We start from the raw sequence: 57671 nt of genomic DNA, 5'->3' as shown, positions 1-57671 counted from the left end.
CACTGACCGCCAACGCCCCGTCCCGGTCCGTCCGCAGCACCACCGCGCCCCCGGCCCGCAGCGCCGCGACCGTGCTCGGAGCAGGGTGCCCGTAGCCGTTGTCCGCCCCGCACGAGATCAACGCCAGCCTCGGCGCCACGACCCGTATCAGCTCCGGGTCCTGGTAGGCCGAGCCGTGGTGCGCCACCTTCAGCACGTCCACCCCGCCCAGCAGCCCGGCCGCCGGCGAGCGCAACAGCGCCTGCTGGGACAGGGGTTCGAGGTCACCGAGGAGCAGCAACCGCAGGCCTGCCGAGCGGACCAGGAGGGTGACGCTGGCGTCGTTGGGGTCGGCCGGGGGCGGCTCGGGGCCCGGGATCGGGATCGGGCTCTGGCTCTGTCGCTGACTCTGGTCCGTGCCCGTGCCCGTGCCCGTGCCCGGGGGCGGGGGCGGGGGCGAAGACGGAGGCGGGGGTGGTGGCCAGAGCACCTGCCAGTCCAGCGCCCCGACCCGTCGCCGCTCGCCGGCCGCGGCCGTCACCAGCGGTACCCCCCGGCTCCCCGCCTCCTTCCGGACGAACTCCACCTGGTCCTCGGGCTCCGCCAGCGCAGTCGTCTCGATCGCCCCCACCGACCGCCCCCGCAACACCCCGGGCAGCCCGGCCACGTGGTCGGCGTGGAAGTGCGTCAGCACCAGCAGCGGGACCCTGGTGATGCCGAGCGCCGTCAGGCACCGGTCCACCAGTTCCGGATCCGGGCCCGCGTCCACGACCACCCCGGTACCGGGCCCGGCCGCCAGCACCGTGGCGTCGCCCTGCCCCACGTCGCACATCGCGAACCGCCACCCCGGCGGGGGCCAGCCCGTGATCACCCTCGTCAACGGCGGCGGCTGCACCACCACCAGCAGGAGCAGCAGCCCGCACGCCGCGCACAGCCACGGGTGCCCGAGCAGTCTGCGCCCGGCCACCAGCACTGCCACCGTGACGAGCGCCAGCAGCAGCGCCCCGGTCCAGCTGCCCGGCCAGTCCACCCCGCTGCCGGGCAGCGCAGCCCCGGTCCGGGCCACCTTGGCGATCCACGCGGCCGGCCAGCCGGCGCACCACGCCAGCGCCTCGGCCACCGGCATCGCCACCGGCGCCGTCGCCAGGGCCGCGAACCCGAGCACCGTGGCCGGCGCGACCGCGAACTCGACCAGCAGGTTGCACGGCACCGCGACCAGGCTCACCCGCGCCGACAGCACCGCGACGACCGGCGCGCACAGCACCTGCGCCGCACCGGCGGCCGCCAGCGCCTCCGCGAGCCGCCCCGGCACCCCGCGCCGGCGCAACGCCTCGCTCCAGCGGGGCGCGAGCGTGAGCAGCGCGCCGGTGGCCAGCACCGACAGCAGGAAGCCGTAACTCCGGGCCAGCCACGGGTCGTACAGCACCAGCAACAGCACCGCCGTGGCCAGCGCCGGGATCAACGACCTGCGCCGACCGGTCGCGAGGGCCAGCAGCACGACCGCCCCGCAGGCGGCCGCCCGCACCACGCTCGGGTCGGGTCGGCACACCACGACGAAGGCGAGCGTGAGGACCCCGCCCAGCACGGCCGTCGACCGCAGCGAGATCCCGAGCCGGGGCGCCAGACCCCGCCGCTCGACCTGTTGGGCCAGTCCCGGCGGTCCGATCAGCAGGGCGAGGATGATCGTGAGGTTGCTGCCGGACACCGCGAGCGTGTGGGCAAGGTCCGTCTCCTTGAACGCCTCGTCCAGCTCGGGCGTGATCCGTCCGGTGTCCCCGACGACCAGGCCCGGCAGCAGCGCCCGCGCGTCCGCGGGGAGCCCGTCGGTGGCCTCGCGCAGCCCCGCCCGCAACCGCCCCGCCAGCCGCTGCGCCGCCGACGCCTCCCGCACCACCGACGGCGCCGCCCGGTCCCTCACCCGCAGCACCGCCGCGAACCGGTCCCCGCTGGTGGTGGCGGGCGCCAGCCGACCGTGCACCCGCACCCGCGTCGACGGCAGCAGCCCCAGCCACGGCGACACCTCAGGTTTCCGCGAGCCCACCCCCTCGGCCCCGGAGCGCCCCCGCCGCCCGGCGTCGACCACGAGGAGTACCGGTGTCCGCGTGGCGACCTCGCCCCCGCCCGGCACCTCCACCCGGCGCACCCGCGCGTCGACCAGCACCGAGTCCGGCATCATGTGGTCCCCGCTGATCCTCGGCCGGCTCAACCGCGGATCACCGGTCAGCTCCACCTCGGCGCTCACCCCGGCGAACTCCCGGGCCAGCCCAGGAACCGGCCCCCGCCGGAGGTCCGCCCCGTGCAACGCGGCCGACACCGCAGCGGCGGCCACGCACAGCAGCATCCCGCCCACGGTCACGCGGGACCAGGAACGCCTGCGGCGGTGACCTGGGCGACCGTTCGGACCTCCCGCCGACGAGTCGGCCCCGCGTCCTCGCGCCAGCAGCACCCCCGCGACCAGGAGGCAGCCCACCACCAGGCCGGCGACCATCCCGGCAGCCGCGTCCAGCGTGAGCGCGGCGGTCGCCCAGGCGGCCAGGGCGAGCGGCACCATGCGCAGGTCCACCGGGCCGTGATCGACGTGCGGTGGGCTCATGGCCGTACCAGGTTCCGCAGGTCGGCGAAGCGGCGTTCACCGATGCCGTTGACCTCGCGCAGTTCGTCGACCGAGCGAAAACCGCCGTGCCGGGTGCGGTAGTCGACGATGTGCTGGGCGAGCACGGGGCCCACGCCGGGCAGGGTGTCGAGCTGCTCGGCCGTCGCCGTGCTGAGCGAGATCGGCGCCCCTGGGGCGGCTCCCGCACCGGCCCCGCCGGCTGCGCCCGCGCCCGAGCCCACCGCGCCGCTGGTACCCGCGCCCGCCGGCGGCCCCGGTGCCGCTCCCATGATCCCCACCGCCACCTGCTCCCCGTCCACGAGGAACCGGGCACGGTTGAGACCGTCGGTGTTCGTCCCCGGCCGCACCCCACCGGCCGCCCGCAGGGCGTCCGCCACCCGCGAACCGGCCGGGAGGCGATGGATCCCCGGCTTCCTCACCTTGCCGCTGACGTCGACCACGATCTCGGGCGAGGCGCTGGCCCCCGGGGTCGACGATGGCCCGGCCGCCACTCCGGTCGCCGAGGCGGTGGGTCCGGCGGACGCCTTGTCGAAGGGCGCCACCGCCCGCACCACTTCAGGCGCCGACACGGTCTGGGTGCGCCCGCTCCAGAAGTGCTGGACGGCGAAGACGGCCGCGACGACGAGCACGACGGCGAGCGCCAGCACACTGCGCCGCTCCAGCCCGTACCGCGTCTGCATCCACAACGGCATCCGCTCCCGCACCGCGAACCCCGCCCGCTCCCGCCAACTGTCCATGCCACGGAAGGCGACGGAGCCGGTGTCGATCAGGGCATCGCCGGCCCCCACGGTGTCGACGCCCCCATGGTCCATGGGCGGACCGATGCCCGTGCCTGTGTCCGCGCCGGAGCCCGACCCCGGACCAGGAGCCGCCCCCGTCCCCGTCGGCCCGTCCGGCGGTTGCCGTCCGTCACCGTCCCGTTCGGCGAAGAGCACCCGCGCCCGTCGGCGGAGTTCGTCCGCCGAGGCCTGCCGGGGTCGCGTCGTGGCGGTGCGGGCCCGGACCGGTGTGCGGCGGTGGCGGGTGCGGCCGTCGGAGCCGGGCTGCCGGCCGGGGCCACTGGTCGCGGTGGTGCTGACGGTGCGTGATCGAAGAGCCATGCGACGAGCATGGAACACATCGCCGATTCACGATGATCTTGCTCAATTTCCGTGGACGGCACCCAAGTTGTGGACAACTCCACCACTCTCACGAGTGAAAGCGCGCTCGCCGCGAGCCCCGCCCCGCCGGACCACAGCGGCCCCGCCGCACCACCCCCGCCACGACCGACGTGGGCCTCATCGCGGTGAGACCACGACCCCCAGCAGCCCCGGCCCGGTGTGCGCGCCGATCACCGCGCCGATCTCGCTCACATGCAGATCGGCCAGCCCTTGCACCCGGGTCCGTAGCCGCTCGGCGAGGGCCGAGGCACGGTCGGGGGCGGCCAGGTGGTGGACGGCGATGTCCACGGGTGCGCTGCCCGCCCGGTCGGCGACCAGTTCCTCCAGCCGCGCGATGGCCCGGGACGCCGTGCGCACCTTCTCCAGCAGGTCGATGCGGCCGTTCTCCAGCTGGAGCAGCGGTTTCACCGCGAGCGCGGAACCCAGCAGGGCCTGGGCCGTGCCGATGCGTCCACCGCGGCGGAGGTATTCGAGGGTGTCGACGTAGAAGTAGGCGGAGGTGCCGGCGGCCCGCTTCTCCGCGGTCGTGACCGCCTCGTCCACCGTGCCGCCCGCCTCCGCCGTCTCGGCCGCGGCCAGTGCGCAGAACCCCAGGGCCATGGCGACCATGCCGGTGTCGACCACCCGCACCGGCACGGGTGCCTCGCGGGCCGCGACCACTGCCGCGTCGTAGGTGCCCGACAGCTCCGCGGACAGGTGCAGGGAGACGATGCCCGTGGCGCCGGAGGCGGCGACCTCGCGGTAGGTCTCGGCGAACTGCTGGGGGCTGGGCCGCGAGGTGGTGACGGAGCGTCGCTTCTGGAGTGCCTGCGCGAGGGAGCGGGTCGAGATCTCGGTGCCCTCTTCGAATGCCTGGTCGCCGAGGACCACCGTCAGCGGGACCGCGGTGATGCCGTGGCGCTCCATCGTCCGCTGCGGCAGGTAGGCCGTTGAATCCGTGACGATCGCGACATGGCGGGACATGAGCTGGAGGTTACCTGCCGTAGCGTGCGGGGGGCAGCCCGGCCCCTCAGGGCTTGACAGCCCTTGACCGGATCAAGTGGTGCTCTCGGGGCGCGGCTTCTTCTGCCAAGGGTAAGCGGGACGCGGCGCCGGCGGGGTGATCGCGGGCCGGTCCGCCTCCCGGTCCGCACGCGCGCCCTGCTGGTCGGGCCAGGTCTGGCTGTGGGTCGAGGAGCCGGCGGCGGGAGCGTCGGGCCACGGCGGAGGCGCCTGCGCGGACGGTCCCGTGGCGCCCGGTGACCCCGCGGACGGGGCGGAGGCCGCGGCGGCGGGGCCGGGTTCGGTGGTGGTCCAGTGCCGCAGCGCGCCCGTCTCCACGTCGATCTGCGCACTGAGGGTGTTCAGGTCGTCGTCGGCGAACCGGCGGGCGCGGTCGCGGGCCGCCCAGCGCAGGGCGTCCGCGGACGCGGTGATCCGCTCGGCGCGCTCGCGCAGGCCGGGCAGTCGCTCGGTGAGCGTCGCCCGGTCCGGTTCGGCCTCGAGGCGCTTGAGCTCCTCGTCCAGCTCGTGGCCGTGCGCGCTCAGGCGCCGGAAGAGGCCGAGGGACTCCTTGAGGGACTCGTCGTCGACGGCACCCGCGTGCAGGGTGTCCTGGGTGGCGCGCATCGAGGTGCGCAGCTTCAGCCGGAGCTGGGCGATCTCGGCGGCCGGCCCGAACTGGGCGAAGGACTTGGCCCGCAGGGTGTGGTCCTCCACGGTGCGGCGGGCCTGGGTGAGGGTGCGGTCCACCCCGCGCTTGGCCGCGCCGACCGCCTTGATCGTGGCGTAGGTGCCGAGGGCCACGAACAGCAGGAAGAGCACGGCGAAGACGGCGATCACTGCTTCCACGTGCTCCTCCTCGGTCCCGGCGCGGCGCGACGGTCGTGCCGCACACCGCTGTCCTCTCCCACGGTAAACGGCAGGGGCAGGTCCGGAGTTCCATGAGAACCCCGAACCTGCCCGCAGAAGACCCCGGCCCGTCCCGTAGGGGACACCCCGGACGCCCGGTTCACGCCGGGCGCTCAGCGCCCCAGGCCCCGGCGCACGCAGCCGTCACGCCGGAACGATGTTCACCAGCTTCGGCGCCCGCACGATCACCTTGCGGATGTCCGCGCCGCCCAGCGCCTTGACGACGGCCTCGTCGGCCAGCGCCACCTTCTCCAGCTCCTCCTCGGAGATGGACGGGGGCACCTCCAGCCGCGCCTTGACCTTGCCCTTGATCTGCACGACGCAGGTCACGGACTCGTCCAGCACGTACGCCGGGTCGGCCACCGGGAAGTCCTGGTGGACGACGGAGCCGGTGTGGCCCAGCTTGCGCCACAGCTCCTCGGCGATGTGCGGGGCCAGCGGGGCGACCAGCAGCACCAGGTCCTCGGCGACGGACCGCGGGACGGCACCGCCGGCCTTGGTCAGGTGGTTGTTCAGCTCGGTGATCTTGGCGATGGCGGTGTTGAACCGCATGCCCTCCAGGTCGCCGCGCACGCCGTCGATGGCCTTGTGCAGGGCGCGCAGCGTGTCCTCGTCGGGCTCGGCGTCGACGACCGTCAGCTCGCCGGTGGCCTCGTCGACGACGTTGCGCCACAGCCGCTGCAGCAGCCGGAACTGGCCGACGACCGCGCGCGTGTCCCAGGGGCGGGAGACGTCCAGCGGGCCCATCGCCATCTCGTACAGGCGCAGCGTGTCGGCGCCGTATTCGGCGCAGATCTCGTCCGGGGTCACCGCGTTCTTCAGGGACTTGCCCATCTTGCCCAGCAGGCGGCTGACCTTCTCGCCCCCGTGGTAGTAGGCGCCGTCGCGTTCCTCGACCTCGGCGGCCGGCACGGCGATGCCGCGGCTGTCGCGGTAGACGTAGGCCTGGATCATGCCCTGGTTGTACAGCTTGTGGAACGGCTCCGCGGAGGAGACGTGCCCCAGGTCGTACAGGACCTTGGACCAGAAGCGCGCGTACAGCAGGTGCAGCACGGCGTGCTCGGCGCCGCCGACGTACAGGTCGACACCGCCGTGCGGCAGGCCCTCGCGCGGGCCCATCCAGTACTGCTCGATTTCGGGGTCGACCAGTTGCTCGGTGTTGTGCGGGTCCAGGTAGCGGAACTCGTACCAGCAGGAACCGGCCCAGTTGGGCATGGTGTTGGTCTCGCGGCGGTACCGCTTGGGGCCGTCGCCCAGGTCCAGGGTGACGTCGACCCAGTCCTCGTTGCGCGACAGCGGCGTCTCGGGCTGGGTGTCGGCGTCGTCCGGGTCGAAGGTGCGCGGGCTGTAGTCCTCGACCTCGGGCAGCTCCAGCGGCAGCATCGACTCGGGCAGCGCGTGGGCGACTCCGTCCTCGTCGTAGACGATCGGGAAGGGCTCGCCCCAGTAGCGCTGGCGGCTGAACAGCCAGTCGCGCAGGCGGAAGTTGACGGTGCCCTCGCCGATGCCCCGGCGCTCCAGCCACTCGGTGACGCGCGCCTTGGCCTCGACGACGCCCAGGCCGTCCAGGGAGACGTCCTCCTGGGCGGAGTTGACGATCGTCGCGTCGTAGGAGACGAAGGCGTCGTCCCACGTGGAGGTGTCCGTGCCGCGGCCGTCGGTCGGCTCGACGACACAGCGGATCGGCAGTTCGAAGGCGCGCGCGAACGCGAAGTCACGGGTGTCGTGGGCCGGGACGGCCATGATCGCGCCGGTGCCGTAGCCCATCAGGACGTAGTCGGCGATGAAGACCGGGACCCGCTCGCCGTTGACCGGGTTGGTGGCGTACGCGCCGACGAAGACGCCGGTCTTGTCCTTGGCCTCGGCCTGGCGCTCGACGTCGGACTTCGAGGCGGCCTGCGCGCGGTACGCGGCGACGGCCTCGGCGGGCGTGGCGTGGCCGCCGGTCCACGCCTCGTGCGTGCCCTCGGGCCAGGCGTCCGGGGTGAACTTCTCGACCAGCGGGTGCTCGGGGGCCAGCACCATGTAGGTCGCGCCGAACAGGGTGTCCGGGCGCGTGGTGAAGACGGTGATGCGCTCGCCGTCGATCGGGAAGTCGACGCGGGCGCCCTCGCTGCGGCCGATCCAGTTGCGCTGCTGCAGCTTGATGGCCTCGGGCCAGTCCAGCTCCTCCAGGTCCTCCAGCAGCCGGTCGGCGTAGGCGGTGATGCGCATGTTCCACTGGCGCAGCTTGGCCTTGAAGACCGGGTAGTTGCCGCGCTCGGAGCGGCCGTCGGCGGTGACCTCCTCGTTGGCCAGCACGGTGCCCAGGCCGGGGCACCAGTTGACCGGCGCGTCGGAGGCGTAGGCCAGCCGGTACTCGCCCAGGACGTCGGCCTTCTCGACGGCGCTCAGCTCGCTCCACGCGCGCGGGGAGCCGTCGGCGCTCGGGACGGCGCGCTCACCGGACGCGAACTGGGCGACCAGCTCGGCGATCGGGCGGGCCCGGCCGGCCTCCTGGTCGTACCAGGAGTTGAAGATCTGCAGGAAGATCCACTGGGTCCACTTGTAGTAGTCCGGGTCGATCGTGGCGAACGACCGGCGCTTGTCGTGGCCCAGGCCCAGCCGGCGCAGCTGGGCCTTCATGTTCTCGATGTTGGCCTCGGTGGACACGCGCGGGTGCGTGCCGGTCTGCACGGCGTACTGCTCGGCGGGCAGGCCGAAGGCGTCGAAGCCCAGGGTGTGCAGGACGTTGTGGCCGGTCATGCGCTGGAAGCGCGCGTAGACGTCGGTGGCGATGTAGCCCAGCGGGTGACCGACGTGCAGGCCCGCACCCGAGGGGTACGGGAACATGTCCATGATGAACTTCTTGGGCCTGGCGACCAGCTCCGGATCGCCCGCCAGGTCACCCTTGGGGTTGGGCGCGGCGTACGTTCCCTCGGCGTCCCAGAAGTCCTGCCAGCGTGCCTCGATGTCGGCGGCCAGGGCCGCCGTGTAGCGGTGCGGCGCGGCCACCTCTGCGGGGGCAGCGGAGTTCGTCTCGCTCATGATCCTCAAAGCTCCATCGATCGTCTCTGCCGGCGGCTGTGCGTTCTAGAAACGAAAAATCCCCTCGCACAGGAGGGGACGCCGCGCCGATGCCGACCACGATCCGTGCGGTGGTCGGGACTGATCAGCGCGGCCCGCTAAGCAGAAGGCGTACGGCACGCATGGCGCTAGGGTACCGCAGCCCTTGAGCAAGCTGCGACGCGCTTGCGTATGCCTGGGAGACACGTCGCTCTCGGGGAGGACTGCTGGACCCAGGTCACGGATTACTTCGCGTAACAGCCGCTAAAGGACATCAGAAACGGCGCGCCGCCTGTGGATGACAATCCAATGACTCAAACCTCCTACTGATCGGTATGGCGCCACTTACAGTTCGGCAGCGGGACCGCTTTCCCGAACCGCTTCGGAGTTGCCCCCATGAACCCTCGTCGTAACACCACCTCGCTCCCCAGGCCGGGCCGATCGGCCTACGGGGTGGCGACGGCTGTCGTCCTGTTGCTCATACCCGTGGTCGTCCTCCTCGGAGGCGACTGGCTCCAGCGATTCCTCGACTTCGGGGCGGGCGTGCTGTCCCTGGTCAGCCTCACCTCGTCGGTGATCTGGGGACTCGTCGCGCAGGACCGGCTCATCCTCAACACGCGCCAGCGGATCGTGGCGCAGGGCATCCACCGGGTGACCGCGGTCGCCTCGATCGCGTTCCTCCTGATCCACATCACCATCAAGCTGACCCTGGAGCACACCGTCCTGATCGCCGCGCTGATCCCGTTCAGCCTGGGGGTCCAGGGCAGCGGCGGACTCATCGGCCTGGGCTCCCTGGCGGCCCTGCTCATGGTCTTCGTCGGTGTCACCGGCGCGCTGCGCAACCAGTTCGCCTCGCCCGCCCCCGTGGCGGCGCGCTGGCGCGCGATGCACATGCTGGCCTACCCCGCCCTGTGCGCCGCGCTGATCCACGGCCTGTTCGCGGGCCGCGCCGCCAAGCCGTTCTTCATGTTCGCCTACGAGCTGTGCCTGGTCGGCGTCATCGGCGCGCTCGCCCTGCGCGCCGCCCCGCGCCCGTTCAAGCGCCGGGTGGCCGACCGCATCGCCGCGGTGATCGGCAGCGAGGAGCGCTCCGCGCGCGAGGAGCTGCAGGACAGCCGCGCCCGGGCCGCCGAGAGCGGCTCCGCCCTGCCCGGCTACGAGAGCCGCGGCGGTCGCGCCGAGCGATCCGGGCGCGGGGACCGCTCCGGCCGCGCCGACACGGCGTCCACGCGCGTGGGGCCCTCGGCGTCGTCACTGTTCGGCACCCCCGACCCGGGACCGGCGGACGGCTTCGCGGCCGCCTACCGCGCGGTGGCCACGCCCCCGCGCGGGCAGCAGTCGTACGCCGACCAGACGGCCCGCATGGACGTGCCCTTCGACCTGCAGGCCACGGAGGCGGTCCCGCGGGTCGACTCCGGCGGCAGCACCTCCGGCAGCTGGCCGGTCCCGTCCCCGCCGCCGGTCGGCGAGGCGCCCCCGTCGGCGTACGACCCGCTCCAGGACACCGGATACACCATCCCGGTCTACGGCAATCCGGGCACGGCCGGATACGGCGGAAGTGACATGTACGACACCGGTGAGACGAACACCCGGTACGGCACGTACAACACGAATGACACGTACAACAGCGGTCCCGCCAATGAACCATCCCCCGGGGCGTCCTTCGACGCGCCGGGTTCGGGCGAACCTTGGAACACGCCTTCCGGAGGCTATAGGTGAACGAGGCCCTGCCCGACGTCCCGGAAGTCCGCGTGGTCGGCCTTCCGCAACTCACGTCGGGCTTCGACCTTGTGGAACGACTCGACCTGCCCATGCACCTGAAGGTGCACGGGCCGCTCGAACCGATCGGCGGCGAGAAACTCGCCCAGCTCGCCGAACGCATCAACCTCAGGGGCCGCGGCGGGGCGGGCTTCCCCTTCCACAAGAAGCTGCGGTCCGTCGCCGACGCGGCGATCAAGCGCGGCGTCCGGCCGGTCGTCGTCATCAACGGCAGTGAGGACGAACCGGCCTGCCGCAAGGACACGGTGCTCATCAACCGTGCCCCGCACCTCATCCTGGACGGCGCCCTGCTGTGCGCCGAGGCGCTCGGTGCCCGCACGCTCGTGGTGGGGGTCACCCGTGAGTCCACCCAGCGCTCCATGGAGGCGGCGCTCGCCGAGCGGGGCCTGAGCAACACCCGTCGCTCCGCGCTGCGCGCCTTCGTGCAGCGCAACCCGGTGCGCATGGTCACCGGGGCCGCCGCGTCGCTGGTCCGCTCGATCGACGGCGGCCCCGCCATCCCGCCCGGCCGCAAGACCAGCGCCTCACAGAACGGCGTGGGCGGCGCGCCGACCCTGCTGTCCAACGCCGAGACGTTCGCGCAGCTCGCCATCGCCGCCCGCATCGGCCCCGAGCGCTACGGCAACACCGGCCTGTACGACGAGCCGGGCACCGTGATGCTGACCGTCTCGGGGGCCGTCGCCCGGCCCATGGTGATCGAGGTCCCCACGGGCGTGCCGCTGCGCTACGTCCTGCAGCTCGCCGGTGCCCCGCCGGTCCCCCAGGGCGTGCTGACCGGCGGCTACCACGGCAAGTGGATCGACGCGGCCACCGTCAACGAGGCGGTGATCTCCCGCAACTCCCTGGAGGCGGTGGGCGGTTCGCTGGGCGCCGGCGCCATCCTGCCGATCAGCCAGGAGACCTGCCCGCTCGGCGAGTCGCTGCGCGTGGCGCAGTGGCTGGCGGAGGAGAGCGCGGGCCAGTGCGGCCCCTGCTACCTGGGCCTGCCGGCCGCCGCGCGCGGCATGGAGGACATCATCAACGGCGGCGGTCCCGCCGCCCTCGAAGCGCTCAAGCAGGTCGCCAAGAACGTCAAGCGGCGCGGCGCGTGCTCCCACCCCGACGGCTCCGCGATGTTCCTGGAGTCGACGATCAAGGCCTTCACCGACGACCTGGCCGCCCACGTCCTCGGGAACGGCTGCGGACGGCCCGTGGAGGGCGTCCTGCCGCTCTTCGAGGGGGGCAGGGCACCCACGGGCCTCCCGGGCGGCGCCGAGTCCGAGGAGAACGGCCCCAGCCGTCAGAAGATCTTCGTGGACTGGACGCTGTGCCGCGGCCACGGCCTGTGCGCCGACATCCTGCCGGAGGTCTTCCAGCTGGGCGCCGACGGCTTCCCCACGGTCGCCCAGGCCAAGGTGCCGCGCTACGCCGAGGCCAAGGCGCTGCGCGCGGTGCGCCGTTGCCCGGCGCTCGCCCTGCGCATCGAGGAGGACACCCGCGGACAGGCGCCGGCCCGCAACCTCCCCGTCCTCTCCCAGGGCCGCGGCCGACGCGCCCTGGGCCGCTGACGCGCCACGCGCGCGTACGGCGGGCCGCTCCTGTCCGGGGAGCGGCCCGCCGTCGTTCCCGGCCGGCCACGCGTGCGCGCGTACGCGTGCGGAGACGACGAAGGCGGGCCATCTCACGATGACCCGCCTTCACCCACTGTGGAGCTAAGGAGAATTGAACTCCTGACCTCCTGCATGCCATGCAGGCGCTCTACCAACTGAGCTATAGCCCCTTGTGCCGCGCGGCCGAACCGCGTTCCCGGCTTGTCCGCCCGGTCTCCCCGGCGGCGACGCCAACATTACACGGTCCGGGGGGTGGAACACCAAATCGGTTTCGCCGGGCCCGGACCACCCGGCTCTCCCTGTTCGCGCGGCCGGCTAGGCCGTCACGAACGAGTAGAAGCGCTTGAGCGTGCAGTGCTCCTCCAGGAGGCGTCCGTAGATCGGCTCCCCCTCGAGTTCGCGGTACGTCTCGATGGGGTCGCCTTTTATGATCAGCGCCCGCGCGCATTCCTCGCACCAGTACTGGTAGTCGGGATTGACCGGCTCCATGTCCCGGACGATCGGGTTGCCGCTCCCGCACCAGTCGCACTTCCGCCTGTGTGCACCCATCGATCAGCTCCAGCTGTGGCCGCAGGACGTGCACACGTACGAGACACCGCCGTTGTCCCCGAGAACCTGGGCCACGTGGGCGGAACCGCAGGAGGGGCAGCTGAGCCGCGTGACCGTGTCCCGTGTCGGTCCCGCGTCGAGGAGGTGACCGCCCTCCTCGAGGATGCTCGCAGGCATCGCTACTCCCTCCCGTCGGGCCGCGCCCCCTTCCGGCCGTTTGATTCTGCCACGGCCGGGCCGATACGGTCAGCGACGCCTCAGTACCAGTCCGGCGAGGGCACCCAGGGCGGCCGTCGCCGCGAGCGCGGACATGCAGGTCATCAGCGCGTCCGAAGAGGTATACGCCTGCCGGGCCCCGAGTGACTCAAGCCGGTCGAAGAACAGTGTGCCGAAGGCCGCGACACCGATCAGCTGGCCGAGCTGCGTCACCGTGGCGAGCAGTCCGCTGGCGTCGGCGGCGTCCTCGGGCCGCACCCCGGCCAGGGCCCGGGTCAGCGTCGGACTGAAGGCGAGCGCGAGCCCCGCTCCGACGCCCGTGTAGGCGAGGTAGACCCAGGCGCCGCCGTGGCTGCCGTGGCGCAGGGCGAGGCCGACGCCGGCCACGGACAGTGCGGTGAGGGTGAACCCGGCGGGGATCAGGACGCGTTGGCAGACCGCGGGCCAGCGGCGCCAGGTGAGCCCGACCACACCGAACACGGCGGCGGTCGGCGCGAAGGTCAGGCCGGCGCGCAGCGCGCTGTAGCCCAGGCCGCCCTGGACGTGCAGGGTGAGCACGAAGAGGAAGCCGCCGTTGACCGCCATGACCGCGCCGATGCGCATCACGGCCAGCCCCATGCCGGGGTGGCGCAGCACCCGGGGTGCGATCAGCGGGGCGCCGCCGCGCCGGGCCAGCCGGGCCTCGTACCGGCAGAACAGCGCGAAGACGACCGCGCCGGCCGCCATGGACAGCCAGGACCACAGCGGCCAGTCCTCCTCCTGGCCGAGCACGAGCGGCACGGTGACCAGGGACACGGCCGCGCCGAGCAGGACCAGGCCGGGGCCGTCCAGGCCGCGCGCCGACTCGACGCCGCCGCCCCGCGGCAGCACGCTGCGGCCGAGGACCAGCAGGACCAGGCCCACGGGCACGTTGACCAGGAACACCGGCCGCCAGCCGGTGCCCAGCAGGTCGGCGCTGACCAGCAGGCCGCCCACCACCTGCCCGGCCGCCGCGCCGACGGCCAGGACCGCCGAGTAGGCGCCCAGCGCCCGCATCCGGGCCTCACCGGTGAAGGACCGCTGGATCAGGCTGAGCACCTGCGGGATCATCACCGCCGAGCCGGCGCCCTGCACCAGCCGGAAGACGATCAGCTCGGTGACGCCCTGGGCCAGGCCGCAGGCCAGCGAGGCCGTGGTGAACAGGGCGAGCCCGACGAGGTGGACCCGGCCGTGCCCGAACCGGTCGCCGAGCCGGGCCCCGGTGATCAGCAGCACGGAGTAGGCGATGGCGTAGCCGGCCACGACGAGTTGCAGGTCGGCGCCGGAGGCGTGCAGGTCGGAACCGATGGTGGGAGCGGCGACGTTCACGATGAAGACGTCGAGCAGGGCCATGAACTGGGCCGCGAGCACGACGGCGAGGAGCCGCCGGGGGCCGTTGTCAGTGGTGGGGTGTTCACTGTGAGTAGCGATCGGAGCGGGCGCCGGAACGGGGCCCGTTCGGGGTGTGGTCGTCATGCCGTCGAGCGTGACGAGACCTCGATACGGGTGCCGAGTGCCCGCCGATGCTGGTACTGACAGCACCTGGCAGGAATGGGGAAGGGCTTCGACCATGGGGGACGTGACGATGGGGGACGTGGCGATGGGGGACGTGGCGGACGGGACGATGAGTGCCGTACCGATGCGGGACGCGGCGACGGGGGGCGTGGCGATGCGGACGACACAGCGGCGCCGGACGGAGCTGGCGGCCTTCCTGCGCGGCAGGCGGGCGAGGGTGACGCCGGCGGACGTGGGGATGCCACCGGGGTTCCGGCGGCGCACGCCGGGCCTGCGCCGCGAGGAGGTCGCCCAGCTCTCGGGCGTGGGGGTGACCTGGTACACGTGGCTGGAGCAGGGCCGGCCGATCAACGCCTCGGCGCAGGTCCTGGACGCCGTGGCGCGCACGCTGCGGCTGGACGCGCCCGAGCGGGAGCACCTGTACCACCTGGCGGAGGTGCCGTACACACCGGTGCAGGGGCCGCCGGCCCAGAGCGTGGGGCCAGAGGTCCGGGGGGTCGTCGACGCGCTCGTGCCGCGCCCGGCGGTGGTCTACAACGCGCGCTACGACATCCTGGCCGCCAACCAGGTCTACCGCGACCTCTTCCTGGACGGCGGCGACCTCAGCACCCCGAGGAACGCGCTGTGGACGCTGTTCACCGTGCCGGAGGAGCGCTGCCCGCTGATGTTCCGGGAGACGGAGCTGCCGATGATGGTGGCGACCCTGCGGGCGGCGTACGGACTGCACGCCGGGGAGCCGTCCTGGGAGGAGTTCATATCCCGGCTGTCGGCGGCGAGCCCGGAGTTCGCGCGGCTGTGGCAGGCGGGTGACGTGGCGAACCGGGACCGCCGCCTGAAGGTCTTCCGGCACGCGACGGTGGGCGAACTGCGGATGACGTCCCTGTCGCTGTCGGTCGACGGGATGCCCGAGTGCCGGATCGTCGTCTACACGCCGGACGACGAGGAGACCGAGCGGCGCACGGACCTGCTGCGGCGCCTGTGCGGCGGGGCGCGCCAGGAGGGCCAGGCGCGGGCGGGGCAATGAAAAAATCCCGCCCCTGCCGGGACGGGATGCTCATGTGTCGATCTTCGACCACCGATCTTTGACAACTCAACAGAGCGTCGATCCGGTCGATCTGTGGAGCTAAGGAGAATTGAACTCCTGACCTCCTGCATGCCATGCAGGCGCTCTACCAACTGAGCTATAGCCCCTCGTTCTTCCCGCTCGGCGGGCGAACAAGAAGAACTTTAGCCTGTGACCTGCCGGAAAGTGAAATCCGGGCCCGTCGCCGCCACGGGCCGCTCAGTCGTCGTCACCGAGGACCGGCTCGGGCAGCGTACCGGCGTTGTGCTCGAGCAGGCGCCAGCCGCGGGCGCCCTCGCCGAGGACCGACCAGCAGCAGTTGGACAGGCCGCCCAGGCTCTCCCAACTGTGCGCGTCGAGGCCGAGCAGCCGGCCGATGGTGGTGCGGATGGTGCCGCCGTGGCTGACCACCACGAGGGTGCCGTCGTCGGGCAGCTTCTCGGCGTGCCGCAGCACGACGGGGGCGGCGCGGTCGGCCACCTCGGTCTCCAGCTCACCGCCGCCGCGGCGCACCGGCTCGCCGCGCTTCCACGCGGCGTACTCCTCGCCGTGCCGGGCGACGATCTCCTCGTGGGTGAGCCCCTGCCACACGCCCGCGTACGTCTCGCGCAGCGCCTCGTCGTGGGTCACCTCCAGGCCGGTCAGCGCGGCCAGCTCGGCGGCCGTGTGCGCGGCACGCGACAGGTCCGAGGAGACGATCGCGTCGGGCCCGAGGGAGGCCAGCAGCCGGGCCGCCCGGCGGGCCTGGGCCACGCCGGTCTCGGTCAGCGCGACGTCGGTGGTGCCCTGGAAGCGGCGCTCCACGTTCCAGGCGGTCTGGCCGTGGCGCCACAGGATGACGCGGCGGCCCCGGCCCTTGCGGTCGCTCACCTCACCCGTGGCGCTCATCACCACTCACCGCCCGGCCGGTCGGCGTCCTCGGCGGCCTGGAGCTTGGCGTGCTCCTCCGCCTTGCCGCGGGTCGCGCGGGCGTCCTCGGGCAGGTCGAGCTCGGGGCAGTCCTTCCACAGCCGCTCCAGGGCGTAGAAGACGCGCTCCTCGCTGTGCTGGACGTGGACGACGATGTCGACGTAGTCGAGCAGGACCCAGCGGGCCTCGCGGTCGCCCTCGCGGCGCACCGGCTTGGCGCCGAGGTCCTTCAGGAGCCGCTCCTCGATCTCGTCCACGATCGACTTGACCTGGCGGTCGTTGGGGGCGGAGGCGAGGAGGAAGGCGTCCGTGATCGACAGCACGTCACTGACGTCGTAGGCGATGATGTCGTGCGCGAGCTTGTCGGCGGCCGCCTGGGCGGCCGTGTTGATGAGTTCGAGAGAGCGGTCCGTGGCGGTCACTGCGTGGCTTTCCGTAGGCGGTCACTGGACTCCAAGGGTCTCATGACCGCCCACGCCTTCCACGCGATTACCCCGGCCCCCCAGCCGTCCGGTCCGTCCTAGGACGACGAGGGCTCGTAGTCCCCGCCGAGGACGACCGCCACGTCCGCGTTGCCGGGGACGGTGCCCTTCGCCACGACGCCGGCGGGCAGGCCCAGGGTCTTGGCGACCTCGGTGGCGTTCTCCTTGTCGGCGGCGTCCGCGTAGAGCACCTTCGAGGTGGCCCGGTCCGTGGCGGCCGTACCGGCCTCCACGAAGGTGAAGCCGCCGTTGAGGAGCACCACGCGCGCGTCCTCGGTGTCGGCCTTTCGGCCGCTGGCGTTCTGCACGGAGACGCTGACCGCGGCGTCCCGGTCGGGGCTCTTCGCGGTGCCGCCGAGGACGTCCTTGACCACGCTGGCGCTGGCTTCGGCGCTCAGCGTGCCGTCGGCCTGCACCGGGAGGACGGCGGTCTTGTAGTCGCCGCCCTTGGCGAGGTCGGCGAGCTTCGCGAGGAAGGTGCCGAGGTCCTTGTCGGTGAGCGAGGGGTCGAGGATCTGGGCCAGGGTCTGCACGGTGACCGTCGCCGCCTGCGCGTCGGAGGAGATCTTGCGCAGCACGCCCTGCATGACCTGGCCGAACCGCTGCAGCTGGGCGTTCTGGGCCTCGCCCTCGGCGCGGTAGGTGGCGTAGGCGACGGCCATCTTGCCGCTGAGGGTCTGGTTGCCGCCCTTGTGGACGAGGGGGGCGGCGCCCTTCTTCTTGGCGGCCGGGTCGGGGACGTCGGTGTCGGTGTCGATCTCGATGTTGCCGACCAGGTCGACGAGGTTCTGCAGGTAGGGCGTGTCCAGGCGCCAGGTGCCCTGGATGTCGGTGCCGAGGACGGTGTCCAGCGCCTCGCGGGTGCCGGAGGAGCCGTCGTCGTCGACGGACTTGGCGAGGGTCGTGGTGGTGCCGTCGTCGTCGGTCAGCACCAGGGAGTTGGGCAGCAGGACAGTGGTGCCCTGCCGGGTGGTGGTGTTGTCGACGAGCAGGGCCGTGGCGGTCCCGCCGCCCGAGGTGTCGTGCAGGTGGAGCGCGATCACGTCGCGCTTCTGGGCGGCGGGGGCCGCGGTGGTGCCGGACTTCTTGTCGGACGAGGACGACAGCCCGGGCAGCTTCCCGGCGTACCAGAGGTAGCCGACGCCGCCGACGGCGACCAGCGCGAGGGCCACGACGAGGGCGACGAGCCGGCTGCGGGCGCGTCGCTTGGCCTCCTCGCGGCGCTCGGTGCGGTTCTCGGTGAAGTTCAGCCAGTCGATGACGTCCTCGGACTCGGCGTCGGGGTCCTCGACGAAGGCGAACTGCTCGGTGTGGTACTCGCGTTGGGGTGCGTCGGCGTCCTGCGGACGCTGGGCGTCCTCGTCGGCGGCGGGGCCGGCCTGCTGCGGGATGTAGGCGGTCTGCTCGGCGACGCGCGACTCGGCCCGGGGCTGCCGTCCGCTGGTCGCGCCCTGCCCGTAGGGGTCGTACGGCGGGGTGGGCGCGGACTGCTGCGGGGCGGTGCCGTAGGAGTCGTGGCCGACGGGGTCCTGCCGGCCGGTGTCGTACGGCTCGTAGGAGGGGGTGGGGTCCTGCCGGCCGGTGGCGTAGGGGTCGTAGCCGTAGCCCTGCTGGTCGTAGCCCTGCTGGTCGTAGCCCTGCTGGTCGTAGCCCTGGCCGCCGTGCTGGTCGTAGCCCCGGCCGTCCTGCCGGTCGTAGCCGCCCTGGCCGCCCTGCTGCGGGTAGCCCTGCTGGTCGTAGCCGTAGGGCTGCTGCTGGGCGTACGGGTCGTAGGACTGCTGCTGCGGGACCTGCTGGGACGGGTCCTGCCGGGGCGGCACCGGCCGGTAGACCGGCTGGCCGAACTCGTCGTAGCCCACGAGCTCGTACGGGTCGCCCCCGTACCCCGCGTCGTATCGGTCGTTCACCGGTACCCCTCTCGGCTCACTGGCCGCGGTACAGCTCGCGCTTGTCGATGTAGCGCACGACTCCGTCGGGCACCAGATACCAGACGGGGTCGCCCTTGGCGACCCTCGCACGGCAGTCCGTGGAGGAGATGGCGAGTGCGGGAACCTCCACGAGCGAGACGCCGCCCTCCGGCAGGCCGGGGTCGGCGAGGTTGTGCCCGGGACGGGTCACGCCGATGAAGTGCGCGAGGGAGAACAGTTCCTCGGAGTCCCGCCAGGTGAGGATCTGGCCGAGCGCGTCGGCGCCGGTGATGAAGAACAGGTCCGTGTCCGGGTTCAGGGCGCGCAGGTCACGCAGGGTGTCCACGGTGTAGGTGGGGCCGCCGCGGTCGATGTCGATGCGGCTCACCGAGAACTGCGGGTTCTCGGCGGTCGCGATGACCGTCATCAGGTAGCGGTCCTCGGCCGGGGAGACCGCGCGGTGGCTCTTCTGCCAGGGCTGTCCGGTCGGGACGAAGACGACCTCGTCCAGGTGGAACTGGGCGGCGACCTCGCTGGCCGCCACCAGGTGCCCGTGGTGGATCGGGTCGAACGTTCCGCCCATCACGCCGAGGCGGCGCTTGCCGGGGTTCGACGGGCCGGTAGGCATGTCCTGCTCTCCCATGCGTGCAGACCCTACCGGCCCGAGCTGGGGGCTCCGGCGGGAGGAGGCCCGCAGTGCCCCGTCACGACCCTTCGGTGCCTCAGCGGTCGCGGTTGAATCGGGTGGTGATCCACAGCAGGAGCAGCAGGATGAAGAAGGCGCTGCCACCGGTGAGGTAGGGGCTGAGGCTCTCGTGGTTGCCGCCGTGCTCCTCGCCCTCGGCGGCAAGGGTGACCAACTGGGCTGCGGTGCTGTGGAAGCTCATCTTCGGCAGGACCTATCCGGTGTGGGCGGGATAAAGACGTCGGCCCATCGTAAGCGGCGGCCCGTACGGCGATCACCCCGACTCCACCGAAGGGGAACCTTCGCCGGCGCTCAGTCGTCCTTCCGCTTGTAGCCCCGCAGCAGGAACCACGCGGTCAGCGCACAGCCGAGGATCATCACGACGAGGACGATCCGGAGCAGGTTCCCCGTGCCCTGTTGCTGAGCTGCGGTCGCGGCCTCGGTGAGCCAGGTGGCGGCGGGGTGGTGCTCCATGACGGCGGGACTCCTTCGATGTAGTGCCCGTCCACCGTAACTCCGCCTACGCTGGGCCCTGCTTCGGGGGCGCAAAGGGCCGTACAAGGGTCCGCAAAGGCCACTCTCACGCGCATGGGGGAAGACATGTCCGACGACGGTCACCAGCAGAGCGGGCACGAGAAGGTGCCGAGCAGGCAGCGCAGGCGGTTCCCGGGGATCTCCTCCCGCGCGTACGAGCACCCGGCCGACCGGTCCGCGCTGGTCGCGCTGCGCAAGCTGAGCGGCTTCGACACGGTGTTCAAGGCGCTCAGCGGGCTGCTGCCCGAGCGGAGCCTGCGGCTGCTGTTCCTGTCCGACTCGGTGCGGGTGTCGGACCAGCAGTTCGCCCACCTGAACGACATGCTGCGGGACGCCTGCTACATCCTGGATCTGGAGAAGGTCCCGCCGATGTACGTGACCCAGGACCCGCGGCCGAACGCCATGTGCATCGGCCTGGACGAGCCGATCATCGTGGTCACCACGGGCCTCGTCGAGCTGCTCGACGAGGAGGAGATGCGGGCGGTCGTCGGCCACGAGGTGGGGCACGCGCTGTCGGGGCACTCGGTGTACCGCACGATCCTGCTGTTCCTGACCACGCTGGCGGTGCGGGTGGCCTGGATCCCGCTGGGCAACCTCGCGATCATGGCGATCGTGACGGCGCTGCGGGAGTGGTTCCGCAAGTCGGAGCTGTCCGCGGACCGGGCCGGTCTGCTCGTCGGGCAGGACCTGCAGGCGTCGATGCGCGGCCTGATGAAGATCGCGGGCGGCAACCACCTGCACGAGATGAACGTGGACGCGTTCCTCAAGCAGGCCGAGGAGTACGAGGCCGGGGGCGACCTGCGCGACTCGGTGCTCAAGATCCTGAACGTCCTGCCGCGCTCGCACCCCTTCACCACGGTGCGGGCCGCCGAGCTGAAGAAGTGGGCCGAGTCCCGCGACTACCAGCGGCTGATGGACGGGCACTACCCGCGGCGCAGCGAGGACAAGGACACGTCGGTCACGGACTCCTTCCGGGAGTCGGCCAACCACTACGCCACGCACGTGAAGTCGTCCAAGGACCCGCTGATGAAGCTGGTCACGGACCTCGCGGGCGGTGCGGGCGACCTGGGCGGCCGGGTCCGCCGGGGCTTCAGCGGCTTCGCCGCCGGCTCGCCGAAGGACCAGCCGTCCAGGAACGGGACCACGACGGAGGAGCCGCCGGCCGACGCGCCGCCGCGCGACGAGGACTGAGCGCGGACCAGCCGGAGCAGGCAGACCATCCGGCCCCCGGCCGGGCCGGCCTCGTTGTCGGGTCCCGTCCGGGCCGGGCGCGCGGGAGCGGCCCGGGCAGGGCTCACACCTTCGGCTGGGCGCTCGTCGCCAGGGTGCCGCACAGGGCCGTGGCGCCGCCGGTGGCGTAGGGGTCCGTGCCGGCCGGGCCGCCGGTCCTGGCGGTCTGGCCGGCCAGCAGCGGCCGCAGGTGGTGGGTGGAGTCGTCGGTGCAGGACAGCGGGCCGGCCTGCACGTAGGAGACGATCAGCTGCGTCTGGTGCAGGCGCAGGTCCTCGCGGTCGAAGCGGAAGTGCAGCTCCCGGCGGACGGTGAACAGGGAGGCCGCGGCCCTGCGGTCGGCACCGGCGGGGCGCAGGGCGTAGACGAAGGTGTGGTCGGCGGTCACCTCGAGGGTGGCCGCGTCGGTCTCGGCGGCCTGGAGCGTGCCCTGGACCCGCACCTTGCGGTCGGCGAGTTCCACGCGGGCCGGGTCGAAGCGGACCAGCCAGCCGGTCGGGGCGTGCCGTCCGTCCGCCGTCGGGTGGGAGAAGCTCTCGTCGAACTGGTCCAGCTGGTCGGGGTCGACCAGCACCCGCGCCGGGCGCACCTGGTCCCCGGTGAGGACCTCCGGGTAGAGCGAGGACCGCACGATGTAGTCCTTGGCCGTGGTCAGCGCGGTGACGACCTGGCTGTCGGAGAAGTGGGCGGTGCGCCGGGAGGCGGGCAGCGTGATGCCCTCGGCGCCGAGGCGGAACTGGGCGGCCGGGCTGTGGTCGTACAGGGCGTCGGTGTCGGCCGTGCCGGGGACGGCGATCTGCGGGGCGAGCGGGATGACCGTCATCCGCAGCGGCTCGACGGGCCGGCGTGCGGACGGGCTCTGGTAGGGGTGGCGGACGCCCATGTAGATCGCGGTGCCGAAGGCGAAGGCGACCAGGACGAACAGGGCGAGCAGCTGGCGGGTGAGACCGCGGTGCAGGGGCGGGCGGCGGCGCACGGCGGGCGCGTGGTCGGCCATCCGCTCCTCGGCGGAGAACTCCTGGAGGCGGGCAGCACGGACGAACGATTCGTCGAACACGACGGATCGGTACTCGTCCTCGCCACCTCCGGGAGCGCCCTCGGGTGTCCCCTCCGGTGGGTCGCCAGGCCCGCCCATACTTTGAGAGTAGGTCGCGGGGAGCCCGGGTAAACGCCGGGCCGCGCGACAAGTTCTGACAGGTTCTCACCCGCCCGGGGGCGTCGGCGCGGCCGGGTTCAGGGGGTGCGCGGGACCGCCGAGACGGGCGGCCGGGACACCTCGGCGCCGGCCGAGGGGGTGACGCGGCTGCCCTGTTCCAGGCCGGTCGTGGCGGGCGGCGGGGCCTGGTCGCGGTCCCCCGAGGAGGCCCCTCGGTAGACGGCGGCGAAGGCCAGTGCGACCATCCCGACGCCCATCACCAGGGCGAGCATCCAGGCGACGGGACGGTGCCAGCGGGCCACCTGTCTGCCGTACGGGCCGGAGGCGCCGTACGAGTGGTCGAGCAGGTCGGCGTCGTCCAGGTCGTCGACGTCCCGGTCGTGGCCGAAACCGGCGGATCCAGCGGCTGCGTCGGAGCCGAAGGCGTCGTCGTAGCGCTCGGCGCGGCTGCGGGCGCGGCGGGTCTCGGCCTCGGCGGCCTCGGCTCTGGCCTGGGCGGCGGCAAGGAGGCGCTCGACGGCGGTCGGCTCGTGGACCGGGGCCGCCCGTACGAAGTCCTCGTCGAAGACCACGGAGGCGAACTCTTCGTCCGACACCCCGCGGTCGTGGTCGTCGTCGGGCTCCCAGCCGTCCGGGAACGGCGTGCCCCCCACGTCCTCCGGCACGGGTCCAGAGTAGACCTGGGGGGTCGCTTTGGGCAGGCGGTCCGGACATTCATCCGTCTGGTGAGACGCCTCTCACGGGCCGCCGCCCATACCCCTCGGTCAGCGGCGGACGTGGCCGTCGCCGGTGACGATGTACTTGGTGCTGGTCAGCTCGGGCAGGCCCATGGGGCCGCGGGCGTGCAGCTTCTGGGTGGAGATGCCGATCTCGGCACCGAAGCCGAACTGGCCGCCGTCGGTGAAGCGGGTGGAGGCGTTCACGGCGACGGTGGTGGAGTCGACCAGCTGGGTGAAGCGGCGGGCGGCCTGCTGGGAGGTGGTGACGATGGCCTCGGTGTGGCCGGAGGTCCACAGCCGGATGTGCTCGACGGCCCGGTCGAGGGAGTCCACGACGGCGGCGGCGATGTCGTGGGAGAGGTACTCGGTCTCCCAGTCCTCCGGGGTGGCCTCCACGACGGTGGCCCGGGAGCCCTTGGCGTGGGCCATGACCCGCTCGTCGGCGTGGACGGTGACCCCGGCGTCGGCGAGGGCGTCCAGGGCGCGCGGCAGGAACTCGGCCGCGATGTCCTGGTGGACCAGGAGGGTCTCGGCGGCGTTGCAGACGCTGACGCGGTGGGCCTTGGAGTTGATCAGGATGTCGACGGCCATGTCGAGGTCGGCCTGGGCGTCGACGTAGACGTGGCAGTTGCCGGTGCCGGTCTCGATGACGGGCACGGTGGACTCGTTCACGACGGTCCGGATCAGGGAGGCGCCGCCGCGCGGGATCAGCACGTCGACCAGGCCCCGGGCGCGCATCAGCTCGCGCACGCTGTCGCGGCTCTCGCCCGGCACGAGCTGGACGGCGTCGGCGGGCAGTCCGGCGCCGCCGACGGCGTCGCGGATCACGCGGACGAGGGCGGTGTTCGACTCGTAGGCGGAGGCGGAGCCGCGCAGCAGGACGGCGTTGCCGGACTTCAGGCAGAGGGCGGCGGCGTCCACGGTGACGTTCGGACGGGCCTCGTAGATGATGCCGACGACGCCGAGCGGGACGCGGACCTGGCGCAGGTCGATGCCGTTGGGCAGGGTTGAGCCGCGGACGACCTCGCCGACCGGGTCGGGCAGGGAGACCACGTCGCGCACGTCGGAGGCGATGGCGCGGACCCGCTCGGGAGTCAAGGTGAGCCGGTCGACGATCGCCTCGCTGGTCCCGGCCTCGCGGGCCTTGGCGACGTCCTGGGCGTTGGCCTCGACGATCTCGCTCGTGCGGACCTCCAGCGCGTCCGCGATGGCGAGGAGGGCGTCGTCCTTGACGGCACGCGGCAGCGGCGCGAGGTCGGCCGCGGCGGCCTTGGCCCGGTAGGCGGCCCGGGTGACCGGGGACATCGAGTCGTACGGCGAGAGCGTGGTCATGAGGGAAGGGTAGTGCGCCGCGCGGACGCGTTCACGGCGCGTTCCACGTCCCGAGACAACTCCCCCGCGTCCCGCACGAGGTCACTCAAAAGGGATGCACGCCCACGGGTGTCGCGGGGGGTGGACCGTAGCCCTCGGCGATGCGCTGGTGGTAGGTCTCGCGGTCGATGACCTCCAGGCCGACGATCTCCCAGGGCGGGAGCCCGGCCGACTGGCGGTGCTCGCCCCACAGCCGCAACGCGACGGCGGCGGCGTCGTGCAGGTCGCGGGCCTCCTCCCAGTAGCGGATCTCGGCGTGGTCGCCGGCGTAGCGGCTGGTCAGGAGGAAGGGGTGGTCGTGGGCGAGCTGTTCCAGGGAGCGGCGCAGGTCCACCAGCGGGACCTCCTCGCCGGAGACGCTGAGGGTGACGTGCCAGAGCCGGGGCAGGTCCTTCGGCTCCTCGTACCGGTCGCCCGCGGCCACGCTGGTCAACGTGCGCTCCTCCCGCGCCGGCCGCGACGGGGAGTCGTTCGTGCCGCCACGGGCCGCCGGCACCCCAGGGCGCACTCGTCTCACGACGGCCTCCTTCACGCATGCGCAGCGCTCGTGCGGGGCGCGTCCCCGCGACACGCCCTCCAGACAAAGTGGAGCAGGCCGCAGGGCTCCGTGGGGCGGTTTCACGGAACGTCCCCCACCGGTACGGGCCGTTCGACTCGCCGGGAGGACCCGTTCGACCGGGACTCAGCGGGCTCGCCGCGCTCCCTGGGGCGGGGCCGGTCAGCGCAGGACGACCAGGTCGTCGCGGTGGACGACCTCCCGCTCGTAGGCGGGGCCCAGCTCACGGGCCAGCTCGTGGGTCGAGCGCCCGATGAGCTGGGGGATCTCCTTGGCGTCGAAGTTGACGAGCCCCCGGGCGACGGGGCGTCCGGTGCCGTCGCGCAGCTCGACCGGGTCACCGGCGCTGAAGTCGCCGTCGACGGCGGCGATGCCCGCGGGCAGCAGCGACTTGCGGCGCTCGACGACCGCGCGGACCGCGCCGTCGTCGAGGGTGAGCGAGCCCTGCGGGGTAGAGGCGTGCTGGAGCCAGAGCAGCCGGTCGGCGGACCGCTTGCCGGTGGGGTGGAAGTAGGTGCCGGTGTCCCCGCCGGCCAGCGCCTCGGCGGCGTGGACGGCGCTGGTGAGCACCACGGGGACGCCGGCCGCCGCGGCGATCCCGGCGGCCTCGACCTTGGTGACCATGCCGCCGGTGCCGACGCCGGCCTTGCCCGCGCTGCCGATCTCGACGTGCGCGAGGTCGCCGGGGCCGCGCACCTCGGCGATCCGGGAGGTGCCCGGCCTGCTGGGGTCGCCGTCGTAGACGCCGTCCACGTCGGAGAGCAGGACGAGCAGGTCGGCGTGGACGAGGTGGGCGACGAGGGCGGCGAGGCGGTCGTTGTCGCCGAAGCGGATCTCGTCGGTGGCGACGGTGTCGTTCTCGTTGACGATCGGGAAGGCGCCCATCGCGAGCAGCTTGTCCAGGGTGCGCGAGGCGTTGCGGTGGTGGGCGCGGCGGCTCATGTCGTCGCTGGTGAGCAGGACCTGGCCGACGCGGACGCCGTAGCGGGCGAAGGAGGCGGTGTAGCGGGCGACGAGCAGGCCCTGGCCGACGCTGGCGGCGGCCTGCTGGCGGGCGAGGTCCTTGGGGCGGCGGCGCAGGCCGAGCGGGGCGAGGCCGGCGGCGATGGCGCCCGAGGAGACCAGGACGATCTCCTTCTCGCCGCCGCTGCGGACCTTGGCGAGGACGTCCACGAGGGCGTCGACCCGGTCGGCGTCGAGGCCGCCGGAGGCGGTGGTCAGCGAGGAGGAGCCGACCTTGACCACGATCCTGCGCGCCTCATGTACGGCCTGCCGTGCCCCTGCCACCGTGCCCACTGTCCCCTCGTCCGGCCGCCGGACCGCCCGGCGCGTGGCGCGCCCGGCGTGGTCCGCCTGTCAGGAAATCTACGCGAAGGGGTCGTGGCGTCGCGCCCCGGTCCACGCAGCGGACAGTGCCGGGCCGCTGCCCCTGCGTGACCATTTGCTCACGATTCGCGTACGGCAAAAAGGTTGTACGGGTTTCCGATGGTAATTAAAGGAAACACAAACTACTTTTGAAGTTTGTGTCTCCTACTGTTCGCCCTGTGAAGCGTCTGCTCCTGAGATCCGGGAAGAGCCCCTTCGACGTCGTACCCGTCGAGGAAGCCATCCACCGTGACGTCATCGGCACCAACTCCGGCAACCTGATCTTCAGCGATGCCGCGCACAAGATCCTCACCACGCCGGAGACCGAGGTCGTCTCCAACGGCATGCGGACCGACGTGTCCGCGGCCGGGCGGATCAGCGAGGAGTACGACGCCTTCGTCATCCCGCTGGCCAACGCGTTCCGGCCGTCCTTCGAGCCCTCGCTGCAGCGGCTGACCCGGCTGATATCCAAGCTCAAGATCCCGGTGGTGATCCTGGGGGTGGGCGCCCAGGCGGGCGTGACCTACGATCCCGCCCGGCTGAAGGCCATGGAGCCCACCGTGCGCGCGTTCTGCGCGGCGGTGCTGGAGCGCAGCGCGTCGATCGGGGTGCGCGGTGAGTTCACCGAGCAGTACCTCACCGGCCTGGGCTTCAAGGACGTCGAGGTCATCGGCTGCCCCTCGATGTTCCTGCACGGCGACAAGCTGCCGGTCGAGAAGAAGGCGCCGGCGCTGACCGCCGAGTCGCGGATCGCGGTCAACGGCTCGCACACCGCCATGCGCGGCGGCGGCCTGCACCGCATCGTCGACCGCGCCCACGCGCGCTACCCGCACCTGCGCTACATCGGCCAGAACATCCAGGACGCCCGGCAGCTGCACTGGCGGGACGTGGACTCCGCGGCCGGGCGCATCACCGAGATGCCGACCCACCCCGACCACCCGATGTACCGGGAGGGCAAGGCCCGCGTCTACATGGACCCGGCGACCTGGATCGAGGACCTGCGCGGCTTCGACTACTCCTTCGGCTCGCGCATCCACGGCAACATCGCCGCGCTGCTCGCGGGCACGCCGGCGACGGTGCTGGCCTTCGACTCGCGCACGCTGGAGCTGTGCCGCTACTTCGAGATCCCGCACCAGCGGCTCGACCAGACGCCGCCCGACACCGACCCGGCCGAGCTGTACGAGAAGGCCGACTTCGGCCCGCTGACCGGCAACCACCGGGAGCGCTTCGACCGGTTCGTGGCGTTCCTGGACAAGAACGGCCTGCCGAACACCTTCAGCCACGGCGACGGCGGCGAGGCGTTCGAGAAGAAAATGCGGTCGCTGTCCTTCCCGCCCGGCGTCCAGCCCTGGAACGACACCGACCTCGCCTCGCTGAGCACCCGCTTCGGCTGGCTCCAGCAGCGCATCACCGAACTCGACACGCACAACGCGCAGCTCAAGCGGGAGCTGGCGAAGAACCGGGCGGGCGCGAAGGCCCTGGTGCACGCCGCCAGGCCGGTGCCGTCGGTCTACCGCCGCGCCCGCCGCGCGATGGGCGGCCGCCTCCGCCGCGCGCTGGGCTCAGGCCAGTGAGCCGGTAGCCGGTAGCCGAGAGTCAAGAGCAGCACCTCGGCAGCGCCGGCTGCCGCGCGCCCTCAGGTCGTCGCGGCCCCGCGCGGCGTCGCACGCCGCGGCGACAGCAGGCGGCGCAGCTTGCGGGCCGCGCGGCGGGTGAACGACGTCGTCGGGCCCTGGCGCCAGCCGGGGTGGCCCTTGGCCTCGCGCGGCTCGGCGAGGTAGATCCGGTCCGGGACGCCCGCCGCCCGGGAGCGGAAGTGCGGGTAGGCCAGGTAGAGCCGGGTGCCGCGCTTCTCCAGCACCGGCTCCGGCTCCTTCTTGGCCTGGAGGAACCGGAGGACCTCGTCGAGGAGGTCGGGCCGCCCCGCGGCGACCAGGTGCAGCCGCAGGCGCTGCTCGACCTTGAGGCGGTGGGCCACGCCCTCGTTCCAGTGGGCGGCCAGCATCGGCGCGGCCAGCTCCAGCTTGCGCCGGCGCACCTCCTCGGTGTCCCGCAGGAACACCGGGCCGAACTGCGGCAGCAGGGTCACCAGGAAGGGCCGGACCATGAGCACGTCCCGCTTGGCGCCGGGCGGGACCAGCCGCTCGATCAGGCCCATGAGGGCGCGCGCGGAATCGAAGCGCTTGAGGTAGCCGCCGGTCTTGGTGACGTGCTTGCCGTCGCTGCGGCCGACCAGGTAGTAGCAGGTGTGGTCGGCGACCACCGAGACGCCGTCGGCGCGCAGGTACGCCTCCATGGTGAACACCGCGTCCTCGCCGGTCCACAGCGACTCGTCGAACCGCATCGCGTACCGCTCGAGCATCGCCCGGCGGAACAGCTTCTGCGCGCTGAGCGTGAACTTGATGTTGGACGAGTAGACGTCCGTGCGGTCGAGGGTCTTGCCCCACATCGAGGTGGGCGGCTTGCGGTTGATGCCCTCGACCCGGCCCAGTACGACGTCCGTGCCGTTGCGGTCGGCCATCGCGACCATGCGCTCCAGGGCCTCGGGCCCGAGCCGGTCGTCGGCGTCCAGGAAGAACACGTAGCGCCCGGCGGCCTTGGACAGGCCGACGTTGCGCGGGCCGCTGGGGCCGCCGGAGTTGGCCTGGCGGACGACGGTGACCGGCATGGGGGCGCGGGCGGCGAACTCCTCCAGGTACGCACCCGTGCCGTCGGTGGAGCCGTCGTCGACCGCGATGACCTCGATGCGCTCGGGGGCGAGCGTCTGCGCCTCGACCGACGCCAGGCACTCGACGAGGTACGGCATCGCCTCGTACGCCCCGATCACCACGGTGACGTCCGGCTGAGCGACGGTCACGTGTCCCCCTCGTCCTGCTCGTCCTGTGCGTCGTACGTGTTCCGGTACGTGCGCCTCACACTTCTATGGCTACCTGATAGACGGGAAATCGTGACGGCGCGTTCACTCACTCACTGTGACCCGGAGCACGCCAAGAGCACGCGAAGAGCAGGCCAAGTGCCCGCCAAATCGGGCGGCGGCACGGCGGCGCGCCCGCCCGGACACGCCGCAGGGCCCGGCCTGGGAGGGCCGGGCCCTGCGGTGGGTCCGAACGGGTCACGCCGTGACCGGCGCGTCGGCCGGCCGGCCGGGACTCAGCCGGCCGGGACCCCCTTGGTGCTGGTCAGCCCCGGGTCGTCGGCCGTCGTGGCGATCCGCGCCGTCTGGCCGGCGTTGCGCGCCTCCGCCTTGAGGGCGAGGTCGGCGACCGCGGCGTTGAACCGCTCGACGGACGTCGGCTCGTCCGGTCCGAGCAGGTACTCCTTGAGCTCCTTGCGGCCCCCGGCCAGCGGATCGGCGGCCGGGTCGCGCACGGCGGCCAGCAGGGCGTCCAGGCCCGTGGCGCCGTTGTCGAGGATCACGGCGGCCCGCACCGCGGTGTTCTGCCGCTTGAACTCCTCCGGGCCGAGGCCCGCCGAGTCGGTCACCGCGTACGGCTTGCCGCTGGCGATGTAGTCGGAGACCACGCTGGAGATGTCGGAGACCATCGCCTCGGAGACGTTGAAGCAGTCGTACAGGCGCGGCTCGGCACCGGTGATCACGCGGTGCTCCCACTCCGGGAAGGAACGCCAGTAGGCGTCGTTCCACTCGGCGCGCAGCCGGGCGACCTCCTCGTGCCTGCGGTAGTCGACGAGCCCGTCACGGGCGGTCTCCGCCTCGTCGCCGCCGCCCTCGAACGTGCGGGCCAGCTCGGCCAGGCGCTGCTCGACGCGGGCCAGCTCCGCCTTGGCCGCGGCCTGGGCGGCGGTGTCGGGGGTGAAGCGGGGGTCCATGGCGCGCTCGGCGGCGGCCTTCTTGACCAGGGCCTCGATCCGGCGGTGCGCGGCGCCGGCGCGGGCGCTGCGGGTGCCGGTGAAGGGGTGCGGCTTGTACAGCACGCGGACCGGCGGGTCGGCGGCGACCAGCCGCTTGACGATGTTCTCGCCGGCCAGGATCAGCGAGGTGTTGCCGGGGTTGTCGTCCCAGCCCTCCCAGGTCGGGGCGTAGAGCACCGTGGGGACGCGGCCCGCGGGGGCCTCGCGGCGCGGCTGGATGGGCGCGAGCTGCGGGCGGCCCACCTCGACGATGTCCTCGTCGCGGATGCCGACGTCGGCGATGGCGTAGCGGTCGCGGCCGGCCCGGCCGGCGGTCCACACCTCGTCGTAGACCTTGCTGAACGGGTTGACGCTGGCGAGTTTGTCGCTGTCGCCGTGGCCGATGAAGACGTGCTTCATGGTGGGCACGCGCAGCAGGTGGATGTTCTTGCCGACGTTCGCCGCGTAGAGGGCCACCCGCACGGTCGACAGGTCCAGGTTCATCAGGTGCACTCCCCCGGGCACGCTGATGACGGGGACCGTGGTGGGGGCGAGCTTCTCCAGGATGACGTGCTCGCGCAGCAGGACCAGCGGACGCGAGTCCAGCTGCTCCATGGTCTCCAGCCACATGTTGACCTGGTACGCCGAGTCGGCGGAGCCGGAGAAGTACAGCACCGTCTCGGGGCGGTACTCGCGCAGCCAGGCGCTGACGGCGGACAGCACCTTGTCGGCCCGCGGCGGGATGCGCTTGGCGCGCAGGTACGGCACCAGCGCGAGGACGTACAGCAGGCCCAGGCCCAGCGTGACGACGACACCGGCGTAGGCCGCGGCGGCGGGGCCGCCCTGGGCCCACACGAGCAGGCCCACCACGGCCGGCAGGTCCAGGTGCAGCATCTTCTCGCCGGCGTCGCGCAGCAGCAGCCGCGGCGGGGCGTCGGGGATGCGGACGCGCGAGACCAGGTCGACGTTGCGGGTCTGGACGGGCATCGAGCGGCGCTTGCCGATCAGCGTCACCAGGGCGCCGTGCGGGGCCTGGAGACCGAAGAAGACCGTGAAGCAGGCGATGGCCGCGTAGAAGGCCGACGCCTCGGAGAGGTCCAGGCGGGCCAGGAGCAGCACCAGCAGCAGCTCACGGACGAGGAATCTGATCGACAGACCCGCGCGCACCTTGGTCAGCAGCTCGATCAGGTAGCTGTGCCTGCGGTGGAGGTAGAGGTCCGCGAGGTACGTCACGGCGGCCACGGCCGCGAAGGCGGGGACGCTCGGGAGGAGCGCGGTCAGCATGAGGCAGGGGTAGCCCAGCATCATGAGGGCCGCCGCGGCCAGCTCAGCAGCGCTGCCCACACGGGCGACGCGGATGGCTTTGGTTATCACGGGGGAACCTGCTCTGGGAGGGGGAGGCCGGTCAGCCGGGTCGGGTGCGGTGTTCGGTTCTTCGGTCCTTCGATTCCCGCCGACCGGGGCAATTCGGGCCGAATCGGAAGGGACCCTGTGCGTCGGCTGAGAGAGTTCGGGCGAGTTCTACGGATTCAGGCCCCTGCGGGCTCCGGTTAACGGGGAGCCACAGAGGCCTGAAATTCGTATGGCTATTTGCGGCCGATTATGCCATGCCGTCGTGCCGGTCCAGCACACCGGCCAGCGCCTGCTCGAACCCGGACGCCTGGCCCGCACTGGCCGTCGGGTCCTGCTGGCGGACGTCGATGACGTGCCCGGTGAGCTCGGAGAGCAGCACGTCCAGGGAGGTGCGGGCCACGGCCTCGGAGGACAGCAGGGAGCCCGCGGGCTCCTGGCCGAACGCCTTGGTCCGCATGGGGGTGGCGGTGCGCTCGGGGTTGATGCAGTTCACCCGGACGCCGTCGCCGGCCCACTCGTCGGACAGGGCCTGGGTGAGGTTCACCATGGCGGCCTTGGTGGAGGAGTACAGGCTGTACTCGGCCCGGCCGCGGGTGTAGCTGCTGGAGGTGTACAGCAGCAGCTGGCCCTTGGTCTCGGCCAGGTACTTGTAGGCCGAACGGGCGATCTGCACCGGGGCCAGGTAGTTGACCTTCAGCGCTTCCTCGATGGTCGCGTTGTCGGTCTCGGCCAGCTTGCCGATGCGCAGCACGCCCGCGGTGTTGACGACGTAGTCGATGCGCCCGGTCTCGGCGTACGCCTTGGACAGGGCGTCGTCGACCTCCTCCGGGTTCTCCACGTGGGTGCCGGTGGTGGAGCGGCCGAGCGCGTACACCGTGGCGCCGTAGCCGCGGGCGAGTTCGGCGATGTCCTTGCCGATGCCGTAGGAGCCGCCGAAGACGACGAGGGTGCGGCCGGTGAGCAGGGCGCGGTAGTCCTCCTCGCCGTTCTGCTCGGGCGCGGCGGTGGAGGCCAGCTGGAAGAGCTTGTCGGCGATGAAGACGTCGACGGGCTGGGTGACCTTCATGTTGTACTCGTCGCCCGCGACGACGTGGATCGGCACGTCCGGCAGGTAGCGCAGGACGACCGTGCAGTCGTCCGTGGCCTGGAAGTTGGGGTCGCCGGCCGCGACCTCGTAGGCCCGGCGGATGGTGGAGAGCTTGAAGGCCTGCGGGGTCTGGCCGCGGCGCAGCCGGGAGCGGTCCGGGATGTCGGTGATGAACTCCCCGTCCTCGCCGTGGGTGCGCGTGACGATGATGGTGTCCGCGGAGGGGATGGCGACGTCGACGGCCTGGTAGCGCTCCAGCGCGGCGACGCAGTCGTCGATGACGCGGCGCGACAGCAGGGGGCGTACGGCGTCGTGGAACAGGACGTTGGCGTCCTCGCCCTCGGCCAGCCCCTCGCCCAGCACGGAGATGGCGCGCTCGGTGGTCTCGTTGCGCGTGGCGCCGCCCTCGATGATCCGGGAGACCTTGCGGAACCCGGCCTTGGCGACGATCTTCTCCACGTCCGGGACGTAGCCGGGCGCCATCAGCACGATGACGTCGTCGATGGAGTCGGCGTGCTCGAAGGTGGTCAGGGTGTGCTCGATGACTGCCTTGCCGGCGATCTTCAGCAGCTGCTTGGGGATCTGCAGACCCACGCGCTGACCGGTACCGCCGGCCAGGATCACTGCGGTCGTACGGGGCTTGGCTATGTGCTGGGACACAGGGTGACCTACCTTGGGGCGAGGGAACGGGGAAAGGTTCCCACTTGCGGTTACCGCGATGCAAGGCGAGCGCCCCTCCCTGGTTATGCGGGCGCCACCTGTCATTCACCTTGTTTTTCACAGCCGAGTGTCACGAGCTTAACGCCGATCGGGTCGGCGGCACGCCCGCAGGCCGCACCCCTCGCCTGCCCGGGCAGCGGCCACGCACGCCTGGTAGTGAAGATCGCCGCACGGGTCGCCACGCCTTCTCCCTGTGCCTCACCCGCTGTGACGCATGAAACGGAAATGCAATTGCGGGGAGGACGGCGGCAGCGATTCCCATGGAATTCCTCGCCGCCAGCACGAAAGACCCGTTGCTCGGGCAACGGGCCTTTCGGGCCGGGGCGGGCCGGGTGTCTAGAAGGGCTCGAAGCCGTCGAACTCGCGGCCCGCCTCGTCGTGTTCGGCCTGGCGGTCCCGGCGGCGCTGGGCCGCCGGGCGCGGGGCCTCGAAGCGGTGGTCCTCGCCGCGCCGGCCGAGCATCTCGGCGCCGGACACGACGGACGGCTCCCAGTCGAACACCACGGCGTTCTCCTCGGGGCCGATGGCCACGCCGTCGCCGGAGCGGGCGCCCGCCTTCATCAACTCCTCCTCGACACCGAGGCGGTTGAGGCGGTCGGCGAGGTAGCCCACGGCCTCGTCGTTGTTGAAGTCGGTCTGGCGCACCCAGCGTTCGGGCTTCTCGCCGCGCACGCGGAACAGCGGCTCGCCGTCGACGTCCTCGCGGGTGACGGTGAAGCCGGCGTCGTCCACGGCCTGGGGCCGGATGACGATGCGGGTGGCCTCCTCGCGGGGCTTGGCGGCCCGGGCGCGGGCGACCAGCTCGGCGAGCGCGAAGGACAGCTCCCGCAGTCCGGTGTGGGCGACGGCCGACACCTCGAAGACGCGGTAGCCACGGGCCTCCAGGTCGGGCCGGACCATCTCGGCCAGGTCCTTGCCGTCCGGTACGTCGATCTTGTTGAGGACGACCATGCGCGGACGGTTGTCCAGGCCGCCGTACTGGCGCAGCTCCTCCTCGATGATGTCGAGGTCGGAGACGGGGTCGCGGTCGGACTCCAGGGTGGCCGTGTCCAGCACGTGCACCAGGACGCTGCACCGCTCGACGTGCCGCAGGAACTCCAGGCCCAGGCCCTTGCCCTGGCTGGCGCCGGGGATGAGGCCGGGGACGTCGGCGATCGTGTACACGGTCGAGCCGGCGGTGACCACGCCGAGGTTGGGCACCAGGGTGGTGAACGGGTAGTCGGCGATCTTCGGCTTCGCGGCGGACAGCACGGAGATCAGCGACGACTTGCCGGCGCTCGGGTAGCCGACGAGGGCCACGTCGGCGACGGTCTTCAGCTCCAGCACGATGTCCCGCAGGTCACCGGGCTCGCCGAGCAGGGCGAAGCCGGGCGCCTTGCGGCGGGCGCTGGCCAGGGCCGCGTTGCCGAGGCCGCCGCGGCCGCCCTGGGCGGCGACGAAGGAGGTGCCGTGGCCGACGAGGTCGGCGAGGACGTTGCCCGCCTTGTCCAGGACGACGGTGCCGTCCGGCACGGGCAGGACCAGGTCCTGGCCGTCCTTGCCGCTGCGGTTGCCGCCCTCGCCCGGCTTGCCGTTGGTGGCCTTGCGGTGCGGGGAGTGGTGGTACTCGAGGAGGGTGGTCACGGACTGGTCGACGGTGAGGATCACGTCGCCGCCGCGGCCGCCGTTGCCGCCGTCGGGTCCGCCGAGCGGCTTGAACTTCTCACGGTGGACGGAGGCACAGCCGTGGCCTCCGCTACCCGCGGCGACGTGGAGTTCGACGCGGTCCACGAAGGTGGTCATGGTGGGTGCCTCCAGCACTTCGGTCTGCCGTACGTACGGGTGTTTCTCTCGGCGCGGGTGGTGCTGCGCGCCCTCTCCTGCGTAACACGCGAAAGGCGGACCCGCCTTCCCTCCCGGGAAGTGAGGTCCGCCTCGCGAAGAGTTTCGATCAGCCTGCTCAGGCGACCGGAACGATGTTCACGACCTTGCGGCCGCGGTGGGTACCGAACTCCACCGCACCGGCCTGCAGCGCGAACAGCGTGTCGTCGCCGCCGCGGCCGACACCGGCGCCCGGGTGGAAGTGGGTGCCGCGCTGGCGGATCAGGATCTCACCGGCGTTCACGACCTGACCGCCGAAGCGCTTCACGCCGAGCCGCTGGGCGTTGGAGTCGCGACCGTTCCGGGTGGACGATGCGCCCTTCTTGTGTGCCATCTCTCCTCAGTCCCTTACTTCGCAGCCGCGGGGATCTCAGTGACCTTGATCGCCGTGTACTGCTGGCGGTGGCCCTGACGACGACGGTAGCCGGTCTTGTTCTTGTAGCGCAGAATGTCGATCTTCTGGCCCTTGTGGTGGTCCACGACCTCGGCCTGGACCTTGATGCCGGCCAGCACCCACGGGTCGCTGGTCACGGCGTCGCCGTCGACAACGAGCAGGGTCGAGAGCTCGACCGTGTCGCCAACCTTGGCGGTGGAAATCTTGTCAACCTCAACGATGTCGCCGACAGCAACCTTGTGCTGGCGACCACCGCTGCGCACGATGGCGTACACGCGGATCTCTCTTTCGCTCGGAGAACGGCACCCCCGCAGGCCAGCCGCCCGGCGCACGGGCAGCCTCTCCGGACCGACCCGTGGGGGCCTGCCCGGAGGAAGAGGTTTACGGGGATGTGACGCGTCAGGCGACACGCCGAGGGTCAAGGCTACGGGGCCCGGCTTGAGGGGTCAAACCGGGCCCCGTAGAGGCAGCAGTGCCGTCACCAACGGCTACGTCGGCGTCAGCTCCCTCCGACTTCCTGCGTCAACGTCGACGTCGACGGCTTTATACCGAAGCACGTGACGACTGACATCGTCGCCGGGTCGAAGAAGAGCTGGAAGTAGAAACCCCCTCGCCCACGGTCATCGATGAATCCCAGCGCGAGTTCAGGACCCGAGAAGGTACGCAGTTCTTCGAGTGCACGGTCAAACCCTATGGACGGCTGACCCGATCGCTGCGCGATGCGCTCGCGCCTCCCGTAGATGCCTACCAGACGATGCACAGGTACACCATCTTGCTGCATTTGATATGCGGCACCTGCGGCAAGGGCACCTCGAGAGAGAGTCCTTACCTCGTCCGTTCCTGCCAAGAGATGCAGAAGGCGATCCCTGTCCACGCAACCTCCAGCGTCAGCTCCCGAGTCTTGCCCAGGGGCATCGTCTCCCGTCACCCTGCACCGCCAGGCCTGCGCCAGGGGCCCCTATCGATACTGATTTCGGCACCCTCGATCACCCCTCGCAGGGCGTGCTCCGACTCCTCATAGACCTCGTAGTCGGTGTCATGGATCTGCACGTCTCTCCCCGCGGGCACACTGGATCGAGGAATACGCATCACGATGCCCCCTGAACCCAGTTCTTCCGCCGCGTCAAGAGCAACGCCTTCGTAGTCATGAGTCCATGAGGTGAATTCACTGTCGGTGTTGCCACCTGCATGTCGACCGGGATCCGAATGTCCTCCGTGAGGCACTGCGCGCCCTTCCAGAGCATCGTCGTACTTGGAGTGTCCATTAGGCACTCCACGATACAAGTAGTCGCCGTCCTCACCACAGTTGTGCACCAGCAACGGAACAGTCGCCGCCTGCACGTAATACGTGTGGACATCCTCGACCGTCAGGTCGTGCGTGCGCTGGCGCCGGTCGAAGGCACGGATTGCGGTGAGTTCCACCGGCTCACCATTCGCCGTATGCAGACCCGTGCCCAGTTTCAGGTCGCCCGCTTCGATCCAGGCCTGCTCGGAGTCCGACCAGAACGGGTGCGTCGTCGTGGAGACGAGAGACTCCGTTTTGCCGGACTTCGTCTTGATCGTCAGGTCGACGAAGTGCTTGTCGTCCTCGGTGACGATCGTGCCGACGACCTCGCGGACCTTGGTGGCACCCGTCTTCGGGTCGGTCACGACGACCTTGTCGCCGAGCCTGACCTTCTCGATCTTCTTGGTCTTGCCGCCTGCGAGCAGCACCTTCGTGCCCGGCAGGAAGCTGTGCTTGCCTCCGATCGGGCAGGAACCGCCGCCACCCTCCTCGGTCTTCTTCCTCTTCTTGAGGGCCTCCGCTGCCTTCTTCTGGGCCGCGGCCAGTTTCTCCGTCGCCTTCGTCAGGCCCATGCGGGCCTTGCCGACCGCCTTGTTGGCCTTCCACAGGCCCTTCACGCCGCCGATCAGGTCGCCGACCAGGCCGGCCACGCGCTTGGCGAGCTTGATGCCCTTGGCCCACTTCCACGGGGCGCCGTACTTGGCGAGGATCTTGCCCGCCAGGCCGCCCGCGAAGCTGCCCGCGATGTTGAGCAGGGTCTCGCCGCACGCGCCGACGTCGCCGCTGGAGATGCAGTCCAGCGCCGCGTCCACGCCCAGGATGTCCCGGGCGATCTTGACCAGCGCCTTGCCGGCGGACTTGATGCGCTGCTTGGCGGAGGCCTGCTGCATCTGGGCGCCGGCCAGCTCGGAGGAGGCCTTGCTGGTCTCCTGCTGCGCCTTCTGCACCCCGGGGTCGACGTCCGTGACGGGCATGCCGCCCCGGCACTCGATCAGACCCTCCCGGCACTCCGGGATGATCATGCCGCTCGGGTCGGCGTGGGTGACCGGCGAGTTGTTCGCGTAGGCGTAGCCGTTGATCTGCTGCGGCTGGGTGACGTCGATGATCGGGTCGACCGAGATGAACTTGCCGATCACCGCGTCGTACTCACGCGCCCCGAGGTGCGTCAGGCCGGTCGAGGCGTCGATCGTGCCGCCGACGTAGCCCTTCTGCCCCGGCCAGACGCCGGTCGTCGCACCACGTTCAACACCGAAGGGGTCGTAGCGGCGCTGGCTGATCGCCCCCGTGGCCGCGTCGATGGCCACCTCGCCGGTTCCGTGGTGGTCGGACCCGACGAAGGAGACCTTGTTCGCCGTGCGGACCGCGACGGACTGGCCGGCGAAGTCGTAGTAGCGGGTGGCCTCGGTCTTCGTACCGTCCGCCGACAGCTTCAGCTCGGTGCCCGGCAGGTAGACGGTCGTGCCGGTCGGGTCCTTGCGGACGAGCCGGCTGCCGGCGCCGTCGTAGACGTAGCTGGTCTTCGAGCCGTTCGCCTCGGTGACCTCGCTGAGCTTGCCGGTGTCGTCCCACAGCAGGCCCTGGGCGTTGCCGCCGATGGTCCGCTTGGTGGTGTTGCCGGAGTCGTCGTACTCGTACGTCGACTGCCGGTCACCGGTCGGCGTCTTCTCGGTGACCTTGGTGACCTGGTGCGGGCCGTCGCCCGCGGCGCCCGCCGTGCCGTACTCGTAGCTGCGGGTGATGTTCTTTGCCGCGTCGAGCCCGGTGTCGTGGACGGTGTCCGAGACGCGGTTGCCGATGGCGTCGGTCTCGTACGACTTCCAGTACGGGGCCGGACCGCCGAGGGCGCTCGCACCGGCGGCGGCGTCACAGGCCGAGGGGCCCGTGCCGTCCACCGGGGTGGTGGAGCCGCGGGTACCGGTGCCGGCGGCGGTGGCCGCCGTGGCAGCCGGGGTCCAGGCGTCCGCCAGCCGCTGCCTGCCGTCGTAGGCGAAGCACTGCACGTCCGGGGCCGCGGAGTTCGCCGTGTCCGCGATGGACAGGACGTTGCCCGCCTGGTCGTAGGAGTACCGGGAGTCCTTCGCCGGGGCGGTCGCGCCGTAGACGTCGACCACCGAGCGGGTCAGCCGGTCGGTGCCCTTCTCGTAGCTGTAGGTCTGCCAGACCTTCTTCCCGCTGCCCGTGGACAGCTCCAGCTGCTGCACGAGGCTCTTGCCGGAGTAGGTCGTGTTCGTGACGTACGGCGTGGAACCCGTCATCGTCACCGGGCGCTGGAGGTCGTCGTACGTGTAGGTCAGCGCCTCGGCCGGGAGGTCACCGATGGCCGGCATCGTGGTGCCGCGGACCGTGCCGTCCCGGTTGTACGACGTGGAGAAGACGTAGGTGCCCGCGAGGGACCCCTGCGAGGCGGGGACCTGGTAGGCCGTCTTCAGCGGACGGTAGAACTCGTCCATCGACTGGATCGCCGTGGCGAAGTACTCCGTCGGGGAGGTATAGCTCAGGAAGCCGTAGGCCTGGCCGAGCCACCCCGCCTTGTCGTACTTGGTCTCGCTCAGCTTGGTGCCCGTAGTGGGGTCACCCTGCCAGGTGGACTCGACGCGGCCGAGCTTGTCGTACACCGTCGAGGTCTTCTTCTGCCGGCCGTCCCAGGTGGCGACGGGCCGGTCCAGCTCGTCGTACTCCGTGCGCGAGGTGCCCGCGTCCGGGTCGATGCTCCTGGTCTTGCGGCCCAGCTGGTCGTACTCGTACCGCCACACGTTGCCCTTGGCGTCGGTGACCGTCTCCAGCAGGCCCTTGGTGTTGTAGGTGTACTTGGTGGAGTCGTACGGCACACCCGCGCCGGGCGAGGAGCCGCGGTAGTGGCGGATCTCCGCGACGTTGCCCTGGTCGTCGGTGACCGTGGTGGTGGGCACACCGCCGACGGGCGGGTCGACGTGGGTCAGCTCGCCGTCGTAGCTGGTCGTGGTGCGCCACTGCTCGGCGCCGGACACGGCGAAGATCTGGGCCGTGGAACGCCCGACCCCGTCGTACTCCAGCAGGCTCTGCGCACCGACCTGACCGTTGCTCACCAGCAGCAGTTCGTCGGAGGCCGCGCCCGCCGCGTTGTACGTGGAGTTCGTCTTGCGGACGTTGCCCGTGCCGTCGTACCAGGTGTCCGCGACCATGCGGGTGCCGTCAGGACCCTCGGTCTGGATCTGGCGGGGGCGCAGGAGGCTGTCGTAGAGCTGGTACTCGGCGCCGTAGGAGCCGTCGTTCTCGACCTTCTCGGTCTTGATCGCGGTGACCTTGTCCTTGCGGACGGTGTAGCCGTACTTGATGCTCGGCGTCTGCGTCGAGGCGCGGTCGGCGAGCCACACCGAGGTGAGGCGGCCCAGGGCGTCGTACGCGAGGTCGGTGCGCTGGCCGTTCGGGTCGGTCTGGCCCTTAGACATGCCCCAGGCGGGGGCGTAGTCGGTGGTCGTGATGTGGCCGAGGGCGTTGGTGACCTTGGTCTGCGTCAGCAGGCCGTTGGTCTCCGTGTAGCCGGTCTTGGTCTCGTTGAGCTTGGCGTCCTTCTGGGACGTCGGGCGGCCGTAGGTGTCGTAGGCCGTGGTGCCGGTGACCTGGTACGTCGCGGTCGTGCCGTCGTGGGCCGTCATGCGCTCGGTCTTCGTCGCGTCGCCCTTGGTGGGGGCGGCGCCGAAGGCGAGGTTGTCGTACGAGGTGCGCTCGTCCGCCAGGACCTGGGTCTTGCGGTCCGGGGTGGCGGAGCACTTCACCGAGACCGACTCGACCCGGGACGGCAGCGAGAGGATGTTCTTCGCCGTGTTGTCCGCGTAGGTCGTGCGGGTGCAGGAGTCGTCCTTGGCGGACCCGACGTCACCGAGGTCCTCGACCTGGGTGACCCGGCCGCCCTTGGCCGCGTCGTACGTCGTGGTGGACTTCGTCTCCTGCCAGGTCCCGTCGGACTTCAGGCTGAAGCCGCGGCCGACCTGGGAGCGGACGACCGCCGCCCGGGTGGTGCCCCAACTGCTCTTCTGGGTGGCGGTGTACGCCTTCCAAGGGGTGTCGATCGTCTTGGAGATCAGCTTGGCGCCGTCGTAGGTGGCGGCCTCCAGCTGGTGGCCGGTGAACTCCTCGTCGTCCGTGTAAGCGGCGCCGGTGGAGTCCTTGACGGTCACCGAGCGGGTGCCGCCGGCCGGGTCGGCGTCGCCGTCCATGCCCTGCATGAACGTGTAGTCGATCCGGGTCTTCTGCACGTCGGACGTGCCGCTGGTGACCTTGACCTTGCCGTAGCCCTGCCAGCCGCCCCAGGTCAGGTACTTGGCGTCGGTGATGCCGTCCGGCTTCGCCTTACGCCAGGCCGCGTCGCCCTGGTAGTCGTAGCGCGTGACCATCGAGTCGCTGCCGCCGGTGCGGTCGGTCTCGATGACCGCGGAGACCACGTACTTGTGGAACCAGTCGGTGATCGGGTCGACGTAGCCCGGCGGGGCCCACTTCACCGGGTAGCAGCGCTTGGTCGACTCGCCCGGCTTGGGCAGCGCGGACTTCGTGCAGTCGGTGGGCGCGTAGGTGACGTCGAGCTGGGCGCCGGTCTCGCTGAGCACCATCGACAGGCGGAAGCGGAGGAACGGCGCGATGTTGTCGCCGATCGCGTCGACCCGGTTGGCGAGCTGCTCGCCGAACAGGTCCACGGAGGGCAGCTTGACCGCCGTGCCGGCGCGGCCCTCGTGCTCGATCTTCGACAGCCACAGCGTCTTGGAGTCGTCGCCGTTGTCGGTGAACAGGTGCGTGAGGGTCCAGGCGTCCACGTCCTGGTAGCTGGTGGCGTCCTTGCGCATCTGCGTGACGACCGACGTCAGCCGCTTGGTGGTCCAGAACGTCTGCACGGGCATGGTGCACTTGGTGCCGGACTTGCACTCCTGGTCGACCGGGACGTCCGGCCAGTGGGAGGCGTTGGCCTTGGTGCGCTTGCTCTCCGCGCAGTCGAAGTCGGCGTCGGGCAGGCAGCGTTCGGCGGTGTTGAACACGATCCGGGCCGGCGCCTTGGCGGCGTAGGCCTGGCCGTCGCGCTGGCCGTAGTCGATGCGCTTCAGGTAGCCGCCGCGGTGGTACGCCGTGCCGTTGACGTCCGTCTTGCCGTTCAGGGCGTAGTAGTTGGTCTCGCGGTCGTAGAAGTAGGACATCACGTTGCCGTGGGTGTCCTTGACGTAGTCCAGGCTCCAGCGCCAGGCCTGCTGGCAGTGGGCGCTGGTGAACGTGGCGTTGTAGCAGGGCTCGCCGGAGTCGTCGCCGAACACCGGCGCGGTCCAGGTGGAGTTGGTCTCCTCGTTGCCCGAGGCCCAGCCCGGCAGGCGGTTCTGGCCGAAGTAGTACTCGGTGCCGTCCGAGGTGGTGATGCGCCAGTACTCGCCGTCGTTGTCGCCGTTGGTGGCGCCGGTCAGCTTCTCGACCTTGCTGCCGTCGTCGGACGACATGTGCCACTCGCCGGTGGTGTCGTCCTTGACCAGCTCGCCGGCCGAGCCGTTGAGCATGACGGTGGCGTTGTCGAACGCCCAGCACTGCTCGCCGGAACCGCTGTGGCCGTCGTCGGAGCAGGGCTTGTAGCGCCGCTCGACGTAGCCCGGGTCGTAGGAGAAGCCCTCACCGATCCACGAGCCCTGGTTGTTGGTCGCGGAGGTGCGGCCGTCCGCCGACTGCGAGGAGTAGCCGAGGCCCACGGTGGGGACCAGGCCGCCCGGCGTCGGCACGGAGCGCAGCGGGTAGTTCCAGTTGAACGCGCCGGAGGAGGTGGCGACGCTCCAGCTCGCGGAGGGCGCCAGCGCCGTGGCCTGGTAGGTGCCCTGCGCGGAGGACGGGCCGGCCGCGACCGCGACGAGCGAGGTCGCCGTCCCGGCCATGGTGGACACACCCTCGGCGGCGGCCGGGGCGGCGGTCACGTCGGCGGAGACGGTGCCCTTGCGGACGTCGTTGACCGTGGGCAGCACCGTCGGCTGCTGCGGGCAGTCCTTGCTGCCGGGCGCGGCGAGGGCCGCGCACGCGGGGAGCTGGACGAGCCGGAGCCGGGAGGCGTACGACCCGCCGAAGCCCTCGGCGAACCGCGAGTAGTCCACGCTGAGGCGGACCGTGCCGGAGCGGGTGCCGCCGTCGGCGCGGGCCACGCCGAGCAGGACGCCGGCGCCGAGCCGGGCCGCGCGGGCCGGGTCGAGGACGTCGACGCGGACCTTGCCGGGCGCGGTGGACGCGGGGGCTGCGGGGCCCGCGGCGGCCGCGCTCTTGGCGGCCTTCGGCTTCGCGGCGGGCGCGCCGACCGTCACGGGCAGGCCGCCCGCCTCGGTGGTGGCCCCGAGGGCCACGTCGGCGCCGCCCCGGTGGGGCCACACCGCCTTGTCGAGCCCCTTGACCGCGGCCTTGTGCGCCGGGTCGGAGGGGCGGGAGGTCGACCTGGCGTCGCGCCCCTTGGCGGGATCGCCGTCGTCCTGGACGCCGGGGCGGCTGGTGCGGCCCCGGTCGCCGTCGTCGAGCACCGACGCCTGGACCGACGACGCGGACAGCGCGAGCGAAAGCCCGATCACTGTCGCGACGACCGTCCGTCTGGGCATGCGGCGGCTCAGTGAGCGGCCACGAAATGGCATGCGGGAACAACTCCCTTGCAGAAGGAGTACGTCATGGATGGGAAGGAGACGAGGAAGGGAACTGAGGGAAGCGAAGCGGGCCCCGGACGGGCGTGCCGGGCCCGAAGGACCCGGCACGCCACGCTCGACGACCACCCGTCACATGTCGGGGACGGACTCCAGCAGGCTCATCTGCTGGACCGCGATCTGGTCGGCGGCACCGCTGTAGACGCGGACCTCGTCGACGGCGCCGGCGAAGTACTCGCTGGCCCCGCGCAGCGAACGGCCCACCTGCAGGCCGCCGGTGGCGGACCACAGGGTGTCGTCCTTGCCGTAGGCGCCCGCCACGAGCTGGCCCTCGACGTACAGCCGCACCGAGTTGGCGAAGGCGTCGTAGACGACCGCCAGGTGCTGGCCGGAGCCGCCCGTGTCGGGCAGTTCCTGGTCGTCGGTGTAGGTGACGACCTGCGCGCCGGCCGTGTCGGTCTTCGCGATGGCCAGCTCCCACTGCTGAGTGGCCGCCTGGTAGCGGACCTGGATGCGGTTGGCGTTGGCGCCCGGCAGCGACAGCACGGTCTGGGACTTCTCCGGGTCCAGCGAGGTGAGCTGGGCGCGGGCCGAGACCGTGAAGCTGGTGTTGCCGGTGACCGGGGCGGTCGCGGTGGACGCGTAGTCCCCGTCGCCGTCCAGGACGAGGTTGCCGTCGCCCACCAGGGCGGCGGTGTCGAACAGCGGGTCGGCCGGGCGGTAGATGGCCGCGTTGCCCGCGAGGGTCAGCGCCTGGCCGCCGCCGGTCTCGGCGGAGGAGCCGCTGCTCGCGCTGTCGAGCTGCCAGTAGCCCTTGCGCAGCGGCTTGACCGTCATCAGCTCGGCGACCTGGGCCGGGGGCAGGACGCGGTCGAAGACGCGGACCTCGGCGAGGTCACCGGTGAAGTGGTCGCGGTAGCCGCTCTTGGCCGTGGTGCGGCCGATCTGCAGCGGGCCGTACGACTTCCAGGCGGACCGCCGGGCCGCGGACCCCTTGAGGTCCTTGTTGATGTAGAGCTGGAGCTGGGGACCGCCGGTCTTCTGGGCGTCGTACACGCCGGTCAGCAGCACCCACTGGTCCTTGACCACGGAGACGCCGGTGGAGACGGCCTTCCACTCGCCGAGCGAGTCGACGTCGTTGACCGGGACGGCGAACTTCCAGGTCTGGGCGCCCGCGTCGTAGCCGAGGGTGAAGCCGGGCTCGCCGGTGCCGTCCTGGCTCACGATCGTCATGTCCTTGTCGAGCGCGGTGGGCCGCACCCAGGCACTGACGCTGAAGCTCTTCGACGTGTCCAGGACCGTCTCGCTGGCGTCCAGGTAGGCGCCGGAACTGCCGTCGAAGCGGGCGGCCTTGTCGACCTTGCCGCCGGGGCCGTCCACGCCGAAGGCGACGTTGGTGCCGGCCGTGGCCGAGAACTCGCCGCTCTCGTCGTGCGCTTCGGTGTCACCGGCCTGGTCGGCGAGGTTCCACTGGGCGACGACCGGCTTGCCCTCACTCACCAGGAAGTCGTAGGGCGTGCTGCTGGCGTGGTTGGCCTTGTCGATGGCGACCACTTCGAGGACGTGGCGTCCGGCCCGGGTCGGCATCCACTGCAGCGAGACCGAACCGCCACCGGTGGACGGGTTCAGCGGCAGGGGCGCCGCTCCGTCGAAGGAGTAGGTGTACTTGACGACGTCCGCGTCCAGGACGGAGTCGTTCGGGTTGGGCGAGAAGGTGAAGGTTCCGTAGGTGCCCACGCCGTCGTGGTAGACGGTGTCCGACGGGTACTGCTTCGACAGGACCAGCGGCTTGCCCGGCCACGTCTTGTCGTACATGAACTCGCAGCGCTGGGGGGTGTCACCCTCCGAGCTCCACGGGCCGTAGCCGTCACCGTCGTAGGCGCGGGCGCTCCAGTAGATGACGGTGTTCTGCGGGATCGTCGACTTCACGGTGTGCGTGAACTTGGTGGCGGTCGTCGGGGACAGCCAGTCCGGAGTGGTGTACGTGTACGAACCCGGGCTGCTGCCGCCCCACTCGACCTTGAACTGGACCTTCACCTTGTCGGTCTGGCCGTTGCCGTGGTCCGGGTCGCTCGCGATGGCCATCAGCTTGGGCGGGGTGTCCGTGTAGGCGCGTCCGGAGCCCCACTTGCACACGCCGCCCGGGTCGGTCGACATGTCCGACGTCTTGATCTGCCGCGGCAGATTGTTGTACTTGACCGACAGGAAGGCGTTGCCGCAGATCCGCTTCCACTCGGCGAACCGGGACTCGTCCGCCGCGCGCAGGCCCAGCGTCATGGAGTTCCAACCGCCGGCCGCGGCCGTCTTGACCTCGCTGGTCAGCTCGCCGGTCGCGCCGCTCTCGAAGTTGAGGTTGGGCTGGCTGGAGCAGGAGGTCGGGGAGATCGCCTTGTCGACGGTCTGGAGGTAGTCGTCCCAGTCGTCCGAGGTGTTCGACCAGCTGCTGGACGAGCTGAGCGAGTAGTTCTGGCCGCCGATGCGGTAGAGCTGGATGGGCTCGGCGGTCGGGGACGCGCTGTAGATGTGCTCGACGCGGGCGGAGAAGGTCGCGCCGAGGATCTGCTTGCCCTTGTAGAAGGAGAGCGGCAGCGTGAACATCACGCGGCGCACGCCGACGCCGTTGCAGGAGACCGGGTTGTAGTCGGTGGGGCACTTGCCGACGCCCGCGCTGCCCGAGTACTTCCAGTCCTGCTCACCGGGCATGCCCGACATCACGCCGGTCCACGAGGAGCGCGAGGTGGTGCGCTGGATCGGGTCGATGACGACCGGGAAGACGGTGTCCTTGCCGCGCAGCAGCTTCTGGTCGGGGACGAGCCGCAGCTTGCCCTTGCCGACCGCGACGTCGAGCGGGGCGACCTTGCCGCCACCGCCGGGGCCTTCGAGGGCGGCCTCGGGGGTCTTGGAGGCCTGAGGAGCCCTGGATGCGGCCGGGGCCTTGGGGCCGACGGTCGGGGAGGGGGTGGCTGCCGCCGTGTCGGCCGATGCCGCGGCCGACTTCACCGCCCGCGCGACCGCCTTCGGCCCGTCCTCCTTCGCCGCGGCCTCCTGGACCGCCGCCGAGTCCCACATCGCCGGCTTGCCCGCCTCGAAGACGGTGCCGCCGACGACCGCGTCCTCGGCGACGATCGCGCCGGTGGCGTCCTCGGCGACCTTCAGGCCGTCGGTGGTCAGGCCCAGGTCCAGGGCGGCCAGCCGCGGGTCGGCCGCCGCCTCGGGCGTCTTGACGACCAGCAGGTGGCCGAAGCCGTCGGTCTCGGCGCGCACGGTGAGGTCCACGCCGGGCAGGGCGTCGACGTAGGTGGCCGTCTCCCCCTCGACGCGCGGGGCGGGCAGCTTGCCGTAGGGCCAGGTCAGGGCGAACTCGCGGCCCGCGCGCTGCATCGTGACGAACGGCCGGCCGGCCTGTCCGGCGGAGAAGGCCAGGTCGACGGTGGCGGCCTTCGGGCTCCAGCCGCCGTCGGCCCGCCGGACCAGGGTCGGGTCGATCGGGACCCACTTGCCGCCCTGGACGGTGCGCACGGGCTCGGTGTACTCGCGGGCGGTGAAGGTGCCGTCGGGTTCGGCGAAGATCTCGCGCCGCTCGGTGCGCAGGCCGACGACCTCGGTCTTCTTCCCGCTGTCCTTGGCCCGGGCGAGGGCCTGCTGCTCGGTCACCACGGGCTGGTCGGCGGCGACGGGCGCCGGGCCGTGCCCCGGGCCACCGTCCGGGAGGACGGCCAGGCCCCCGGCCGCCACCGCGCCGGCGACGGCGGCCGCCACGGCGGCGCGCCGGAGCACGCCTCGCCGCATCGGTGTGTGTCTGTCTGCGGACACGCGTCCACGCTCCAGTTGCGTCAAGTCTGTGAAGGGGTTCGGGCCGGAGGCCGTGCTCCGGCGGGACGTCCGGCGGGGCCGGGCCGTCACCGGGCGGCCGCGCCGAAGGCGACGTCGCCGGCCGGGATGCCGCCCGTGCCGGGCTGGTACGTCACGGTCGGGGCGCCGCCGGAGGCCACGTTCCAGGGGAAGCCGTGCACCGCGTGGCCCTCGGCGGGGCCGTAGGGCATGCCGACGTAGAGCAGCGAGGGGGTCGCGGCCAGGGACAGGCCGGCCAGCTGGCGCGGGGCGGGTGTGCCGGGGATGCCGTAGCCGGGGTCGATCCACTGGTCGGAGCCGCCGGCCGCGCCGACCATCGGGACGACGAGGACGCCGCCCTTGTCGGCGTGCTCCTCGGACGACTCCTCGCCGGGGACGCCGATGGCGAGACGGGTGGTGGTGGCCGTGGAGGTGGCGCTCGGCGAGGTGTTGACGGCGGCGAGCCGCTTGCCGAAGAAGTCGCCCGCCTCCGCGTCGCCGTCGACGTCGGCGCTGTTCTGGTCGATCCAGGCGACCTCGGACCAGCTGCCGCTCGCCGTGATCCGGAAGACCTGGACGGCGCCGGCGTCGACGGTGGTGGACAGGTCCTCGCCGGGGACGCCGACCGCGAGCAGCGACTCGGTGGTGGAGGTGGCGCCGGCGGGGCGGTACGGGACCATCGCGAGGGCGTCGCCGAACTGGTCGCCGACCTCCTCGGCGCCGCTGATCGTGTCCTGGTCCTGGCCGAGGCCGCCGATGGGCTTGGGGTAGCCGTTGGTGAGGGCGTGGGTGAACAGGCCCACGCCGCCGGCGAAGGTGGTGGTGCCGAGGGCCTCGCCGGGGGTGCCGACCGCGAAGTGGGTCGGGGTGGCGGCGATGGACGAGCCGAAGCGGTCGTCCGGTTCGGCTGAGCCGGAGACGGCGCCGGCGACCTCGGTGTCCTGGCCCGTCATGGTGACCGTCTGGGCGGTGCCGCTGACGTAGTAGAAGGCGCCGGCGTCCTCGATGGTGCCGAGGGACTCGCCGGGGCTGCCGATCAGCAGGTAGGGCTGGCCGGCCGCGGTCTTCCCGGCTGCGACGGCGTAACCGACCCAGTCGTCGGCCTCGGCACCGCCGCCGAGCGGCTTGTCGGTGCCCTGGTAGAACTCCTTGACCGGCTTGCCGGCGTTGATCCCGCTCGGGGACCCGTAGATCAGGTGCACGGCGCCGGAGTCGACGTTCGTGCCGATGTCCTCGTACGGCTCGCCGACCGCGAGGTCGCTGCAGCCGTCGAGGTCCGCGTCGTAGACCGCCAGCGCGAAGCCGTAGCGGTCGCCCGTCTCGGGGACGCCGGGGATCGCGTCGAGCGCCTGAGTGAGCGTCACCGTCCCCTTGCCGCCGCCGTACACGACGTTGATGGCCCCGGCCCTGGCGACCCCGTCGACGGTCGCCTCGGGGTCGGCGATCACGGTGTCCCGTGCGCCGTCACCGTTGAAGTCCGAGTCGACGCCCGAGGGACAGGCGACGGCGGCCGCGGCGGGCGAACCGCCGTTCCCGACCCCCCAGGACAGCAGTACTCCGGTCATCGCGAGGGCAGCACAGAGCCGCCCCCCTTTCCCCACCCTTGACACACACGCCCCGTAGATAAAGAGATCCAAAAAATGGTCAAGGGATCATCGCTTTGCGTGAAGTGCACATGCAATACCCGCTGCGATTTCCAGGGACATGACATGAATCACGTTTGGCCACAGCATGCACACAGCACGTACACGAAACGACCGCTTCGTCGGGGCCCCGCACCCCCGCGGCCGCCGTGTGACGGCCGGACCGCCCCTTCGCCGTATGCTCGCCGGGCGAGGCCGAAGAGCGGAAGGCGGAGAAGTGAACTACAGGGTCCAGCCCAGTGCGCAGGTCGACGAGAGCGCCGAGATCGGTGCGGGCAGCAGCGTGTGGGATCTCGCACAGATCCGCGAGGGCGCCCGGCTCGGCGAGGGCTGCGTGGTCGGCCGGGGCGCCTACGTCGGCTCGGGCGTGCGCATGGGCGACAACTGCAAGCTGCAGAACTACGCGCTGGTCTACGAGCCGGCCGAGCTCGGCGACGGCGTGTTCGTCGGCCCGGCCGTGGTGCTCACCAACGACCACAACCCGCGCTCGGTGGACCCCGAGGGCAAGCAGAAGCGCGGCGGCGACTGGGAGGCCGTCGGGGTGCGCATCGCCGACGGCGCCTCGATCGGGGCGCGCTCGGTGTGCGTGGCGCCGCTCACCATCGGCCGCTGGGCGATGGTCGCCGCAGGCGCCGTCGTCACCAAGGACGTGCCCGACTTCGCGCTCGTCGTGGGCGTGCCCGCGCGGCAGGTCGGCTGGGTCGGGCGCGCGGGCGTGCGCCTCGTGGAGAAGGACGCCGAGCCGGGCGTGTGGGAGTGCCCGCAGACCGGCGCCCTGTACGACGAGAAGGACGGCACCCTCACCGAGCGCGCGCTTTAGGGGCGCCCCGGGCAGCGGCCCGCGGCCGCAGGGCAACCATTCGGGCCCCCCGGGCATCCCATAGAAGGGGGATCCGTGGTTCGGTGGGCGTGCGCGGCCGGTTCACTCAATCGTTATCCGGCGGTCGTACGGGCCCGAACCCGCTGTCTGACCACGGCATGAACACGTCGTGACGCCCCGCGCCCGCTCCGGCCGCGGGGCTGGTCAGCACGTGAGTTGCCTACCATTACGTGCGGAAAGATCCGACAAAGATCTGCCGCGCAGGTCCGGCGACCCGGATCCGCCGATCAGATCCGCCGACACAGATCCGCCGACACAGATCCGACCGAGAAGAAGAGTGCTCAGTGAAAGTCATCAGCATCGTCGGGGCCCGTCCTCAACTGGTGAAGCTCGCGCCCATCGCCGCGGCCTTCGCCAGGACTGAGCACGAGCACGTCATCGTGCACACCGGGCAGCATTACGACGCGGACCTCTCCGACGTCTTCTTCTCCGGCCTCGGCATCCCGGACCCCGACGTCCACCTCGGCGTCGGCTCCGGCAGCCACGGCGTGCAGACCGGCTCGGTGCTCTCCGCGCTCGACCCGGTGCTGGACCGCGAGCAGCCCGACTGGGTCCTCGTCTACGGCGACACCAACTCCACCATCGCCGGCGCGCTGTCCGCCGTGAAGATGCACCTGCCGGTCGCCCACCTGGAGGCCGGCCTGCGCTCCTTCAACCGGCGCATGCCGGAGGAGCACAACCGCGTCCTCACCGACCACTGCGCCGACCTGCTGCTGGCCCCGACCGAGGAGGCCATGCGCCACCTCGCGGCGGAGGGCCTGGCGGACCGCGCCCGGCTGGCCGGTGACGTGATGGTCGACATCTGCCTGCGCATCCGCGACCAGGTCCGGGCCGGCGAGTTCCCGGCGCCCGAGCTGCCCGAGGGCATCGACCCCGCCGAGCCGTTCCTGCTGGCGACCCTGCACCGCCCGGACAACACCGACGACCCCGAGCGGCTGTCGGCGATCCTCGGCTCGCTGGCCAAGCTGCCGGTGCCGGTGGCGCTCGCCGCCCACCCCCGGCTGGTCTCCCGCGCCGAGGCGCACGGCATCGACCTGGCCCAGGGCAACATCCACGTCGGCCGTCCGCTGCCGTACGCGAGCCTGGTCGCCGCCGTCCTCGCCTCCGTCGGCGTGGTCACCGACTCGGGCGGCCTCCAGAAGGAGGCCTTCCTGCTGGAGCGCATCTGCACCACCATCCGCCCGGAGACCGAGTGGGTGGAGACCGTCGACACCGGGTGGAACGTGCTCGTCCCGGACCCGCACACGCTCGCGCCGGACGAACTGGCCGCGACCGTGACCCGTCCCGTGCCCGCCGGCGACCCCGGCACCCCGTACGGCGACGGCAGGGCCGCCGAGAACGTCGTACGCCTCATGGAGGAGTGGAAGGAGGGCCGCCGGCACGCGTGACGCGGTCCGCCGGACCCCTCGGCCGCCCGGACACCGGGCGGCCGTCCGTAACCGGTTCCCGCGCACGTCACCGTGCTAGCGTCGACAGCTATGGCATCGTCTCCCCCGTCCCCGTCCGGCCCGCCCGCGGAAGGCAGGCGGCCGCACGTCATCTACCTCGCCATCGGGTTCCCGCCCGCCGCGAAGAGCTCCACCTACCGCATGCGCGAGACCGCCAACCAGTTCGTGAAGGTCGGCTGGGACGTCACGGTGGTCAACATCGCCCGGGAGTCCTGGGAGCTCGACTCCGGCATCGACCTCTCCCTGCTGGACGCGGTCGACCCGCGCGTCGAGATCGTCGAACTGCCCCTGGCCCGTGAGGACCTGGAGACGGACCTCCGCCTCTACGACGAGGCCCGCGCCCTCAACCCCAACGGCTGGGTCGCCTCGCTGCGCCGCCGCCAGACGAAGACGTTCCCCGAGCCGAACTTCGGCGAGTGGCGCTCCGACCTGGAGCAGGCCGTCGCGAAGATCCACCGGGAGAAGACGGCCGACCTGGTGCTCGCCAGCTGCGTGCCGTACGTGAACCTCGCCGCGGCCTGGAAGCTGTGGGAGGACGAACGCGTGCCCTACGCCGTCGACTTCCGCGACGGCTGGTCCATCGACGTCATCGACGGCGTCGAGGCCTTCGCCCGCGACTCCGAGGAGGGCCGCTGGGAGAAGAAGGTCCTCGACCAGGCCGTCTCCCTGTGGGTCGTCAACGACCCGATCGCCGAGCACTACCGGACCCGCTACCCGGAGTTCGCCGACCGCGTGCACGTGGTGCGCAACGGCTACGACGCGGACAGCTCCCCGGGCCGGGTGCACAACGCCGACCCGGACAAGGGCCTGGTCTTCGGCTACCTCGGCACGGTCAACTTCTCCATCCCGCACCTGGAGACGGTGCTGAACGCCTGGCGGGCGGCCCGCGAGAAGGAGCCCCTGCTGGCCCACGCGCGCTTCGAGCTGCGCGGCCACATCGGCAACGGCGCCAACCGGGGCGCGAACCGGCACGCCGAGGTCCTCAAGGAGGCCGAGGCCGACGGCGTCTTCTTCGGCGGCCCCGCCGCCAAGGCCGAGGTGGCCTCGATCTACGCCGGCTGGGACGCCATGGTGCTGATCCTCATCGGCGGACGGTACGTCACCTCCGGCAAGGTCTACGAGTACATGGCGACCGGCCTGCCCATCGTCTCGGCGCACGCCGTCGAGCACGACGCCTCGAACGTGCTGCGCGGCCACCCGCTGTGGACCGGCGCGCCCGGCCTCGACGTCGAGGGGCTGACCGAGTCGTTCATCCGGGCCGCCCACATGGCCGTCGAGACGACCGACGAGGAGCACGCCGAAGCGATGGCCCACGCCAACCAGTTCACTCGCGAGGCGCTGATGTCCGTCGCCGTGAAGAACCTCGTCGAGGAGCTCGCCAAGTGACCGAAGTCCTGCTCGTCGCCTCCACCTGGCCGCAGTACGGCGTCCTGGCCGACTCGGTGCGCAAGTTCAACGCGCTCGGTGCGCGGGTCCGCCTCGCGGGCACGTTCCCCATGGACGCCGAGGGCGTACCGGAGCAGCTCGCCGAGAGCGAGCTGGCCGAACTGCACCAGCTGCCGCGCAACCTCAAGCACCGCAGCCAGGCGCTGCGCCGCCGGGCCAGCAAGTCCCCGGCGGGCCTGCGCGTGTGGATGCAGGCGGGGCGCGACTCCTGGCTGCGCTCGCGCGCCCGCAAGGCGGACGTCCTCGTCGCGCTCGACCCGGGCGCCGTGTACACGGTGTGGCGGCTCGCGGAGTTCAACCGCGCCGCGCCCGCCCGGTTCGGCCTGGCGCCCGCGCTGAAGGCCGTCGAGGAGCTGAAGGCGCAGGGCGGTACCGCCGGTGCCCGCGGCTCCGTGCTGCCGCCGCTGCACGCCATCACCCGTGACGTGAAGCGGACCGTGGACCACCTGCCCGCGCAGATCGTCCGCGCCGCGACCCCCCGCCCGGTGATGCGCTCCGGCGTCGGTGCCCGGCTGTGGCGCTCCGCCGTCACCGCGCCCGGCATGCCGACCAAGGTGCGCGCCGCGACCTCGCGTTACGTCGCCGAGGGCATGCGCTGGGCGGGCCGCACCAGCGGTGCGGCGCTGACCCTGGCCGACGCCGCCGCGAAGATCCCCGACCTCAAGCTCAAGGCCGACCTCTACGACGAGGCCGCGATGCAGGAGATCGGCAAGGGCATCAGCCCGCGCGGCATCGAGAAGGCGGTGGCGGCCCGACTGGCGCTCGCCGACGCCGAGTTCGCCAAGGGCCACGTCAAGGAGGCCGCGGAGGCGCTGAACCGGGCGCTGTTCCTGGACTTCCACCGAGTGCTGCACATCGACCAGCTCTCCAGCCCGCTGGCGAGGGACGCGCAGGGCTTCGTCGCCCCGCTGTACCGCTCGACGGCGATGCAGGCCCTGAGCCGGCCGCGCGGCCGCAGGGCACCGGCGGCGCCCGCGCCGACCGACCGCCCGCTGCGGCTGCTGGTCACCACCAGCGCCAACGACAACTTCCTGCACCTGATCAAGGAGCACTTCGGCGACCACCCGGGCGTCGAGCTGCGCTACCTGGACCTGGCCGCCAACAAGCACCTCAAGCGCATCTCCTGGGCCGCGCCGCGGATGCTGCAGGACCGGCTGACCGACGGGGAGAGCGACTACCACGAGGAGGTGGAGCGCCTGATGCGGCCCCACCTCGACTGGGCCGACACGGTGTTCCTGGAGTGGGCGGCGGGCCCCGCCGGCATGCTGACCACGATCGACCCGGGCACCACCCGTGTCGTGGTGCGCCTGCACAGCTACGAGGCGTTCACCCGCTGGCCGCACATGACGGACTTCTCGCGCGTCGACGACCTGGTGTTCGTCGCCCCGCACGTGAAGGACCTGACCACGTCGCTGGTGCCGATGCTGCGCGGCGAGCACGCCCCGCGCTTCCACGTCCTCGACAACGCGATGGACCTGGCGGGCTTCGACCGGCCCAAGTCGCCCGAGGCGCGCTTCAACCTCGGTCTGGTCGGCATCAGCCAGGTCGCCAAGGACCCCAAGTGGGCCATCGACGTCCTGCAGCGGGTCCGCAAGCACGACGACCGCTACCGGCTGCTGCTGGTCGGCGGCGACATGGACCGCAGGACCAGCAAGGCCACCCGGGACTACCTGCGCGAGTTCGAGCAGATGCTCCAGCCGCTGGAGGAGTCCGGCGCGGTGGTCCGCCTCGGCCCGACGGACGACGTGCCGGGCAAGCTCGTCGACATCGGTACGATCCTCAGCTCCTCGGTGCGTGAGGGCTGCCACGTCGGTCTGATGGAGGGGGCGGCCAGCGGTGCCGTCCCGGTGGTGCGCGACTGGCCGTTCTACGCGGGCAAGCCGAACAGCGCCCGCACCCTCTACCCGGAGGGCTGGGTCGTGGGGTCCCCGCAGGAGGCGGCCGAGCGGATCCTGAAGACGACGGCCACCGAGGAGGCCTGGCGCGCGGCGGGCGAGCTGGCCACCCAGCACGCGCTGACCGTGTGGGACTGGCCGGTGGTGCAGAAGCACTTCGAGGAGCTGTTCCTGGGCGAGGACCTCGGCCGGAAGTAGCTCCGGCGAGCGACCGTGCACATGACTGAGGCCCCCCGGACTCCTCCGGGGGGCCTCAGTCGTTCGGCCGGGCACCTGGCGGGTCTCACGGGTGGCGCAGTCGCCACCCGGCCCACGCCGACTCGACCATCTCGCGCACGCCGCGTTCGGCGCTCCAGCCCAGCTCCGCGCGGATGCGGTCCGCCGAGGCCACCACGCGCGCCGGATCGCCGGGCCGCCGCTCGGCCACCTTCGGCCGGACGTCCGTACGGCCCGCGACCTCCTGGACGAGACCGACCATCTCGGCGACCGAGACGCCCTCGCCGCGGCCGATGTTGAGGACCAGCCGGGCCCCCGGGTCGGCGGCCAGCCGGCGCGCGGCGGCCACGTGCGCGGAGGCGATGTCCTCGACGTGGATGTAGTCCCGCACGCAGGTGCCGTCGGGCGTGGGGTAGTCGTCGCCGAAGATCCACGGCGCCTCGCCCGCGTCCAGCCGCTCGAAGACCATGGGGACCAGGTTGAAGACCCCGTCGTCGCCGAGCTCGGGGGTCGCGGCGCCCGCCACGTTGAAGTAGCGCAGCGACGCGGTCGCCATGCCGTGCCGGGCGCCCACCGCCGACACCAGCCACTCCCCCGCGAGCTTCGTCTCGCCGTAGGGGTTGATGGGCGCGCACGGCGTCTCCTCGGTGACGAGGTCGACGTCGGGCATGCCGTAGACGGCGGCGGACGAGGAGAACAGGAAGCGGTCCACGCCGGCCTCGACGGCCGCGTCGAGCAGGACGCGCAGGCCCTCGACGTTCTCGCGGTAGTAGTACAGCGGTCGCTCGACGGACTCGGCGACCTGCTTCTTGCCCGCGATGTGCACCACGCCGGTCACCGCGTGCGCGCGCAGCACCCGGGCCACCGTGTCGCGGTCGAGCACGGTGCCGACCTCCAACGGCACGCCGTCCGGGAGCCGTTCGGCGCGTCCGGTGCTCAGGTCGTCGAGGACGACGACGCGCTCACCGGCGTCCTGCATCGCCTTCACCACGTGGGAGCCGATGAATCCGGCGCCGCCCGTGATCAGCCAGGTCATGGGAAACCTTCCTGCACAAGGGCCCCGCCCCGGGGTGCGGGGCGGGGCCACTGCGTGACTCTTCGGGGGTCAGCCGCCGATGACGACCCGGCGGACGCCCTTCCAGGCCTCCGGGTCGGTGGTGCGGCGGCCGTCGACGAGGACCGTGACGTCCGGCAGGTCGGCCGGGGTCAGCGTGCGGTACTCGGCGTGGTCGGCCTGGAGGATGGCGGCCGTGACCGTCTCGCCCTGGTGCGGGGTCAGCCCGTGCGCGGCCAGCTCCTCGGCCGTGTACATCGGGTCGGAGACGTACGGCTGGGCACCGCGCGCCCGGAGCGCCTCGACGGTCGGGAACACGCCCGAGAAGGCCGTCTCCTTGACCCCGCCGCGGTAGGCGGCGCCCAGCACCAGCACGTTGACGCCGGTCAGGTCGCCGTAGGCGGCGGCCAGCAGGTCCACGGCGTACTCCGGCATCGCGGCGTTCGCCTCGCGGGCGGAGCGCACCACGGTGGCCGACGGGTCGTTCCACAGGTACATCCGCGGGTAGATCGGGATGCAGTGGCCGCCGACGGCGATGCCCGGCTGGTGGATGTGGCTGTAGGGCTGCGAGTTGCAGGCCTCGATGACCTTCTTGACGTCGATGCCGTTCTGGTCGGCGAAGCGGGCGAACTGGTTCGCCAGGCCGATGTTGACGTCCCGGTAGGTGGTCTCGGCGAGCTTGGCCAGCTCGGACGCCTCAGCGGTGCCCAGGTCCCACACGCCGTTGGGCTGGGGCAGGTCGCCGCGCTCGTCGAAGTCGAGGACCTGCTCGTAGAACGCCACACCGCGCTGCGTCGACGCCTCGTCGATGCCGCCGACGAGCTTGGGGTAGCGGCGCAGGTCGGCGAAGACCCGGCCGGTCAGCACGCGCTCCGGGGAGAACACCAGGTGGAAGTCCTCGCCGGCGGTCAGGCCGGAGCCCTCGGCGAGCATCGGCGCCCAGCGGGTGCGGGTGGTGCCGACGGGCAGCGTCGTCTCGTACGACACCAGCGTGCCGGGCTTGAGGCCCTGGGCGATCGCCTTGGTCGCGGAGTCCATCCAGCCGAAGTCCGGCACGCCCTCGGCGTCCACGAACAGCGGGACGACCACGACGACGGCCTCGGACTGCGCGACCGCGGACGCGGTGTCCGTGGTGGCGCTCAGCAGGCCGGCGTCGACGGCCTGCTTGAGCTTGACGTCCAGGTCGTGCTCGCCGGGGAAGGGCTCGACACCGGCGTTGACCAGCTCGACGACCTTCTCGTTGACGTCGGCGCCGATGACCTTGTGGCCCTTCGACGCGAACTGCACGGCCAGCGGAAGCCCGATCTTGCCGAGCGCTACTACACAGATGTTCATGGACAGTGGCTACTTCCTACGGGACTTCTGCTTGGTCTTCAGCACGGGCCTGAGCGCGCGCTTCAGCGTGGACTTCAGCTTCCGCCTCAGCTTCCCCGCGAAGCCCCGCAGGGCCTCGAACGCCAGGGTGTGCCTCGGCGTGTGCATCCGGGCCGTGTGCACCACCACCCGGCCCTTGTCGTTGACGAGGGCGGACGCGCGGTACGGGTCCTCCTCGCGGCCCCAGCGGCGGGCCAGCGGCATCGGCTTGCCGGTGCCGCGCACCGGGATCTCGTACGTCGACCCGGCGACGTCCAGGTAGACGCGCACGCCCAGCTTCACGGTACGGCGTTCCAGCGGGACGCGGGCGCGCAGCACCGTGGCGGTGCCGTCCTCGGCCGGCTCTGCGGTGACCTCGCCGACCGGGGCGGGCAGTTCACGCCCGGCG

At 71.8% G+C, this 57671-nt stretch carries 40 protein-coding genes and 2 tRNA genes (2 of these 42 cut by a window edge); 9 read left to right on the top strand and 33 right to left on the bottom strand.

Features of this window, described 5'->3' with window-relative positions; translation table 11 throughout:
- From AQJ30_RS32890 to leuS, 5 genes are all read right to left on the bottom strand, one after another.
- Positions 1-2572 carry the 5' portion of a ComEC/Rec2 family competence protein gene (locus tag AQJ30_RS32890; RefSeq protein ID WP_067241196.1) on the bottom strand. The gene continues 35 nt to the left of window position 1, outside the view, so 2572 of the gene's 2607 nt are visible here — the first part of the coding sequence; its start codon is at positions 2570-2572; the stop codon falls past the left edge of the window.
- Entirely contained in the window at positions 2569-3693 is a 1125-nt protein-coding gene (locus AQJ30_RS32885) for a ComEA family DNA-binding protein (protein WP_067241195.1), read from the bottom strand. The genes AQJ30_RS32890 and AQJ30_RS32885 overlap by 4 nt, the downstream gene beginning before the upstream one ends.
- A gap of 177 nt (positions 3694-3870) precedes the next feature.
- Positions 3871-4716: a DegV family protein gene (locus AQJ30_RS32880; RefSeq protein WP_067241193.1), complete on the bottom strand. Its 846-nt coding sequence runs from the start codon at positions 4714-4716 to the stop codon at positions 3871-3873.
- A gap of 72 nt (positions 4717-4788) precedes the next feature.
- A complete protein-coding gene (locus AQJ30_RS32875) occupies positions 4789-5583 on the bottom strand; it encodes a hypothetical protein (protein ID WP_067241191.1) in 795 nt (264 codons plus the stop codon).
- Between the two features lie 204 nt (positions 5584-5787).
- The gene (gene leuS / locus AQJ30_RS32870; protein WP_067241190.1) at positions 5788-8670 is read right to left on the bottom strand and encodes a leucine--tRNA ligase; all 2883 of its coding nucleotides are present in this window, start codon (positions 8668-8670) and stop codon (positions 5788-5790) included.
- Positions 8671-9084: 414 nt separating this feature from the next.
- Between leuS and AQJ30_RS32865 the strand changes: the two genes are divergently transcribed.
- On the top strand, positions 9085-10407 hold the full coding sequence (locus AQJ30_RS32865; protein WP_211279147.1) for a ferric reductase-like transmembrane domain-containing protein: 1323 nt from the start codon (positions 9085-9087) through the stop codon (positions 10405-10407).
- Positions 10404-12014, top strand: coding sequence for an NADH-quinone oxidoreductase subunit NuoF family protein (locus tag AQJ30_RS32860; protein ID WP_067241187.1), 1611 nt, complete (start codon positions 10404-10406; stop codon positions 12012-12014). Before AQJ30_RS32865 ends, AQJ30_RS32860 begins: the two co-directional genes overlap by 4 nt.
- A 139-nt stretch (positions 12015-12153) precedes the next feature.
- Here AQJ30_RS32860 and AQJ30_RS32855 read toward each other — a convergent pair.
- From AQJ30_RS32855 to AQJ30_RS32845, 4 genes are all read right to left on the bottom strand, one after another.
- Positions 12154-12226 (bottom strand) — tRNA-Ala (locus tag AQJ30_RS32855).
- Positions 12227-12371: 145 nt separating this feature from the next.
- Positions 12372-12605, bottom strand: coding sequence for a hypothetical protein (locus AQJ30_RS32850; RefSeq protein WP_067241185.1), 234 nt, complete (start codon positions 12603-12605; stop codon positions 12372-12374).
- Between the two features lie 3 nt (positions 12606-12608).
- On the bottom strand, positions 12609-12782 hold the full coding sequence (locus tag AQJ30_RS38200; RefSeq protein WP_107119756.1) for a hypothetical protein: 174 nt from the start codon (positions 12780-12782) through the stop codon (positions 12609-12611).
- Between the two features lie 69 nt (positions 12783-12851).
- Positions 12852-14210, bottom strand: a complete 1359-nt coding sequence (locus AQJ30_RS32845) for an MFS transporter (protein ID WP_245727241.1) — start codon at positions 14208-14210, stop codon at positions 12852-12854.
- A gap of 298 nt (positions 14211-14508) precedes the next feature.
- On the opposite strand from AQJ30_RS32845, the gene AQJ30_RS32840 reads away from it, so the two are divergent.
- Complete coding sequence (locus AQJ30_RS32840; protein ID WP_067241339.1) at positions 14509-15378, top strand: helix-turn-helix transcriptional regulator; 870 nt, start codon at positions 14509-14511, stop codon at positions 15376-15378.
- A 94-nt stretch (positions 15379-15472) separates the two neighbouring features.
- Here the strand turns inward: AQJ30_RS32840 and AQJ30_RS32835 are convergent.
- The 7 genes from AQJ30_RS32835 to AQJ30_RS38840 form a co-directional block, all read right to left on the bottom strand.
- A tRNA-Ala gene (locus AQJ30_RS32835) sits at positions 15473-15545 on the bottom strand.
- A gap of 91 nt (positions 15546-15636) precedes the next feature.
- Positions 15637-16305, bottom strand: coding sequence for a histidine phosphatase family protein (locus AQJ30_RS32830; RefSeq protein ID WP_211279146.1), 669 nt, complete (start codon positions 16303-16305; stop codon positions 15637-15639).
- Complete coding sequence (rsfS, locus tag AQJ30_RS32825) at positions 16305-16748, bottom strand: ribosome silencing factor (protein ID WP_067241181.1); 444 nt, start codon at positions 16746-16748, stop codon at positions 16305-16307. The genes AQJ30_RS32830 and rsfS overlap by 1 nt, the downstream gene beginning before the upstream one ends.
- Positions 16749-16846: 98 nt before the next feature.
- A complete protein-coding gene (locus tag AQJ30_RS32820; protein WP_067241180.1) occupies positions 16847-18715 on the bottom strand; it encodes an LCP family protein in 1869 nt (622 codons plus the stop codon).
- Positions 18716-18731: 16 nt separating this feature from the next.
- Positions 18732-19358 (bottom strand): nicotinate-nucleotide adenylyltransferase, encoded by a 627-nt coding sequence (gene nadD, locus AQJ30_RS32815; RefSeq protein ID WP_067241178.1) that lies wholly within the window; start codon positions 19356-19358, stop codon positions 18732-18734.
- Positions 19359-19437: 79 nt separating this feature from the next.
- On the bottom strand, positions 19438-19602 hold the full coding sequence (locus AQJ30_RS38845; RefSeq protein ID WP_168218103.1) for a hypothetical protein: 165 nt from the start codon (positions 19600-19602) through the stop codon (positions 19438-19440).
- A 110-nt stretch (positions 19603-19712) separates the two neighbouring features.
- Complete coding sequence (locus AQJ30_RS38840) at positions 19713-19874, bottom strand: hypothetical protein (protein WP_169808511.1); 162 nt, start codon at positions 19872-19874, stop codon at positions 19713-19715.
- Between the two features lie 126 nt (positions 19875-20000).
- On the opposite strand from AQJ30_RS38840, the gene AQJ30_RS32810 reads away from it, so the two are divergent.
- A complete protein-coding gene (locus tag AQJ30_RS32810) occupies positions 20001-21125 on the top strand; it encodes a M48 family metallopeptidase (RefSeq protein WP_067241176.1) in 1125 nt (374 codons plus the stop codon).
- Positions 21126-21228: 103 nt separating this feature from the next.
- Here the strand turns inward: AQJ30_RS32810 and AQJ30_RS32805 are convergent, their stop codons facing one another.
- The 5 genes from AQJ30_RS32805 to proB all read right to left on the bottom strand — a co-directional run bounded on the left by AQJ30_RS32805 (position 21229) and on the right by proB (position 26253).
- Positions 21229-22299, bottom strand: coding sequence for an SCO2583 family membrane protein (locus AQJ30_RS32805; protein WP_067241175.1), 1071 nt, complete (start codon positions 22297-22299; stop codon positions 21229-21231).
- Between the two features lie 98 nt (positions 22300-22397).
- The gene (locus AQJ30_RS32800) at positions 22398-22985 is read right to left on the bottom strand and encodes an SCO2584 family spore wall biosynthesis protein (RefSeq protein WP_067241173.1); all 588 of its coding nucleotides are present in this window, start codon (positions 22983-22985) and stop codon (positions 22398-22400) included.
- A 99-nt stretch (positions 22986-23084) separates the two neighbouring features.
- Entirely contained in the window at positions 23085-24371 is a 1287-nt protein-coding gene (locus AQJ30_RS32795; protein WP_067241171.1) for a glutamate-5-semialdehyde dehydrogenase, read from the bottom strand.
- 85 nt (positions 24372-24456) lie between these two features.
- Positions 24457-24918: a hypothetical protein gene (locus AQJ30_RS32790; RefSeq protein WP_067241169.1), complete on the bottom strand. Its 462-nt coding sequence runs from the start codon at positions 24916-24918 to the stop codon at positions 24457-24459.
- Between the two features lie 210 nt (positions 24919-25128).
- Positions 25129-26253, bottom strand: a complete 1125-nt coding sequence (proB, locus tag AQJ30_RS32785) for a glutamate 5-kinase (protein ID WP_067241337.1) — start codon at positions 26251-26253, stop codon at positions 25129-25131.
- 257 nt (positions 26254-26510) lie between these two features.
- On the opposite strand from proB, the gene AQJ30_RS32780 reads away from it, so the two are divergent.
- Positions 26511-27905 (top strand): polysaccharide pyruvyl transferase family protein, encoded by a 1395-nt coding sequence (locus AQJ30_RS32780; RefSeq protein WP_067241168.1) that lies wholly within the window; start codon positions 26511-26513, stop codon positions 27903-27905.
- A gap of 62 nt (positions 27906-27967) precedes the next feature.
- Here the strand turns inward: AQJ30_RS32780 and AQJ30_RS32775 are convergent, their stop codons facing one another.
- The 9 genes from AQJ30_RS32775 to AQJ30_RS32730 form a co-directional block, all read right to left on the bottom strand.
- Entirely contained in the window at positions 27968-29188 is a 1221-nt protein-coding gene (locus tag AQJ30_RS32775; protein ID WP_067241166.1) for a glycosyltransferase family 2 protein, read from the bottom strand.
- Positions 29189-29481: 293 nt separating this feature from the next.
- On the bottom strand, positions 29482-31524 hold the full coding sequence (locus AQJ30_RS32770; protein WP_067241165.1) for a hypothetical protein: 2043 nt from the start codon (positions 31522-31524) through the stop codon (positions 29482-29484).
- Between the two features lie 256 nt (positions 31525-31780).
- On the bottom strand, positions 31781-33280 hold the full coding sequence (locus AQJ30_RS32765; protein ID WP_067241163.1) for a bifunctional cytidylyltransferase/SDR family oxidoreductase: 1500 nt from the start codon (positions 33278-33280) through the stop codon (positions 31781-31783).
- A gap of 396 nt (positions 33281-33676) precedes the next feature.
- A complete protein-coding gene (obgE, locus tag AQJ30_RS32760) occupies positions 33677-35122 on the bottom strand; it encodes a GTPase ObgE (RefSeq protein WP_067241161.1) in 1446 nt (481 codons plus the stop codon).
- Positions 35123-35279: 157 nt separating this feature from the next.
- A complete protein-coding gene (gene rpmA, locus AQJ30_RS32755) occupies positions 35280-35534 on the bottom strand; it encodes a 50S ribosomal protein L27 (RefSeq protein WP_067241160.1) in 255 nt (84 codons plus the stop codon).
- A gap of 14 nt (positions 35535-35548) precedes the next feature.
- Positions 35549-35869, bottom strand: coding sequence for a 50S ribosomal protein L21 (gene rplU / locus AQJ30_RS32750; RefSeq protein WP_004931419.1), 321 nt, complete (start codon positions 35867-35869; stop codon positions 35549-35551).
- 649 nt (positions 35870-36518) lie between these two features.
- Complete coding sequence (locus AQJ30_RS32740) at positions 36519-43457, bottom strand: polymorphic toxin-type HINT domain-containing protein (protein WP_079084453.1); 6939 nt, start codon at positions 43455-43457, stop codon at positions 36519-36521.
- 171 nt (positions 43458-43628) lie between these two features.
- On the bottom strand, positions 43629-47309 hold the full coding sequence (locus AQJ30_RS32735) for a LamG domain-containing protein (protein ID WP_159052408.1): 3681 nt from the start codon (positions 47307-47309) through the stop codon (positions 43629-43631).
- A gap of 86 nt (positions 47310-47395) precedes the next feature.
- The gene (locus AQJ30_RS32730; RefSeq protein ID WP_107119755.1) at positions 47396-48892 is read right to left on the bottom strand and encodes an esterase; all 1497 of its coding nucleotides are present in this window, start codon (positions 48890-48892) and stop codon (positions 47396-47398) included.
- 295 nt (positions 48893-49187) lie between these two features.
- On the opposite strand from AQJ30_RS32730, the gene AQJ30_RS32725 reads away from it, so the two are divergent.
- The 4 genes from AQJ30_RS32725 (at position 49188) to AQJ30_RS32710 (ending at position 54837) form a co-directional block, all read left to right on the top strand.
- Positions 49188-49790 carry an acyltransferase gene (locus AQJ30_RS32725; RefSeq protein ID WP_067241156.1) on the top strand — a complete coding sequence of 201 codons (603 nt, stop codon included), beginning with the start codon at positions 49188-49190 and terminating at the stop codon, positions 49788-49790.
- A 344-nt stretch (positions 49791-50134) separates the two neighbouring features.
- Positions 50135-51238, top strand: coding sequence for a non-hydrolyzing UDP-N-acetylglucosamine 2-epimerase (gene wecB / locus AQJ30_RS32720; RefSeq protein WP_067241154.1), 1104 nt, complete (start codon positions 50135-50137; stop codon positions 51236-51238).
- Positions 51239-51439: 201 nt separating this feature from the next.
- Complete coding sequence (locus AQJ30_RS32715; RefSeq protein WP_079084464.1) at positions 51440-52684, top strand: glycosyltransferase; 1245 nt, start codon at positions 51440-51442, stop codon at positions 52682-52684.
- On the top strand, positions 52681-54837 hold the full coding sequence (locus tag AQJ30_RS32710) for a glycosyltransferase family protein (protein WP_067241151.1): 2157 nt from the start codon (positions 52681-52683) through the stop codon (positions 54835-54837). Before AQJ30_RS32715 ends, AQJ30_RS32710 begins: the two co-directional genes overlap by 4 nt.
- Before the next feature lie 85 nt (positions 54838-54922).
- On the opposite strand, the gene galE is transcribed toward AQJ30_RS32710, so the two are convergent.
- The 3 genes from galE to AQJ30_RS32695 form a co-directional block, all read right to left on the bottom strand.
- Positions 54923-55891, bottom strand: a complete 969-nt coding sequence (gene galE, locus AQJ30_RS32705; protein ID WP_067241149.1) for a UDP-glucose 4-epimerase GalE — start codon at positions 55889-55891, stop codon at positions 54923-54925.
- A 69-nt stretch (positions 55892-55960) separates the two neighbouring features.
- Positions 55961-57244, bottom strand: coding sequence for a nucleotide sugar dehydrogenase (locus tag AQJ30_RS32700; protein ID WP_067241147.1), 1284 nt, complete (start codon positions 57242-57244; stop codon positions 55961-55963).
- Between the two features lie 9 nt (positions 57245-57253).
- On the bottom strand, positions 57254-57671 hold the 3' portion of the coding sequence (locus tag AQJ30_RS32695) for a glycosyltransferase family 2 protein (protein WP_067241145.1). The gene runs 1277 nt beyond the window's last position; 418 of the gene's 1695 nt are visible here — the last part of the coding sequence; the start codon falls outside the window, past its right edge; it ends in the stop codon at positions 57254-57256.

The sequence above is a fragment of the Streptomyces longwoodensis genome, from assembly GCF_001514125.1.
Classification (GTDB): domain Bacteria; phylum Actinomycetota; class Actinomycetes; order Streptomycetales; family Streptomycetaceae; genus Streptomyces; species Streptomyces longwoodensis.
Note: the sequence above shows the minus strand (reverse complement) of the source record. Positions and strands in the feature narration are given on the sequence as shown.

What these genes read in the sequence shown, in the direction of transcription:
- AQJ30_RS32885 (WP_067241195.1), bottom strand. Translation starts at nt 3,693, where the DNA reads ATGGCTCTTCGATCACGCACCGTCAGCACCACCGCGACCAGTGGCCCC.
- AQJ30_RS32880 (WP_067241193.1), bottom strand. Translation starts at nt 4,716, where the DNA reads ATGTCCCGCCATGTCGCGATCGTCACGGATTCAACGGCCTACCTGCCG.
- leuS (WP_067241190.1), bottom strand. Translation starts at nt 8,670, where the DNA reads ATGAGCGAGACGAACTCCGCTGCCCCCGCAGAGGTGGCCGCGCCGCAC.
- AQJ30_RS32865 (WP_211279147.1), top strand. Translation starts at nt 9,085, where the DNA reads ATGAACCCTCGTCGTAACACCACCTCGCTCCCCAGGCCGGGCCGATCG.
- AQJ30_RS32850 (WP_067241185.1), bottom strand. Translation starts at nt 12,605, where the DNA reads ATGGGTGCACACAGGCGGAAGTGCGACTGGTGCGGGAGCGGCAACCCG.
- AQJ30_RS38200 (WP_107119756.1), bottom strand. Translation starts at nt 12,782, where the DNA reads ATGCCTGCGAGCATCCTCGAGGAGGGCGGTCACCTCCTCGACGCGGGA.
- AQJ30_RS32840 (WP_067241339.1), top strand. Translation starts at nt 14,509, where the DNA reads ATGCGGACGACACAGCGGCGCCGGACGGAGCTGGCGGCCTTCCTGCGC.
- AQJ30_RS32830 (WP_211279146.1), bottom strand. Translation starts at nt 16,305, where the DNA reads ATGAGCGCCACGGGTGAGGTGAGCGACCGCAAGGGCCGGGGCCGCCGC.
- nadD (WP_067241178.1), bottom strand. Translation starts at nt 19,358, where the DNA reads ATGGGAGAGCAGGACATGCCTACCGGCCCGTCGAACCCCGGCAAGCGC.
- AQJ30_RS38845 (WP_168218103.1), bottom strand. Translation starts at nt 19,602, where the DNA reads ATGAGCTTCCACAGCACCGCAGCCCAGTTGGTCACCCTTGCCGCCGAG.
- AQJ30_RS38840 (WP_169808511.1), bottom strand. Translation starts at nt 19,874, where the DNA reads ATGGAGCACCACCCCGCCGCCACCTGGCTCACCGAGGCCGCGACCGCA.
- AQJ30_RS32810 (WP_067241176.1), top strand. Translation starts at nt 20,001, where the DNA reads ATGTCCGACGACGGTCACCAGCAGAGCGGGCACGAGAAGGTGCCGAGC.
- AQJ30_RS32805 (WP_067241175.1), bottom strand. Translation starts at nt 22,299, where the DNA reads ATGGGCGGGCCTGGCGACCCACCGGAGGGGACACCCGAGGGCGCTCCC.
- AQJ30_RS32795 (WP_067241171.1), bottom strand. Translation starts at nt 24,371, where the DNA reads ATGACCACGCTCTCGCCGTACGACTCGATGTCCCCGGTCACCCGGGCC.
- obgE (WP_067241161.1), bottom strand. Translation starts at nt 35,122, where the DNA reads ATGACCACCTTCGTGGACCGCGTCGAACTCCACGTCGCCGCGGGTAGC.
- rpmA (WP_067241160.1), bottom strand. Translation starts at nt 35,534, where the DNA reads ATGGCACACAAGAAGGGCGCATCGTCCACCCGGAACGGTCGCGACTCC.
- AQJ30_RS32740 (WP_079084453.1), bottom strand. Translation starts at nt 43,457, where the DNA reads ATGCCCAGACGGACGGTCGTCGCGACAGTGATCGGGCTTTCGCTCGCG.
- AQJ30_RS32730 (WP_107119755.1), bottom strand. Translation starts at nt 48,892, where the DNA reads ATGACCGGAGTACTGCTGTCCTGGGGGGTCGGGAACGGCGGTTCGCCC.
- AQJ30_RS32715 (WP_079084464.1), top strand. Translation starts at nt 51,440, where the DNA reads ATGCGCGAGACCGCCAACCAGTTCGTGAAGGTCGGCTGGGACGTCACG.
- galE (WP_067241149.1), bottom strand. Translation starts at nt 55,891, where the DNA reads ATGACCTGGCTGATCACGGGCGGCGCCGGATTCATCGGCTCCCACGTG.
- AQJ30_RS32700 (WP_067241147.1), bottom strand. Translation starts at nt 57,244, where the DNA reads ATGAACATCTGTGTAGTAGCGCTCGGCAAGATCGGGCTTCCGCTGGCC.